Source organism: Xanthomonas protegens, assembly GCF_038442435.1.
Classification (GTDB): domain Bacteria; phylum Pseudomonadota; class Gammaproteobacteria; order Xanthomonadales; family Xanthomonadaceae; genus Xanthomonas_A; species Xanthomonas_A sontii.
The window spans coordinates 1-57,671 of sequence record NZ_JAQJCQ010000009.1 but is presented as its reverse complement, the minus strand read 5'-3'; the positions used below and the strand labels follow the sequence as shown (position 1 = coordinate 57,671).

Annotated in this window: 33 protein-coding genes and 1 pseudogene; 11 read left to right on the top strand and 23 right to left on the bottom strand. The window is 67.0% G+C overall.

Annotated elements, in window-relative coordinates:
• Positions 1–211: 211 nt before the first annotated feature.
• The 9 genes and pseudogenes from PIQ37_RS11855 to PIQ37_RS11815 all read right to left on the bottom strand — a co-directional run bounded on the left by PIQ37_RS11855 (position 212) and on the right by PIQ37_RS11815 (position 24,973).
• Entirely contained in the window at positions 212–544 is a 333-nt protein-coding gene (locus PIQ37_RS11855; RefSeq protein WP_342073620.1) for a hypothetical protein, read from the bottom strand.
• A 62-nt stretch (positions 545–606) separates the two neighbouring features.
• A complete protein-coding gene (locus PIQ37_RS11850) occupies positions 607–1,017 on the bottom strand; it encodes a DNA/RNA non-specific endonuclease (RefSeq protein ID WP_342073708.1) in 411 nt (136 codons plus the stop codon).
• A gap of 58 nt (positions 1,018–1,075) precedes the next feature.
• Positions 1,076–1,495 (bottom strand): hypothetical protein, encoded by a 420-nt coding sequence (locus tag PIQ37_RS11845; RefSeq protein ID WP_342073619.1) that lies wholly within the window; start codon positions 1,493–1,495, stop codon positions 1,076–1,078.
• The gene (locus PIQ37_RS11840; protein WP_342073618.1) at positions 1,492–3,282 is read right to left on the bottom strand and encodes a hemagglutinin repeat-containing protein; all 1,791 of its coding nucleotides are present in this window, start codon (positions 3,280–3,282) and stop codon (positions 1,492–1,494) included. Before PIQ37_RS11840 ends, PIQ37_RS11845 begins: the two co-directional genes overlap by 4 nt.
• A gap of 143 nt (positions 3,283–3,425) precedes the next feature.
• Positions 3,426–3,734: a hypothetical protein gene (locus PIQ37_RS11835; protein WP_342073617.1), complete on the bottom strand. Its 309-nt coding sequence runs from the start codon at positions 3,732–3,734 to the stop codon at positions 3,426–3,428.
• A pseudogene (locus PIQ37_RS11830) lies at positions 3,731–7,915 on the bottom strand (hemagglutinin repeat-containing protein); the annotation flags it as partial. The pseudogene PIQ37_RS11830 and the gene PIQ37_RS11835, both read right to left, overlap by 4 nt.
• Before the next feature lie 324 nt (positions 7,916–8,239).
• Positions 8,240–8,968: a hypothetical protein gene (locus PIQ37_RS11825; RefSeq protein WP_342073616.1), complete on the bottom strand. Its 729-nt coding sequence runs from the start codon at positions 8,966–8,968 to the stop codon at positions 8,240–8,242.
• 11 nt (positions 8,969–8,979) lie between these two features.
• Positions 8,980–23,247 carry a hemagglutinin repeat-containing protein gene (locus PIQ37_RS11820; protein WP_342073615.1) on the bottom strand — a complete coding sequence of 4,756 codons (14,268 nt, stop codon included), beginning with the start codon at positions 23,245–23,247 and terminating at the stop codon, positions 8,980–8,982.
• A 79-nt stretch (positions 23,248–23,326) separates the two neighbouring features.
• Positions 23,327–24,973, bottom strand: coding sequence for a ShlB/FhaC/HecB family hemolysin secretion/activation protein (locus PIQ37_RS11815; RefSeq protein ID WP_342073707.1), 1,647 nt, complete (start codon positions 24,971–24,973; stop codon positions 23,327–23,329).
• Between the two features lie 343 nt (positions 24,974–25,316).
• On the opposite strand from PIQ37_RS11815, the gene PIQ37_RS11810 reads away from it, so the two are divergent.
• The 3 genes from PIQ37_RS11810 (at position 25,317) to pyrF (ending at position 27,696) form a co-directional block, all read left to right on the top strand.
• Positions 25,317–25,949 (top strand): hypothetical protein, encoded by a 633-nt coding sequence (locus PIQ37_RS11810; RefSeq protein WP_342073614.1) that lies wholly within the window; start codon positions 25,317–25,319, stop codon positions 25,947–25,949.
• Positions 25,950–26,044: 95 nt separating this feature from the next.
• On the top strand, positions 26,045–26,959 hold the full coding sequence (locus tag PIQ37_RS11805) for a 5'-nucleotidase, lipoprotein e(P4) family (RefSeq protein WP_342073613.1): 915 nt from the start codon (positions 26,045–26,047) through the stop codon (positions 26,957–26,959).
• The gene (gene pyrF / locus PIQ37_RS11800) at positions 26,956–27,696 is read left to right on the top strand and encodes an orotidine-5'-phosphate decarboxylase (RefSeq protein ID WP_342073612.1); all 741 of its coding nucleotides are present in this window, start codon (positions 26,956–26,958) and stop codon (positions 27,694–27,696) included. The genes PIQ37_RS11805 and pyrF overlap by 4 nt, the downstream gene beginning before the upstream one ends.
• A gap of 181 nt (positions 27,697–27,877) precedes the next feature.
• On the opposite strand, the gene PIQ37_RS11795 is transcribed toward pyrF, so the two are convergent.
• The 4 genes from PIQ37_RS11795 to PIQ37_RS11780 all read right to left on the bottom strand — a co-directional run bounded on the left by PIQ37_RS11795 (position 27,878) and on the right by PIQ37_RS11780 (position 36,757).
• Complete coding sequence (locus PIQ37_RS11795; RefSeq protein WP_342073611.1) at positions 27,878–29,395, bottom strand: tryptophan halogenase family protein; 1,518 nt, start codon at positions 29,393–29,395, stop codon at positions 27,878–27,880.
• 118 nt (positions 29,396–29,513) lie between these two features.
• Positions 29,514–32,543, bottom strand: coding sequence for a TonB-dependent receptor domain-containing protein (locus tag PIQ37_RS11790; RefSeq protein ID WP_342073610.1), 3,030 nt, complete (start codon positions 32,541–32,543; stop codon positions 29,514–29,516).
• A 90-nt stretch (positions 32,544–32,633) separates the two neighbouring features.
• Positions 32,634–33,695: a LacI family DNA-binding transcriptional regulator gene (locus PIQ37_RS11785; RefSeq protein WP_267084832.1), complete on the bottom strand. Its 1,062-nt coding sequence runs from the start codon at positions 33,693–33,695 to the stop codon at positions 32,634–32,636.
• A complete protein-coding gene (locus tag PIQ37_RS11780) occupies positions 33,692–36,757 on the bottom strand; it encodes a discoidin domain-containing protein (protein WP_342073609.1) in 3,066 nt (1,021 codons plus the stop codon). The genes PIQ37_RS11785 and PIQ37_RS11780 overlap by 4 nt, the downstream gene beginning before the upstream one ends.
• A gap of 378 nt (positions 36,758–37,135) precedes the next feature.
• On the opposite strand from PIQ37_RS11780, the gene PIQ37_RS11775 reads away from it, so the two are divergent.
• The 3 genes from PIQ37_RS11775 to PIQ37_RS11765 all read left to right on the top strand — a co-directional run bounded on the left by PIQ37_RS11775 (position 37,136) and on the right by PIQ37_RS11765 (position 41,795).
• Positions 37,136–38,074 (top strand): hypothetical protein, encoded by a 939-nt coding sequence (locus tag PIQ37_RS11775; RefSeq protein ID WP_342073608.1) that lies wholly within the window; start codon positions 37,136–37,138, stop codon positions 38,072–38,074.
• Positions 38,074–40,746, top strand: coding sequence for a glycerol-3-phosphate 1-O-acyltransferase PlsB (gene plsB / locus PIQ37_RS11770; protein ID WP_267093170.1), 2,673 nt, complete (start codon positions 38,074–38,076; stop codon positions 40,744–40,746). The genes PIQ37_RS11775 and plsB overlap by 1 nt, the downstream gene beginning before the upstream one ends.
• 200 nt (positions 40,747–40,946) lie before the next feature.
• Positions 40,947–41,795 carry a DUF2884 family protein gene (locus tag PIQ37_RS11765; RefSeq protein ID WP_342073706.1) on the top strand — a complete coding sequence of 283 codons (849 nt, stop codon included), beginning with the start codon at positions 40,947–40,949 and terminating at the stop codon, positions 41,793–41,795.
• Between the two features lie 94 nt (positions 41,796–41,889).
• On the opposite strand, the gene PIQ37_RS11760 is transcribed toward PIQ37_RS11765, so the two are convergent.
• Both PIQ37_RS11760 and PIQ37_RS11755 read right to left on the bottom strand, forming a co-directional pair.
• Complete coding sequence (locus PIQ37_RS11760; protein ID WP_342073607.1) at positions 41,890–42,468, bottom strand: DUF488 domain-containing protein; 579 nt, start codon at positions 42,466–42,468, stop codon at positions 41,890–41,892.
• Positions 42,465–42,668: a YdcH family protein gene (locus PIQ37_RS11755; RefSeq protein WP_017908896.1), complete on the bottom strand. Its 204-nt coding sequence runs from the start codon at positions 42,666–42,668 to the stop codon at positions 42,465–42,467. Before PIQ37_RS11755 ends, PIQ37_RS11760 begins: the two co-directional genes overlap by 4 nt.
• A 165-nt stretch (positions 42,669–42,833) precedes the next feature.
• On the opposite strand from PIQ37_RS11755, the gene bamE reads away from it, so the two are divergent.
• Positions 42,834–43,412, top strand: a complete 579-nt coding sequence (gene bamE, locus PIQ37_RS11750) for an outer membrane protein assembly factor BamE domain-containing protein (protein WP_342073606.1) — start codon at positions 42,834–42,836, stop codon at positions 43,410–43,412.
• Positions 43,413–43,556: 144 nt separating this feature from the next.
• On the opposite strand, the gene PIQ37_RS11745 is transcribed toward bamE, so the two are convergent.
• The 7 genes from PIQ37_RS11745 to PIQ37_RS11715 all read right to left on the bottom strand — a co-directional run bounded on the left by PIQ37_RS11745 (position 43,557) and on the right by PIQ37_RS11715 (position 53,098).
• Complete coding sequence (locus PIQ37_RS11745; protein ID WP_342073605.1) at positions 43,557–44,954, bottom strand: XVIPCD domain-containing protein; 1,398 nt, start codon at positions 44,952–44,954, stop codon at positions 43,557–43,559.
• An 11-nt stretch (positions 44,955–44,965) separates the two neighbouring features.
• Positions 44,966–45,439, bottom strand: a complete 474-nt coding sequence (locus PIQ37_RS11740) for a hypothetical protein (RefSeq protein WP_342073604.1) — start codon at positions 45,437–45,439, stop codon at positions 44,966–44,968.
• Between the two features lie 280 nt (positions 45,440–45,719).
• The gene (locus PIQ37_RS11735) at positions 45,720–46,283 is read right to left on the bottom strand and encodes a DUF6891 domain-containing protein (protein ID WP_342073603.1); all 564 of its coding nucleotides are present in this window, start codon (positions 46,281–46,283) and stop codon (positions 45,720–45,722) included.
• Between the two features lie 422 nt (positions 46,284–46,705).
• Positions 46,706–48,910 (bottom strand): methyl-accepting chemotaxis protein, encoded by a 2,205-nt coding sequence (locus PIQ37_RS11730; RefSeq protein ID WP_342073602.1) that lies wholly within the window; start codon positions 48,908–48,910, stop codon positions 46,706–46,708.
• Between the two features lie 550 nt (positions 48,911–49,460).
• Entirely contained in the window at positions 49,461–51,053 is a 1,593-nt protein-coding gene (locus PIQ37_RS11725) for a choice-of-anchor Q domain-containing protein (RefSeq protein ID WP_342073601.1), read from the bottom strand.
• 286 nt (positions 51,054–51,339) lie between these two features.
• Positions 51,340–52,890 (bottom strand): cryptochrome/photolyase family protein, encoded by a 1,551-nt coding sequence (locus PIQ37_RS11720; protein WP_342073600.1) that lies wholly within the window; start codon positions 52,888–52,890, stop codon positions 51,340–51,342.
• Between the two features lie 49 nt (positions 52,891–52,939).
• A complete protein-coding gene (locus tag PIQ37_RS11715) occupies positions 52,940–53,098 on the bottom strand; it encodes a DUF2256 domain-containing protein (protein WP_017907947.1) in 159 nt (52 codons plus the stop codon).
• A 202-nt stretch (positions 53,099–53,300) separates the two neighbouring features.
• Here PIQ37_RS11715 and PIQ37_RS11710 point away from each other — a divergent pair, with 202 nt between their 5' ends.
• Positions 53,301–54,209 (top strand): DUF6624 domain-containing protein, encoded by a 909-nt coding sequence (locus tag PIQ37_RS11710; protein WP_342073599.1) that lies wholly within the window; start codon positions 53,301–53,303, stop codon positions 54,207–54,209.
• A gap of 36 nt (positions 54,210–54,245) precedes the next feature.
• On the opposite strand, the gene PIQ37_RS11705 is transcribed toward PIQ37_RS11710, so the two are convergent.
• Positions 54,246–54,608, bottom strand: a complete 363-nt coding sequence (locus tag PIQ37_RS11705) for a VOC family protein (RefSeq protein ID WP_342073598.1) — start codon at positions 54,606–54,608, stop codon at positions 54,246–54,248.
• A gap of 189 nt (positions 54,609–54,797) precedes the next feature.
• Here PIQ37_RS11705 and ttcA point away from each other — a divergent pair, with 189 nt between their 5' ends.
• The 3 genes from ttcA to PIQ37_RS11690 all read left to right on the top strand — a co-directional run bounded on the left by ttcA (position 54,798) and on the right by PIQ37_RS11690 (position 57,550).
• Positions 54,798–55,673 carry a tRNA 2-thiocytidine(32) synthetase TtcA gene (gene ttcA / locus PIQ37_RS11700; protein ID WP_342073597.1) on the top strand — a complete coding sequence of 292 codons (876 nt, stop codon included), beginning with the start codon at positions 54,798–54,800 and terminating at the stop codon, positions 55,671–55,673.
• A gap of 112 nt (positions 55,674–55,785) precedes the next feature.
• Positions 55,786–56,691 carry a recombination-associated protein RdgC gene (locus tag PIQ37_RS11695; RefSeq protein ID WP_342073596.1) on the top strand — a complete coding sequence of 302 codons (906 nt, stop codon included), beginning with the start codon at positions 55,786–55,788 and terminating at the stop codon, positions 56,689–56,691.
• A gap of 67 nt (positions 56,692–56,758) precedes the next feature.
• On the top strand, positions 56,759–57,550 hold the full coding sequence (locus PIQ37_RS11690; protein WP_342073595.1) for a M48 family metallopeptidase: 792 nt from the start codon (positions 56,759–56,761) through the stop codon (positions 57,548–57,550).
• The last annotated feature ends 121 nt before the right edge of the window (positions 57,551–57,671 follow it).

The window sequence follows — 57,671 nt, the reverse complement described above, 5'->3', positions numbered from 1 at the left end:
GCCTCATCCTGGTCCGAGCCATGGCCGCAGGGAGAGCATCGATCTCGCCTACAAACCTTATTAGATAAACAAGGTCGCTTTACTCAGTTGCGCGGTCCTGCTCTTCTGGCATCAGTGGGACTGCCTCAGACGCCAACTGCACATTCTAATCTACAGACTCCTGAAACCGATGAAAGCTACTCTTCAGAACCGACTAAAGCTGCTTGGATCCTCATTCATAGGAGAAGTCCAATGATATCTTTTGCTTAGATATATCTATAGCCACGATCGCTCCTATCCAAGGGCGCGAACCTTTAAAAAGATTGTTAGCCCTGAAATAAGAACGGAGTTCCACCAATAAATTCATCAACAAGACATCCGTTCGTGCCTCCTGTGGGCTGAACCACGCTTCTCGGCCCAAACTATCGGTAGCCCAATATTCAAATTCGCAATGATCATCTCCGTACTTCATTTCTGCGATCAGCTTTACCTTTTCTGAGTTTTCCGGCGCTACATTCAATAATATGCCGGCAATTTCCTTGTATATATCATTGCCATCTTTCACAGCGATTAGCCTCCCGGTTGATTTTTAAAGACAGCTCTTTTAGGGGGATCCGAGCCTATTTGTTATTTAACAACAAACTCATCAGGACGCGTCTTTCCCGAGTACATGGGTTCAATTGTAGCCTTTACAGACTTTCCATCTTTTAGTGCCTCCGCCCATTTATTCTCCATTGCTTTCCAAGCACCCTTGTTGAGGTTGGAATTCATAACAACCAAGTTTAACTTTTCACCCGGACCGTCGAAAATGCTTGCTACAAGGTGACCGCCTTCGTCGTCTACGAAGCCACATTTTCCTGCCTTACATTGCTGATAGGTATTTCTATCCTTAGTGCTTAGAGACAAACTCGCCTCAACATACTCAACGTCGCCGTTCGAGTTTGTTCTATACACCTTATTCCCGTCAACATTATAAACAGTGTTTGGCTCGGGCTTATTTAGTTCTTTACTCCACCCGCCCTCAAAACGAAGATAAATACACCAATTTACATTTTAATCAGCCACACTCGGATCTGTTGCTTGTACAGACACCTTCCTAGTCTGCGACAGTCACATTAAATATGCCATCGCCATTTTTTATTTCGTAAGCATGTCTAAATGATCCATCCGGATAATATATGAGATAACGCCCCGTGGCCATCTCAGTATCCATAATGTAGTCCCCAATTACTACTTCTGTTTCCAGGGCAATAGAAATGCGAGATGCGAACTCGCCTAATGCTTTTCCAGATAAATCAACGCAAGAAATGCCATTAATTAATGTCTTGTAACCAATTCTAGAATATACAAAGTCAAGTCCAACTGAAACCTCCTGCTCCTCCAGGGAAAGAGAAAAAAAGGAATCATATTCGACCGTGTATTTTACTCCCATACCTATGCAGGCCGGTAGCACGGCAGCTAAGTCCGTAAAAATGAATTTTTCTTTCAGGGAAATTTCAAAAAGGGAAATGCTCATTTCTTGCTCCTAAATAGTTCAACAAGCTTTTCTTCAGAAAATTCATCAACTCCTTTGTTTCCAGATTTCAAAAGGGCCTCCAAACGCTTGAGTGCATTGTTTTGCAAACCACCGCCTTTTACCATCTCCTTGTAAATCCCAAACTCTGCTTGCGATAATTGAATTAATCCTGGGCCGCTCTTAGGAAATACTGTAGAGCTCCCCGGATGAGTTCCGTACACGCGCCCGGATGAAGTTAAGACGTCGCCATTTTCAAGCAATTTCGCTTTACCTGCACTAATCTCATCAATGTCAATCTGAAGATTTACGTCTCCCTTGGCGACAGTCTTAGCGACAGTACGATTTCCAGCGCCGAACCTAGTGGCCTCTGTTATCGTATTAACGCTGTGGGCATCTGACACTTTAACCGGATCCGAAGGAACAAACTTTACGTCGGACTTTAAAGCCTGCGTAAGTAGTTCTTCACTTCCATAGATCTCTCCTGCAGGCCCCTGGATAACATTTTCACCATCATTGCTTACTAGCCGACGATATCCTTCGGGCAGCCCACCTGTCTCATTCGCGGCGGCTCCTCCCGACTTCAACCTGCTATAGCCAGGAGGCACCTCAGGGAAGCCAGCCAAACCAGAGGTATCGATTCCATTGCCTCTGGGCACATCCACCACGCTGTTCGGGTTGGGCGCCTCTGGCTTCAACAACGGCACTTCAGTGAGTACATCTCCCGCAGTGCCGGTCGTTGCAGTCTCCTTCACCACCAACGGCAGCACCGAATCAGAAGCGCCCTTGGTTGAATTCAAGGCTTCCTTGATGATGGTGACGGCCTTGCCGGCAACGATTCCACCCAACTCACCGACCTTGGACAGCACTACGGCCCCGGCGACCGCACTGAGAGCGCCCTTTGCATCTCCCGTCGCCAGCTTGTGCGTTACATCCGCGACGAACCCGACATCGCCAGTGAAGGTCGTCCCGATGGCCCATGCGTCTCGATTCAAGACGCCATGGACATAGTCATCGGTCCAGCCAGCATCCGTGCGGTTCAGCGCCTGCAGCAAGTGGCGCTGGTCGTCCTGACTCGTTGCGGTGCGCAGCACTGCGCCGTACACCTGATCAAGCGCTGGTGTGCCACGCAAGGCGTCGGCGAACATCGAGTGATCGTTGTACTGGGCCCAGTCGGAGCCAAAGTCTGTGTAATTGCCCTTGGTCTGTGTGATTGATGACAGGAAACTTTGTGCATTTCCGTCCTGGGCGACTAGTCCCCCCATACCTAGGATGCTGTCCCAACGGCTATCCGTTTGACGCATGGCCTGGACGATCAGGCGCTGCCGCGCGGCTTCCACCTGTTGTGGTGTGCATGCATCGCCACATTCCATCGCTGCGAACGTGGCAGCATTGGCATTGATCTTCTTCAGCTCGTCCGGATGCAGCTGCCGGTTGAAGTTCTCTCCATCCACTGCAACGCTGGCGCCAGTCTCGCCGCCGGCGACACCACCGACCAACGCGCTGACCAGGTTCTGCATCGGCTGCAGTGTGAGGTTGTTGCCCGCCAGCAGTGCGGCGCTGTTGCCGGCCTGCACGGTGGTGCCGGTGAGGCTGAGGTCGCGGCCGGCCTGCAGCAGCAGGTTGTTGCCGGCAGTGATGCCCGACCGCAGGTCGCCGCCGGCGAGGGCGTCGCGGGTGGTGCTGGTGAGGTCACGGCCGGCACTGAGCAGCACGTCGCGGCCAGCGATCTGGCCGCCGAGGTTGAGCAGGTCCTGATTGGCCTGCAACGCCACGGTGCCGCTGGACACGATGCGGCCCTGGTTGAGCAGGGTGCCGACGTTGGCGCTGACATTGGCGCCGCTGATGGTGCCGGTGTTGCTCAGATCGGCCGTGGTGTTGAGTACGGTGCCGCCCTATAGCAGGACACACAATTACCACTTTGCGGTCATTATTATTTGCTGTATTTAAAATTTGTTTTTACTTGCTCACCAATTCTGTAAGAGATAACAAAAGAAGCCCAACACTCCCCACGTTGCGCAGCGCTTTCTCTAAGACGCTTTACTAGTGCATATAACACTGCATCATTGATATCCGTCTTGGCATCAGTTGTCACAGTTCCGTTTCTTTCCACTGTTAACTGGGTGTCGATGTAACCAACTTCAACTTTAACCTCAAAATTGAAAGAATCATAACCTTCGATGATACCATTATCTATGATTGAAAAAATCTCTTTGATTATATCAAAGTCTTTAGTGATCATTTTTCATCCCATGGGATTTTATTAGCTTCATTTTCAAAAATCCGCGTTGTTGTTTTCCCATCAATAGTATACTTTACAGATATTGTATCCGGCCTCGGCGAACTGGGAGTGGCTCTATTGAATCTTATGGTAGTTGGGCCCACAGTTACCTTCGGATCATTTAGCGCCTTTTTAATTTCATTCTCATAGAATACCTTATAAGCAGAATTATTGAAATTTCCGTCCTGCGGGAACAAATTATAACCGTCACAGGTGCCTCCCTGACTACACGCTTGGGCATGTCCGCCAACATCTGTAGTGCGCCCTTGCTTTCCTGCTTCCGTTTGTCTCGCGTCTCGTGGCACCTTACTTTTAACCGGCGTAAAGGTGAGTTCCTCTACCTGGCCAGCACTGTTAGTCGTGAAAGAGTTACCATTATCAAGCTCATACCTTGTATTAGCCGCTCTCGCGCCAGGATTGTTAAGCAACTCATATTCATGAGTACCCTTTATGGCGCCTCCGGTATTAACTTTTACGATTGGTGTTTCTACATTTACTGCGCCAGTGATTTTTTTGTCACCGATTTTATCTAAAATGTTTGCTTCAGCCACTCTATCCGCGTTTCTAACTTCACTAGAAACGTCTGACACAACTTCTGCAGTGTGTTCAATGGAGCGGCCCACCGAACCCACAGGTACGACGCCGCTTGCAATATTCACTGCCGCATCATTGACGACTGTTTTGTAGTCGCCATCGGACAACGATACCCAGGTGGCGCCAGGCGGACCAAAGATGCCGAATTGCGCCAGCTTCCGAAGATCGTTCTTCTGAACGAAGCCAACCATCGTGTTCAGATCTTCGTCGCTCCATTTTGAGACGTCCGCTGGCCGGGTCGCGCGCCATTCTTGGTACTGTCCCTCCAACTTTAGATCAGCTGCAGTGGAAAGATACTTATCATTCGAGATCGAGAATGTTCCAGTCCAGTTGGTCCCCAAAACTTTGTCAGTCAACTTGGTGAAGAGCGTTCCACGATACGGGCCATCGAATAGAGTCGAGTCATAGAACTGGCCAATAGTCGCTGTAAATGCCTGTTGCGACTGACCCTTTTCATTAGTGAAGCCAAGATTGACTTTTGCCGCTTCATAGGCAAGCCAATTAAAAGCTGCTTGGTATGTTGCTGCGTCTTTGCTCCTTGTATGCTGCTGCGCGTCGTTATCCACTTGGTCAAGCGTTGCATTAATCAACAACTGCACGGCTTCTTTCTCGCTGATACCGGCATATGCAGCGTAGTCGTCGGCTTTTGCTGCAATGAAGCTGAGTTCGACTGGATGGAGCTGACGATTAAACTGTTCGCCTGCCAATGCAGTATTGGCTCCAGTCTGCTGACCGCCCAAGCCGCCCAATGCGGCACTGCCCAGTTCCATCAAGCTATTGAACGTCGCATCATTCGGCGAGAGTCCCTGAGCGAGCAGATAGTCGAACATTGCCTGCTTTGCTTTTTCGGATACGGCGGCGCCAACTGCTCCGCTGAGCGCATCGCCACCACCAAGCGCCGCTACCGCAGCGCCAGTGACGCCATGCAGCAAGGTCTTCGCAGTTCCACCATCACCCCAGCTCGCCAGGCGCGACAGTGCGTCGTCTATTCCCGCCTGATCGCCGGCCGCCTGGGCCTGGGCGAGATCTGTTTGCGCCTTATGCTGCATGTCTACGGCAACGTCGCCCGCTACACGGAACCCGACTTCGCCAGCCACCGCGGCCAACTCCTTCTGCTCGGCGATCTTCTTCTCGTCGAAGATTTCCTTCAGGCCCGACTGCTGCAACTCGGTGGTCTTGCGGTCCAGGCCCGACAGCGCCGCGGTGTCGCCGTTGCGCACCTCCACCGTGCCAGCTGCGATGTCGCTCTTGGTGGTGCTACTGCTGCTGTCGCTGCTGTTACCGAGCATGCTCAGCCCGGTACGCGCGGCAACACTGACCATGCTGCTTCCGGTCCCACCGCCGACCGACACGCCACTGCTCTTGTACTCGGCCTTGTTCTGCAGGTCCTCCACCGTCAAGCCGTTGGTGGACAGGCGGTTCTTGTCAGCGTCGGCGGTGCTGGCGAAGGCGGCGCCAATGAGATGGGTGTCGCCGCCGACGGTGATATCGAATCCACCGTTGCCCGCCTGGATGCCGCTCTGTTCCTTGACGCTGGTGTAGCTGCTGTTGACCTTCTGCTGGCTGTAGCTGCCACCACTCCCGGAGCCGGTCGCCAGGGTCAGGCTGGCCTGCTGCTGCTTGCTCTTGTAGTCGTTGGTGTCCTGCTCGCTCTGGATCAGCAGGTCGCCGCCGACCTTGGCCAGCACGGTGTCGCCAATCGCCTGCGCACCCTTGATCGTGGTGTCGTTGCCGCTGGCCAAGGTCAGCGTGTCGTTGGCCGTGACCACGCTTTCGGTGTGGAGATTGCTGTTGCCCTTGGCGTTGCCCTTGCCGGCCGACACGGTCAGGTAGTAGCCGGTCGTTGCGCCGACACTGACGCCGATTTCGCCACCGGCGTTCTTGTTCTCCGCCTTGGTCGTGTTGGTTTCCTGCTGGCTCAGCAGGTTGAGGTTGTTCGCCGCGGCCAGTGCCACGTTGTCGCCGGCGATCTTGCTGCCGATGACGTTGAGATCGCCGCCCGTGGCCGCGATGGTCACATTGCCGTCGCTGAGGATGCGGCTGCCGCCGGTGGTCTCTTCGTGGGTCGTCGTCTTGCTGGACGAGCTGCTGGCGCCGATGCCGATGCGCAGGCTCACGCCTGTGGCGTTGGCCGCTCCCTGAGCGCCGCCCGCTGACGCGTCACCGGTTTTCGTCATGTTGCCGGCAACTGCTTCGCCGTTGTAGCCCTTCAGGCCATTGCTGGCCAGACCAGCCGCATCGCCGATCGCGTAACCGGCCTTCGCCGCATAAAGCGCCTTGAGCCGATCGTCGTCTACGTCCGAGCCACGCTTGACCGCCCCGTACGCGGTTTGCGCCGCATCGACCAAGCCACCGGTCAATCCAAGGCTGATCCCGGCACTCTGCTGCTTGGACGTCTGCACCGTGTCCACGCGGTTCTCGACCGCGGCGATGGTGACGTCCTTGCCGACGATGGCGGTGCCGGTCTTGCTCAGCACGTCGCTGCCGGTGATCGCCACGGCATTGCCAGCTGTGAGGGTGACGGAGCCATCGGTACTGCCTACCAGGCTGCCGCTCTGGCTCACTTCGGTGGTGTCGAGCGTATTGGTCTGCTTGCTCGCACCCAGGGTGACGCTGAAGCCGCCGCCGCTGTACAGACCGGTCTTCTTGACCTTCTTGTCGTGCTCTTCGCTATGCGTGTTCTGCGCCGTCTCCAGCGTCAGGTCGTTGCCCGCAGCAACGACAACATTGCCGGTGCCGGCGACCTGCGCGCCCTGCGAGAGCAGATCGTGGCCCGCGGCGATCTGCACGGTGTCGCCGCTGAGCGTGGTCGCCACTGCGGTGCTGTCGTGCCACTCGTCGTGCGTGGTCGTGGTCTTGCTGGACAGGAAGCCTTTTTTCTTCTTCTGCATGTCCTGCACAGCGTCGTGCTGCTCCTGCGCGGCGAGCAGGTTGACGTCGTTGCCGGCGGACACGGCCAGCGCACCGGTCTCGGTGAACGCCTTGGCCGCGGTCAGGTTCACGTCGTGGCCGGACTGCAGGGCGATGTCGCCGCCAGCGGTGAACTCGCTGCCGTGGACGGTCTCGTCGCGGGTGCTGGTGGTCTGCTTGAAGCGCTTGCGCGTCTCCAGGGTGGTGCTGCTGTCGACCGTGGTCAGGGTGGTGCTGTTGAGGTCGTTGCCGGCGACCACGGCCAGGCCGTTGCCGGCGTCGAGCTTGGCGGCGGTCAGGTTGACGTCGTGGCCGGCGCTGAGCACCAGGTTGCCGCCGGCGGTGAGCGCCTGCTGGTCGATGTCCTGGGTGGTCGTGGTGGTGACGACCCTGGTCTTGCCCTGGCGGGTCTGGTCGGTGACGGTGCGGCTGTCGCCCAGCACCGAGGTCACGTTGAGATCGTGCCCGGCCGCGGCGATCAGGTTGCCATCGGCCTTCACTTGGGCCTGGCGGATGGTGAGGTCGTTGCCGGCGGCCAATTGCAGGCTGCCGCCGGTGGCGATGCTGGTGCGCACCGTGGCCTTGCCGTTGGTGTCGGCGACCGGGGTCAGCGACAGGTCGTGGCCGGCCTGCAGGGCGTCACGGTGAAACTAGCTTAGTAGATCAAGGCTACACGGACGAAGGCCCGGCCGAAGCTGCGCAGGAAGAAAGCATGAAGCTGAAAGCGGTGACGCTGCCGAGGTCCAAGAATAGCTTTATGCAGCTGCTGCCCTGCTTGGTCGCGGAGCGCGACGTCTCCTTGACTACGGGCATCTACCGTAAACCCTGGCAGACCTGCACCCCGTTACCTTCACCATCTTCATGTTCGGAAGCACTTATATTCACTTAAAATCTAAGGGCGCACTTTAGATGCTCATTTCAATAAATAAAATTTACGGGCGGCATGCTGTTTTTTAAAGCAACTAAATATTATCTGCAAAAAATCCAGAAGGGAAGCACCTCTTCAATTCGTTTCGCCGCGCATCAAATTTAGAATAATCATCTAAAACATCCCCTATCTTTTCTGTAACCATAATCATGTGTCCATCGCCTATTTGTTCATGCTCAAAACCGCAGAAGTCAATAGATTTAAAATCGAAATTTTGAAATTCATCGCCGTAGAACATTGCCCAACCTACACCATAAACTTTAGGGTCGAGGGCAGTGCCAAAAGAGCCAATAGCGAAGTTATGACTTTCGCCAATTAAATTCAATTCCGATTTCGTAAATAAATGGAGCATAGCAAGCTGGGGCTTCAAGATTTTACATAACGATCTAAACAATGAACGCCATTCAATTTTTTCGCTCCAATCCGCATGTAGATCAAAGCTAGCGGGAACAACTTGCGACCTAACGTTTATCATCCTATGGCTAAGGGAACTACGATACTTAACGGTCTTTTTCCGTCTCAAACAGAAGTCTTGATAAAATTCTGACATCGAACCCTGGGCACGAATTTGAGCGACGCTTGCCCATAGGTCTTTGCAACCATCTTTCCCGGGGAAATTTTCAGAAAACTTATCAGGATTATGAGATACGAATTCAGGAAAAATTAGACTGTTTTCAGTAAACAAATTAATGAGCGCGTCACCAACCGACCAAGAAGTCGTGTCGGCCTTGGTACTTATCGCAATCCTTATGAATGGCTTCATGGCTGTATGGATTAGAACTTCGTCAGATTTCCAGTTTTTGGATCGTATACATAGATGTCTCCGCCAGTACCCCTCACTTCCTTTTGAAGAATCTTTGATATTCTTTTTGTTCGGTCACTAACGATAATGTTCATTGGCTCACCAGTTACCTTCGAATGCTGTAGTTGTGCCCGTAGCTGGTCAGACATGTCAAGCTTTATAACATTCTTGACCTCAATTTTGCCGCCGACATTCCGCCCCCACATGTCTGGAATTGTCGTCACCTGCTTGCCGTTTGGTAGCGTAACCGTAATTGTATCCATGTTTTTTACCCCATCAACATGGTTGAACGCATCAATTACTTGCCGCTCAAATTCAGATCCAATCCTTTGATTTGTTAAAATTTGTGGCTCATCTAGTGGATTTTCTACGTTCTTACCCAACGACGTCTTAACAGCAACACTGTCTGTAAGATCTTTCGGGCTTTCCGGTTCCCTGCTCAACCTTCCACGACCACCTACCTCCCCTACTCCCACTGGGCCTTCGAGGGCATCAACAATTGTCTGTGTAATAACCCAATTTTCAAGAACGCTTTTTCCATTCAGGGGATCGAGCTTCCCCGCATGCTCCAAGTTACTAAACAAAATTCCATTCAGACTTCCTACCATGGGCGCCTCTACACCATTGGTAGCAAAGTGCTTTAAGAAGTTTCCTTGATTTACAAGCTGTGCGGCCTCCTGAAGAGTCGTTCCATCTTCAGCCCATCTCCGATCAGTCACAGCATTGGCATACGCCAAATATGCGCCTGAGTATCCTGGCAAATATTTCTTCCCTAAATTTTCAGTGTTAATGCTGTTATAGAGGGAAAGATTGTCTACGATGTAGGCACTATTGATGATGTGATTGTCAAATGCGTCAGTGCCACGCGCATCGAACAGCATGCCGCCGCCAACATCCCCGACATTCGCCCCCAGTCGCTTCGAGAGCGTATTGATGAAACTCGCGGCCTGGATGTCACTTTTTGCAGAGGCATTGTCGGCAAAGCCGCTGTCGATTTGATACAGCGCACGTTCCGTCAAGCGCCGTTTCGCTTCCTCGACCTGCTCCGGCGAAGGATCTTTCCCATCATTCAGGTAGCGCGCGAAGGCCTCCGAATAGTCCGCGATCGTCTTCGCTTCCGCCGGATGCAGCAAACGATTGTTAGCATCTTCATTGATCGCAGCTGCGACGCCACCCTCCCCGGCAACTGAGCCAATACCGGCAGCAACTGCCAAGCCAACGGCTTCTCTAACGCCGTCAGGAAGATCTGCTGTCAATCTGTTGAGTGCTGGCGCTGCAATTGCCGCTCCTGCAGCACCTATCGCTCCTTCTGCTTGTCCGCCAAGTAGTCCCACAACCGCGTGAGCAGCAACACGATAGGCTCCGCCCTCGTCCCATTTGGCCGCCTCGTCCTCTCGACCAGCAAGGCGCAACTCCTCGGCTTTCTTAGTCGCGTACTCACCGACGAACTGCCCTGCCTGCTGCCCGAACGTCGCCGTGATCTCCGCCTGCGCCGCCACCTGTTCCTGCAGCTTCTGCCCATCCCATTGCTTGGTCAGGCCGTTGGCGTCATCGCCCGTAACGACATCGCGCTTCAGGCCGGCCAGCGCGTCCGCCACGCTCTTGCCGGTCTTTGCTTGCTGCCCCGCTTCGTCGGTGATGACCAGCGCCCCGCCACTGATTCCGCTGTGCGTGGTGGATTGCGCATCGCCGCTCTCATGGCCGTAGCCGGCCGCGCTGCCGTTGGCCCCGGTGTTGTAGTTCTGCCAGGACCAATTGCTGCCATTGTTGGTGGTGGAAGGTGTCTGGCCCTCACTGCCCTTGGACTTATCGTCGTCGGTGCCGACGCTGTAGCCGCCCGACAGGCTGATGCCCTTGGCGTCGTAGCTGCTGGTGTTGGCGATGTCGCTATAGGTCAGCGTGCCGGTGCTCAGGCGGTTCTTGCCTTGGTCGATCGCGTCCTGGCTGCTGGCGATCACCGCGCCCTTCAGGTCGGTGTTGCCGCCCACGGTGATGTCGAAGCCGCCCTTGCCTGCCTGGATGCCGCTCTGCTCGGTGACGCTGGCGTAGTCGCCATTGACTTTGTTGCTGCTGTAGCTGGCGCTGGCACTGAACCCCATGCCGAACGTGACGCTGCCACCGATCGACTTGTCCTTGCTGGCGTAGGTGCTGGTGTCCTGCAGGCTCTCGATGTTGAGGTTGCCACCGACATCGGCGATCACCTTGTCCGCGGAGACCTGTGCGCCCTTGAGCGTGGTGTCGTTGCCGCTGATGATCGTGGCGTTGTTGCCAGCAGCCACATGGCTGTTGGTATAGCTGACATCCTCGCCATTGGCCTTGCCACGCGCCCCACTGGCGCTCAACGTCACGCCCGCCGCGAACCCATCAGCGCCGTAGGTGATCGCAACGCCGACCGCAGCGCTGCTGCTCTTGCTGGTGCTGTGCTGTTCGGCCGTGTTCTTCGCGGCCTCGATGGTGACATCGTGATCGGCGGCCAGCAGCAGGTCGTGGCCAGCGGTAACGTCGCTGCCACGTACCAGCAGGTTGCTCGCATCGCCGCCGCCAGTAGCGATCAGATTGACGTCGCCGCCGGCCTGTAGCTTGGAGCCCTTGGCCTGGTCCGCCGACTGGGTACTCTTGCTCTCGCTCTTGCTGCCACCCACCGTCACGGCAATGCTGATGTTTGCCCCTTGCGCAGCGCTGGCGGCACTGCCGCTGGCCAGTGCGCTTCCGGTCTGACTCAGCGAGCTGGCGGCGCCATAGGCGCTGTAGGCCGCGGACCCCGCCGCCAGCGCCTGCATGCGCGCATCGCCACTGACTTTGGAGCCAGCCTTGGCCGTGTCGTAAGCGGACTGGGCCAGGTTCAGCGCTGCGGAACTGAGCGTGATCGACAGGCCACCTTGGCTGAACTTGCTGCGCTGCTCGGCATCGGTGGTGTCGTGGACCTCGGTGATGGCGATGTCCTTCGCCTTCACCGTGATGTCGCCGGCATTGGCCAGCACGTCGCTGCCGGTCTGCGCGTAACGATTGCCCGCGACCAGCGTGACGTCGCCCGCCACGCTGCCGACCGTGCTGCCCACATGCGTGACATCGGCGGTGTCGGCATTGTTCTGGATCTTCTGCGTGCCGAAGGTCACGCCGATGCCGCCGCTGCCGAACATGCCGGACTTCTTCGTTTTCTTCTCGTGCTCCTCGCTATGCGTGTTCTGCGCCGTCTCCAGCGTCAGGTCGTTGCCCGCAGCCACCACCACGTTGCCGGTGCCGGCGACCTGCGCGCCTTGCGACAACAGGTCGTGGCCGGCGGCGATCTGCACGGTGTCGCCACTGAGCGTGGTCGCCACCGCGGTGCTGTCGTGCCACTCGTCATGCGTGGTGGTGGTCTTGCTGGACAGGAAGCCGGTTTTCTTCTTCTGCATGTCCTGCACGGCGTCGTGCTGCTCCTGCTCGGCGAGCAGGTTGACGTCGTTGCCGGCGGACACGGCCAATGCACCCTTGTCGGTAAACGCCTTGGCCGCGGTCAGGTTCACGTCGTTGCTCGCCTGCAGGGCAATGTCGCCGCCGGCGGTGAACTCGGTGCCGTGGACGGTCTCGTCGCGGGTGCTGGTGGTCTGCTTGAAGCGCTTGCGCGTCTCCAGGGTGGTGCTGCTGTCGACCGTGGTCAGGGTGGTGCTGTTGAGGTCGTTGCCGGCGACCACCGCCAGGCCATTGCCGGCGTCGAGCTTGGCGGCGGTCAGGTTGACGTCGTGGCCGGCGCTGAGCACCAGGTTGCCGCCGGCGGTGAGTGCCTGCTGGTCGAGGTCCTGGGTCGTGGTGGTCGTGACGACCTTGGTCTTGCCCTGGCGGGTCTGGTCGGTGACGGTGCGGCTGTCGCCCAGCACCGAGGTCACGTCGAGGTCGTGACCGGCTGCGGCGATCAGGTCGCCGCCGGCCTTGACCTGCGCCTGGCGGATGGTGAGGTCGTTGCCGGCCGCCAGTTGCAGGCTGCCGCCGGTGGCGAGGCTGGTGCGCACCGTGGCCTTGCCGTTGGCATCGGTGACCGGGGTCAGCGACAGATCGTGCCCGGCCTGCAGGGCGGCGTCGCCACCGGCAGCGATCGCTACGCCGTGCAGTTGCAGGTCGTTGCCGGCCTGCAGGGACAGGTTGTTGCCGATGGTCAGGCTGGTGCCATCGCCACCACGCATCAGGCCGGACTCGTCGCGCAGCGCGGTCGGCTGCAGCGTGAGGTTGTTGCCCGCCAGCAACGCCGCGCTGTTGCCGGCCTGCACGGTGGTGCCGGTGAGGCTGAGGTCTCGACCGGCCTGCAGCAGCAGGTTGTTGCTGGCGGTGATGCCCGAACGCAGGTCGCCGCCGGCGATGGCGTCACGGGTGGTGCTGGTCAGGTCGCGGCCGGCGCTGAGCAGCACGTCACGGCCGGCGATCTGGCCGCCGAGATTGAGCAGATCCTGCTTGGCCTGCAGCGCCACGGTGCCGCTGGACACGATGCGACCCTGGTTGAGCAGGTTGCCGGCGGTGGCGCTGACGTTGGCGCCGCTGATGGTGCCGCTGTTGCTCAGGTTGGCCGTAGCGTTGAGCACGGTGTCGCCTGCGCCGCCGGCCAGCAGTGCGCCGTCGCTGCGCAGGGTCAGCGCGGTCTTCGACGACAGGTACACCACCGGCACCAGCACCTTCTGGCCCTGATACTCCTGTTCCACCATCCACACGATGTCGTGGGTCAGCGCGGCGACCTGATCGGCGGTCAGCGCCACGCCCACGCTCAGGTGCAGGGTGCCGGCCTCGGCGACGCCGCCGTCGAGCAGCGCGCGGTACTGGGCCACGCCGTCGGCGTAGTTGCCCAGGTAGCGGCGGCCGGTGAGTTGGGTGATCTGGTCCAGCACCAGGCGCTGTTCGTAGAAGCCGTCGCCCAGGCGGGTCTGGGTCCACTGCGGATCCACGCCGAGCTTGTCCAGCAGGTAATCGCTGCTGATGAAGTTGTCGTAGTCGACGAAGCGCGTATCGGTCTCGATCAGGTAGCGTCGGCCGGGGGCACTGTTGTTGGCCTTGACCCCGCCCAGGCCGTTGGCAGCGCGACCCAGCGTATTGACGCTGGCGCCGTTGCTGCCGACCAGGCGATACAGCCCGCCCATCGGCAGCACGATGTTGCCCAACGGCGCGCCGACGCCACCGACCACTTGCGGCACCTGGCCGGTACCGGGGTCGATCTGCTGGTACTGGCCCGGTACGGTGCCGGCGGTGAGCACCGCCTGTGCGGTGCCAGCCTGGACTTGGCTGCGGCCGCCGCTGCCGGCGCCGCCGAGCTGGGCCTGCACGCCGCTGGCCTGGACCTGGGACGCATTGGTGTTGCTGCCGCCGACCAGCGTGGCCTGGCCGTCGTCGATGCGGATGGCACCGAGGCTGGCGGTGGCGATATGGTTGCCGACGTTGGCCTTGGTGGGCGTCGCAGCGGTCTGCGCCTGCACGGCGATGCCGCCGGCGCCGGCGGCGCTCTGCGTGCCGCGACGGTTCAGGGCGCCGCCCTGGGTAGCGTTGAAGGTGGCGCCACTGATGCTGCGGCCGTCGCTACCAACCGCGCCGTTGCTGATGGAAGCGCCGTTGATCGAGACGCCCTGGCCGCCGGTCATGTTGGCGGCGAGGGCGGTATAGCTGGAGTCGATCGTCGTCGACGAAATGGGTTTCTCTTCGGTGTCGTAGTAGCACACCATGCGCTTGCCGTTGGCGGTCTGCGCACAATCGTCGACCACGCCGGTCACGACGTACTCCACGTCCGATTGCTTCACCACCTGCTTGAGCGACAGCGCCTGGTTCGCCACCGACTCGCCGCCCGTGATCATGCCGTCGGCCATGCCGCCGACACCGCGCTGATTGACTAGCAGGGCACCGGCCGCGGCAATGGTCGAGGTGGTGTTGGTCACGCTGCCTGACAATGCGATGTTGCCGCCCGCGACGATGCGCCCTTCCGCGCTGGCAGCGAGCAGGCTCTCGCGCTGCTCCACCGAGTACTCGCGATAGACGCCCGGCTGCTTGCCCTTGTACGGAAAGCGCGCCGAGGTATTGGCAGGCATCTTGATGCTGCGCGCTTCGATCAACTCGCTCGGCATTGCCGCATTCGCCGCCGCCTTGTCCGCATCCGACAACGGACCAGTCTGCGTGTTCAGCACCCGCCGCCGGTTATTGATCTGATTCGCCGCAATCAGGATGCTGCCATCCGCCTCGATGCTGCCGGAGACGTTGTCCAGCGTGCCGGTACGCGCGGTGAGCGTGCCGTTGCCGTCGCGCGCGGCGCCGATGGCGATGCTGCCGAGGCTGAAGATCTTCGCGTCGCGGTTGACCAGTTGGTCGCGCACCAGCAGGGTCATGCCGCTGGTGGCGCCGATCAGCGCGCTGCCATAGGCGGCGTTGTCGGTGGCGCCGCCCAGGTCGGCGCCGTTGACCAGGGTGCCGGTGTCCACCAGCACGTTGCCGCCGACCAGGCTGCCGGTGTTGGACACCGAGCCGGCGGTGACCTGCAGGTTGCCGCTGGCGGAGAGGTCGCCGGCGTTGGTGACGCTGCCGCCGGTGTTCAACTGCACGTTGCCCGAGCGCATGCTGGCGCCGGCCACATTGTTGATGCTGCTGGCATTGATGCCCAGGCTGCGCCCGGCCTGCAGCGCCGAGGCGTTGACGAAGTTGCCGCCCACCGCCAGGCGGAAGTCGCCGTTGCTGGTGATGTCGGCACCGGCGCGATGGGTGTAATCGCTGCGGATGGTCAGGTCGAGCAGGTTCTGGCCGAGGATGCTGCCGCCGCCGTCGAAGCCGACGGTGTCGATGACCACGTCGCCCGCGCCGCCGACGCTGCTGCCGGCGCCGATCTGGCCGCCGCTGTTGCTCAGGTTCTGCAGGCTCAGGCGCACCGCCTGTTCGGCCTTGATCCTGCCGTTGCGGTTGTCGAGCGTGGCGCCGCTCCGCTGCAACAGCATGCTGCCGCCGGCGTAGACGCTGCCGCCCTGGTTGTCGAGCGAGTTGGTGTTGGCGACCAGGTCGCCGCCAGCCACCAGTTGCCCGCTGCCGTTGGCGATGCTGGCGGCGTCGAGCACCACGCTGCCGCGCCCGCCCAGGCTGCCGCCGACGTTGCGCAACTCGCCGCCGGTGGTGAGCCGGGTCAGGCCGCCGCCGTTGTTGACGATGCTGCCCTGGCTGTTGTCGATGCGGCCGCCGGACAAGGTCATGGCGTTGCCGCTGTCGAGCTGGCCGCCGCTGTTGAGCAGCGCACCGTTGACCGCGACGCTGAGATCGCGGGCGGCACCGATGCGGCCGCTCTGGTGGTTGTCGAGCTGGCCGCGTGCGGTCAGCGCCAGGTCGCGCCCGGCCTGCAAGGTCCCGCCGCTGTTGCTCGCGTTCTCCGCGCCCACTGTCAGATCGGTGCTGGCGCCGATCACGCCCGCGTCGTTGTTCAACGTATGCGCCAGATCCACGCGCATGTCGCCGCCAGCACCACCGCTGCTCAGCGCCTGCATGGTGCCGCCGCGGTTCTCGAGGCTGTCGGCACGCAGCACCAGGCTGCCACCGGTGGCCTGCACCACGCCGAGGCGGTTGTCGAGCGCACCGCTGCCCAGTTGCACATTCAAGCCGCGTGCGGACACGTTGCCGCCGACGTTGCCCAGGCCAGCCGCGGTGACGCTGGCATCGCCGGCCGCGGCGATGGCGCCGCCCTGGTTGTCGAGCGTGTTGCCGGTGCTGAGTTGCAGCTGGCCCTGGGTGAGAATGCGACCGCCGGCATTGCCGAGGGCGCCGCTGCTGCCGACCGTGAGGGTGCCGCTACCGGCGTGTTCGATGCGTCCTTGTGTGTTGTTGATCGACGCGGCGCCCAGTTGCAGGTCGCCGCCGTTGCTGACCAGGCGGCCGCTGGTGTTGTCGAACGCGCCGGTGACGGCGATGCGGGTGATACCGCTGCCGCTCTGCACCAGGCTGCCGTTGCCGTTGCGCAGCGCGGCCGCGCCCAGGTCCAGGCCCGCCGCCTGCAGCGTGCCGCCGACGCCGTTGAGCGCGCTGTTGTCCAGCGCGCCACCGGCGCGCACGGTGAGCAGGCCGCCGGCGAGCAGGTCGGCGCCGCGATGGTCGACGTCGCCGCTCGCGGTCAGCGTGGCGTTGCCGCCGACGCGGGTGGTGCTGCCTGCCAGCGCGAGTTGCGTGGCGTCTGCGGTGAGGTTGCCGGCGGCGATCAGGCGGCCGCTGGCGCTGAGCGTGCCGTCGGCATGCAGGGTCAACGCGCCGCTGGTGCCGAGACTGCCGTCGCTGCGCACGCCGGCCGCGGCCACGCCGCCGATGGCGACATCGCCGCCGCTCAGGCGCAGGTTGCCGCTGGACAGGGTCTGCCCGGCGTTGTCGATGCGCTGGCCCTGCAGCGCGATGTCCGCACCGCTGACGGTGCCGCGCTGAAGCACGCCGGCGTCGCTGCCGAGCACGACCTGGTTGGCGTTGAGGGTGCCGGCCACGGTCAGGTCGCCGTGCGCCTGCAGTTGCAGCGTGGTCGCCGCGCTCAAGGCGCCACTCTGGTTGAGCGCGCCGCCGGCCTGCGCGCTGAACCCGCCGGCCGAGGCCAGGGTACCGCCCAGGTTCAGGTCGCCCTGGCTGACCAGGGCCACGTCGCCGGTTTCGCTGCCGAGCTGGCCGCTGCTGGCGACGCTGGCCGCCTGCACGCGCAAGGCGCTGCCGGCGATGAGGTCGCCGCGGTTGTCGACGGCGCCATTGGCGGTCAGCGCCAGGCGCTGCACGCCGTAGCTGCGCCCGGTCTGCTGCAGCGAACCGACGTCCAACTGCAGGCGCTGGCGCGCACGCAGCGCGCCGGCGTTGCTGAGCAGGCCGCTCACGGTGAAGGTGGCGTTGCCCAGGGCGGCGAGCGTGCCGCTGCCGCTGTTGGTGGCACTGGCGGCGGTGAGGCTCAGGTCGCTGCCCGCGACCACCTGGGCGGCGTTGGTAAGCGCGCCGGTGGCGCGCAGGTCGAGCGTCGAAGCGGACTGCACCAGGCCGCCGAGGGCGAGATCGCCGGTGCTGGTCATCGCCAGGGTGGTGCCGGCGTCGACGGTGCCCTGGCTGTCGATGGCGGCGCCATTCAACTGCAGCGCGCCGGCGCTGTGCAGCACGCTCTGGCTGCCGCTGCGCAGGGTGCCGCCGGCCTGCAGGGTGGCGTCCTGGCCGGCGCTGACGCTGCCGTTCACTTGCAGGTCGCGTTGCGCCTGCGCCTGCAGTCCCTGCGTGGTGGCGAGCTGACCACCAAGGGTCAGGTCGCGCCCCGCACGCAGGTCCAGCGCCTGCGCGTTGAGCATGCCGGCCTGCAGCAGATCGCCCTGCGCCTGCGCGCTGAGTCCGGTGCCTGCGGCGACGGTGCCGCCCAGTTGCAGATCACCCTGGCTGGTCAGCGTGACCTGGCCGCTCTGGCTGCCGAGCTGGCCGGTGCTGGCGATGCGCGCGGCATCGAGCTGCAGGTCGCGCTTGGCGATCAACTCGCCCTGGCTGTCGATGGCGCCGCTGGTGCGCAGGCTCAGCGTGTCGCCGGCGTAGGCCTGGCCGCTGTGCTGCAGATCGCCGACCTGCAGGGTCATGGCCTGGCCGGACTGCAAGGTGCCGGCGTTGGCGAGGGTGCCGGCGGTGGTCAGGGCCAGCGCGCCCTTCGCAGCGAGGCTGCCACCTTGGGCATTGGCGATGCCGGTGGCGGCGACACTGAGGTCGCGGCCGGCCAGCACTTGCGCGGCATTGGTCAGCTGGGTGCCTGCGGCGAGCGCGACGTCGCGCCCGGCCTGGGCCACGCCGGCCACGGCCAGGGTGCCATCGCTGCGCAGGGCCAGATCGGTGGCGGCGTCGAGCATGCCGCGGCTGTCGAGGCTGCCGCCTTGCAGGGTGATGGCGCCGGCCGCGCTCTGCAGCACCGCCGCGTTGCCGGTGGCGACGCTGGCGCCTTGCAGTTGCAGATCGCCGGTGGTCAGGGCCTGGCCGTCGATGCGCAGCGCGCGTTGCGCCTGCAGCGTCGCGTTGGTCGCGCTCTGCAATGCACCGGCGACGCCGACATCGCGTCCGCTCAGAGCGATCGCGCGCGCCTTGGCCACGCCGTCCAGGCGCAGGTCGCCCAGCGCGGTGGCGTTCAATGCCTGCGCGGCGATCACGCTGCCGCCCAGCTGCAGATCGCCCTGGCTGCTCAGCGTGACCTGCCCGTTCTGGCTGCCGAGCTGGCCGCTGTTGCTGAGGCTGCCCACGTCCACCAGCAGGTCGCCGCCGGCGATCACGTTGCCGCGGTTGTCCACCGCGCCGCTGCTGCGCAGCGTCAGCGCCTGGCCGGTGGAGAGCGTGCCGCTGTGCTGCAGGCTGCCGGCCTGCAGCATCAGCGCTTGCTCGCCGCGCAGCAGGCCGGCGTTGTCGAGCAATCCATCGACGTGCAGATCCAGCCCGCGGCCGGCGGCGAGCGTGCCGGCGGCGCGGTTGGCCGCGCTGCCCGCCTGCACCTGCAGATCGCGCCCGGCCACCACGCGGGCGCTGTTGTCGAACGCACCCGCGGCGGTCAGCAGCACATCGTTGCCGCCCTGGGCGATGCCGGCCAGGCGCAGCGCGTCCTGGCTGTGCAGGGTCAGGTCGGTGCCGGCGTCGAGCGCACCCTGGCTGTCGATGCTGCCGCCGTCCACGGCGATGTCCGCCGTGCTCTGCAGCACCGCGGCGCTGCCGGTGCCGACGCTGGCACCGCGCAACTGCACGCTGCCGCCGGCCAGCGCCTGACCATCCAGCTGCAGCGCGCGCTGCGCCTGCGCCTGCAGGGTCGACGCACTTTGCACCGTGCCGGCCATGCTCAGGTCGCGCCCCGCCTCCATCTGCACCGACTGCGCCTTGCTGGTGCCGCCGTGCAGCAGATCGCCCGCCGCCTGCAGGCGCAGCGCGGTGCCGGCGATCTGGGTGCCAGTCAGTTGCAGATCGCCGGCGCTGACGATGCCGAGCTGTCCATCCTGGCTGCCGAGCTGGCCGCTGCTGGCCACGCTGCCGGCGCTGATCGCCACATCGCGCTTGCCGATCAGGTCACCGCTGTTGGTCAGTGCGGTGGCCGCCTGCACGGTCAAGGTGTCGCCGGCATAGGTGCGGCCACGCTGTTGCAGGCTGCCGACGCGCAAGCTCGCGGCCTGGCCGGCCTGCACCAGGCCGGCGTTGTCGAAGTTGCCCTGCACGTTGGCGTCGAGCGTCGTCTGCGCGAGCCACTGGCCTTGCGCCTGGTTGCTGGCGCTGGCGGCGGTGAGCTGCAGCGCGCGGCCGGCGAACACCTTGGCCTGGTTGTCCAGGGTGCCGTCGGCCAGCAAGGCAACATCGCGTCCGGCCTGGGCGATGCCGGCCAGATGGATATCGCCCGTGCTGTGCAGGCGCAGATCCGTGCCCGCGTCCAGCGTGCCCTGGCTGTCCAGCGCGGCGGTGTCCACCTGCAGGGCGGTCGCGCTCTGCAGGATGGCGCCACTCCCCAGTGTGACGCTGGCGGCGTTGACGCCGACCGTGCCGCTCGCGCTGGCCTGGCCGTCCACGCGCAGCGCACGTTGCGCCTGCAGTTGCAGCGTGTCGGTGCTCTGCACGGTACCGGCCACGCCCAGACTGCCCGCGGCGGCGAGCTGCACGCCGGCCGCACGCAGGCTGCCGCGCTGCTGCAGATCGCCCAGCGCTTGCGCGCTCAAGGCGCCGGCGGCCACGACCACGCCGTCGAGCTGCACGTCGCCGCGGCTGTTCAGCACGACCTGGCCGCGCTGGCTGCCGAGCTGGCCGCTGCTGGCGAGACTGCCGACATCGAACCGCACATCGTCACCGCCGACCAGGTCGCCCTGGTTGGCGACGGCACCATCGACGGTCAACGTCAGCGTCGTGCCGGCATTGGCCGAGCCGGTCTGCGTAAGGCTGGCGGCGCGCAGGCCCAGCGCGCCGCCGGCGTACAGGTGGCCATCGTTGGACAGCACGGTCGCGCTGCTCAGGCTGGCGTCGCCCAGGGCCGACAGGCTGGCGCCGGCGACGTTGCTGAGGCTGCTGGCGTCGGCGCTGAGTGCGCCGCCGGCCACGACCTGGGCCTGGTTCTGCAGCGCCCCGGCGCTGCTCAGCGCGAGGTCGCCACGCGACTGCACGGTGCCGGCCAGCGACAGGTCGCCAGCGCTGCGCAACGTCAGGCTCGTGCCGGCGTCGAGCACACCGGCCTGGCCGATGCTGGCGCCATCCAGCGCGAGTGCGCCGCCGGTCTGCACTTGCCCGCTCTGCAGCAACGCGCCCTGCGCGTGCAGTGTGGCGTTGCCGCCGGCCGCCAGGGTGGCGCTGCTGCGCAACTGGCCATCGGCACTCAGCTGCAGATCGCCATCGGTGCGGACCACACCGTCCAGCGTGGCGTCGCCCGCCGCCTGCAGTTGCGCGCTGCCCGCGCCCAGGGTGCCCGATTGCAGCAACGCGCCGCCGGCCTGCGCGGTCAGCGCGCCCTTCGCCGCAACCTGCCCGTCCAGGGCCAGGTCACCGCGGCTGCGCAGCGCGACGTCGCCGCCCTGGCTGCCGAGTTCGCCGCTGCTGCGCAGTTGCGCCGCGTCCACGCTCAGCGCGGCACCGGCCACCAGGCTGCCGCTGTTGCTCAATGCCGCGGTCGTGGCGAGCGTGGCGTTGCGCCCGGCATAGCTGCCGCCGGTGTTGCCGACGCTGGCCGCGTCGATGCGCAGATCGCGGCCGGCGTACAGGGTGCCGGCGTTGTCGAGTGCGCCCGGCGTCGCCAGCGCGATGTCGCCACCGGCAGAGATCACCGCACCGGCCGCATTGCCGATCGCCGCCGCACCCAGGTCCATACGCCCGCCGGCGCTGAGCTGGCCGAGCGTGTCCAGGCGCCCGCCGGCCTGCGCGCTGGCGTCCTGCCAGGATTGGGCCAGGCCGGACAGGCGCATGTCGGTATCGCTGCGCAGGCTGAGGCCGGCGCCGGCGTCGAGCACGCCGGCGGCGTCGATCCGCGCCGCCTGCACCGCCAGGCTGCCGGCGCTCTGCACGGTGCCGCCGCGCTGCAGCCAGGCTGCGCCAGCCTGCAGTTGCGCAGCGCCACCGGCGTAGGCGCTGCCGCTGCTGCGCAACTCGCCGCTGGCGCTCAGCGCCAGCGTGCCGCCGCTGTAGAGGCTGCCGCCGACGTCCAGTTCCGAACCGAACAGGGTGATGGCGCCAGCGCTGCTGCGCCCGCTGTGCGCTAGCGCACCGCTGGCGGCGGCGTCGAGCAGATCGTGGGCGATGGTGTCGCCACTCATCGTCAGTTGCGCGGCGCGCAGACGCACGCCGGCTTGCTGCGAGCCGAGCACGCCCTGCTGGCTCAGCGTGCCGGCCGCGTGCAGGTCGACATCGTCGCGGGCCACCGCCGTGCCGGCCAGGCTGAGCTGGCCGGCGCTGTCGATCTGCAGGCTGCCGCTCTGCGCGGACAGGGTGCCGCGGCTGACCACGCCGACACCGGCTTCGGTGGCGATCAGGCGGATGCGGTCGGCGTACATGCCGCCCAGGTACGCCACGTCGATGCCGATCGCCGGCGGCGCGCCGTCGGTGCCGGGCAGCACCTCCAGCAGCATGCCGTCGTAGCCGATGCGCTGCGCACCGGCGCTGGCCAGCAGATCCTTGGCCCACACCGAACCGCCCACGCTCAACTGCCGCGACAGCAGATCCAGGCGATCGACGTTGTACGCGTCCAGGCCGTTGCTGCCGACGCTCAGCGCGCCGCCGGTGATGGAGAAACCGTTCAAGGCGCCATCGGCGCCGAGCAGCGGTGTGCCGGTGGCCAGGGTGACGCGCGAGGTGTTGAGGAAGCCGCAGCCGTCGCAGACGATGCCGTTGGGGTTGGCGATCACCAGCTGCGCCTTGGCCCCGGCGATTTCGGTATAGCCCTGCAGGCGGCTGGTGGTGGAGGTGACCTCGTTGAGGATCAGCGTGGCCGCGCCGCTGTTCTTCAGATTGTCGTTGCCGGCGATGTAGCCGCCGAGTTCGGTCTTGGAGATCTGCGCGCTGTTGTTGAGGATCAGGCCGTTGCTGCCGACGTCGAAGCGCGAATAGCGGTTGTGCGAGACGCCGCGTGCGTTGGGGGCAACGATGTCGACCACCGGCACGCCGTTGGCGGCGGCCTGCTGGCCGGGCTGGCGTCCGTCCGGATTGGCGACCGGCGCGACCTGCGCGTACAGCGGCAGCGAGGTCCAGGTGACGGTGCAGCACAACAGCGCGGCGAGGCCGCGCTTGAGCGGATCGAGCAGGCGGTGGCGGCGGTCGTCGGTACGGTCCATGTGCATCGTCGTGTCTCTCGTGCCGCTCACCGCGGCAAAACCCATCGCGTTGCCTGCCGCCGGCCGGCGGCAGGACGTGTCAGAACTGGTAGATCAGGCGCACGCCGTAGGCCGGCTGCGCGCTGTGGAAGTCGCGCGGCGCGTGCAGGTCCCAGCCGGCGAAGCCATCCCAACTGAGTCCGCCGCGCGCGCCACGCACGCCGACGAAGCCGCCGACCAGGCTGCGCCCGGCCTGCGCAGTGGCGCTCGGTCCGGCGATGCGGCCGGCATCCACACCCAGGTACGGGGTGATGCCCAGGCGTTGCACCGGCAGGTTGAGGGTGTTGCGCCAGTACGCGCCGCGTTCGGCGCCGAGGGTGCGTTCGCCGTCGAAGCCGCGCACGCTGTAGCGCCCGCCCAAGGTGATGAATTCCGAGCCCAGCAGCAGTTGCGGGGAGGTCTGTGCGTGCAGGCTGCTGTCCCAGCTCATCGCCACCGGGCCCAGCGCGAACGGCAGGCCGGCGCTGACATCGAGGGTGGTGACGCCGTAGCGGTAGCCGGGGAAGCCCACCGCCGGGTCGTAGCCGGTCCATTGCCCGTCGAACCAGGGCGTGCCGCGGCGGTGGCCCAGCCGCGTGTCCAGCTGCAGCTTGCCCAGGTAATGGCGATGGCTGAGATACAGCTCGGCGCTGGTGGTGTGGCGGCGCTGGATGCCGATCTCCACCCCGTCCAGGTAGCTGCGTGCGGCGCGCTTGGCCACGACCATGCCCAGCGTGGTCTTGCTGGTGCCGGTGCGATGGATCACCCGCTGCAGATCCAGTTGCGCGCTGTTCGAGCTGCCGCTGGACTGGAAGCTTTGGCGGAACCCGTCCACCTGCTGGTGATAACGGTAGGACGACAGCGACACGGACGCCGTCCACCAGCCCCATGGCACGCTGTAGGACAGGCTGTTGCCGCGCGTGCCGCGGGCGGCGCCGTCGTCGACCAGGTCGTGGTTGTAGCCGATCGACAGCAGGTCGTTGATGCCCAGCGGCGCGTCCAGGGCGAAGTCGACGCCGCCCTGGTAGCGTCCGGTCGCCTGCACGCCCGAATCGTCGGCATTGAGTACCGCGCGCCAGCGCCGACTGCGCTGCACGGTGATCAGCAGGTCCGACTCGCCGGGCTGCTCGCCCGGGGCGATGTCGATCTTGGCGTCCTGCGACGGCACCCGCTTGAACTGCTCCACGCCCTGCTCGATCGCGCGCAGGTCGAGCACATCGCCCGGCCGCAGCGGCAGCGCGCCGCGCCAGAACACGCGGCCATCGGCCGACTGTACGCGCACCTGGCGCAGGCGCCCGGGCAGCAGCTCGAAGCGCAACTCACCGCGGGACAGGTCCTGCGCGGGCACGCCGAGGCGGGTGGTGACGAAACCGCGCGCGACCAGTTGGTCGAGCGCGCGGCGGCGGATCAGGTCGATGCCGGCCGTGCCGATGCAGCGGCCTTCGTAGCGACGCAGCGACTGCCACAGCCAGGAAAAGCGGGCTGCGTCGGGACCGCCGCCGCTGAGGCGGACGCGCTGGATCGGGAAGCACAGCGCTTCGGTCGGCAAGGCGGTGCTGCGCATGTCCGCTGGCGCTTCGGTCTCGCGCGGACCCACGAACGGCGCCTGCCGGTCCTGCTCCTGCTGGCGCTGGACCTGCTCGGCCTGGCGCAACTGTTCCTGGCGGTCGAGCGTGCTCGGCGGATCCTGTGCCTGCGCCTGCGCCATGGGCACACTGGCGAACAGGCACGCAGTCAGCACAATGCGAGAAGCTCCTTTTCTCCGGCGATCCACTGCAACGTCCCCTGTGACGCTTCCCGCGTTTGCCTGCAATGCAGGCGCGATCGCGCCGCAGCGCGCCAGGCGCCGCGTCGCGCGGTTTTCCATACTTGGAAGTGTGGTGGAAACCACAGCGCGACGGCATCGGGAGGCTCCCGACACGCCGTCGGGAAATTCCCTGCAAAACAGCCACTTGCGAGAATTTCGTCACCTTCTCAAAGGACGTAGGTCACAACTGGCGCGCGATCCACGGCGGCTGCCACACTCTTGGCTCACACCTCGAAGGCCTCGCATGCTGCCGCTCCTCCTCCTGCTGCTGGCCTTGGCCGCGCCCGCTGCGCCCGCCGCCGTGCCCGCCCACCGCGCCGCAGCGCCGACGCCGACGCCAACGGACTGCCGCGCGGCATCGGCCGCGCCGTCCGATACCGACGTCTGCGATCCACGCCGCGGCCTGCTGCATCTGGCCTATCGCGCGGGCCGTGTGGTGCTCCAACTGCCCGGACGCACACCCGCCGTGCTGGAGACCATTCCGCACGCCTACGCACCGGAGCGGATCGGCGCCGAGCGCGCCATCCGCCTGTTGCCGACCCGGTTGCAGCCGTATCTGGGAAGCGACCGCCTGCTGTACCTGTCCGTTCGCCGGTCCTCGCCCGGGGATGGACACGGCTACTGCGGCGCCGGTGCGGAGATGGCGCTGACCGTGGTCGACCTGCACGGCACGCCGTCGATCCTGGCGCGGGTGCCGGTGTCCAGTTGCCTGGACAACATCGATCTGGACGCGCCCGACCTCGACGACCTGACGCCCTACACGGTGCGCGACGGCCGCCTGCGCATCCGCTTCAGCGCCTATGCCGGCCACGACGATGCCGACCCCGTCGAGGCAGTGCTCGCCCCGGACCTGCGCGCACTGACGTTCGCGCCCTGAGCGCGGCAGCCCGCTTGCGCCACCGCGCGTTGCGCGGCGCCTGTCATCGCAACCGGCTAAAATCTGCGGTTCATTTGCCCAGGTTCCCACACCCGATGACGCCGATCGCCCGCACCGCACTGGCCTGCGCCGTGCTCGCCCTGTCCGCCTGCAAGCCGCAGGCGCAGGTCGCCGACCCCGCCGCCAAGCCGGCCGCCCCTGCCGCTGCCGCCACGCCCGCAACTGCCACGCCGGGTACGGCCGACGACAATCTCAACGCGGTGCTGTGGATGCAGCGCTCGGCCGAGTACCAGGCCCTGGCCGAGCAGACCTATCGCGCCGCCGCCGATCGCCTGGATGTGGCGCTGAAGGAACCGAACTGGGACGCGCTGGTGCCGGAGGAGCGCGGCAACGCCGCCACCGGGTTGAAGCCGGCGGTGGTGATGGACGTGGACGAAACCGTACTGGACAACTCGCCGTACCAGGCGCGGCTGATCCGCAACGGCAAGGAATACGACGAGGTCACCTGGGACCAGTGGGTCGCCGAGAAGAAGGCCAAGCCGATTCCCGGCGTGGTCGATTTCGCCAAGGCCGCCACCGCCAAGGGCGTCACCGTGCTGTACGTGACCAACCGCGCCGTGCACCTGACCGACGCGACCCTGGCCAACCTGCGCAGCGCCGGCCTGCCGGTGGCCGACAACAGCGTGCTGCTGGGCCTGGGCACGGTGGTCAAGGACTGCGAGCAGAATGGCTCGGAGAAGAACTGCCGGCGCAAGCTGGTCGGCCAGCAGTACCGCGTGCTGATGCAGTTCGGCGACCAGCTCGGCGACTTCGCGCAGGTGGTGGCCAACACCCCGGAAGGCCGCGCGCAGTTGCTGCAGCAGTACCACGACTGGTTCGGCGAGCGCTGGTGGATGCTGCCCAACCCCAGCTACGGCTCCTGGGAGCCGGCGTTGTTCAACAACGACTTCACCCAGTCGCGCGCCGCACGCCACCAGGCCAAGGTGCAGGCGCTGGAGCTGGCGCAGTGAGCCGCGCGCCGCTGGCGCTGGCGCCGCACGAGCGCCTGATCTTCGCCCTCGACGTGCCCGGGCGCAACGAGGCGCTGGAGTGGATCGAGCGGCTCGGCGATGCGGTGGCGTTCTACAAGATCGGCATGGAACTGCTCGCCTCCGGCGAATATTTCGACGTGCTGGATACGCTGGCCGGGCGCGGCAAGCGGGTGTTCGTGGACCTGAAATTCTTCGACATCCCGGCCACGGTGGGCGGGGTGATCCGGCGGCTGTCGCAGTGGCCTGTGGACTACTGCACCATCCACGGCTGGCACCCGCCGATGATGCAGGCGGCGGCCGAGGCCAACGGCAGCGACATGCGCCTGCTGGCGGTGACCGTGCTGACCTCGATGGGCCGCGCCGACCTGGCATCGATGGGTATCGACCGCGCGCCTGAGGACGTGGTGGTGGAGCGCGCGCTGGCCGCGCAGGCGGCCGGCATCGACGGCGTGATCGCCTCCGGCCAGGAAGCGGCACCGATCCGCCGCGCCACCGGCGCCGGCTTTTCCATCGTCTGCCCCGGCATCCGCCCGGGCGGTCCGGTCGGCGACGACCAGCAGCGTACGGTAGGCGTGGCCCAGGCCTTCGCCGACGGCGCCGATGCGATCGTGGTCGGCCGGCCGATCCGCCAGGCGGCCGATCCGCGCGCTGCGGCCGAGGCGATCCAGCGGGAAATCGCGCTGACGTTGGCCGGCGGCGCTGCCCGCTTATTTTGAATCAATGACTTAGCGGGTAATTCCTAAAGCATTGCTTTAGCTTCGGCATGCCGGTAGCATGCCCAGCGTCCGGCTCTGCCGGAGATGTGCCATACCGTTCTCCGGCTTCGGTCGGATTTGAAGAGGCCCGCGCCTGGTGCGCGTGGCCTCTTTTTTTGTGCCCGCGCGGCGCGGGCCGTGCTTACCCAGGCCTGGCCGCGCAATAGCGGTCGATGAAGGCCTGGTGCGGCGGCATGGCGTCGGCGCAATGGCCGATGGTCTGCTCGACGCTGGCCATGAAGCGCTCCAGGTCGGCCTGCGGCACCTGGTCCACCAGCGGATGGTAGGCGCGCGGCAGGATGCCCTGCCCCACCATCACCTGCACCCAGCTGATCTCGGCGAACATCTCGTCGCCGTTGCGGTAGAAGCGGCCGCTGTCGCGGAACAGCGCCAGCGTCTCCTGCAGTTCCGGGGTGATCGGCATGCCGCGGCAGTGCCGCCAGAACGCGCTGTCGTCGCGCTCGGTGGCGTGGTAGTGCAGCAGCAGGAAGTCGCGGATGCGGTCGAACTCGAAGGCGATGCGCTCGTTGTAGCGCCGCACCAGCACCGGGCTGATGCCCTCGCGCGGGAACAGCTCCAGCAGCTTGGAGATGCCGGACTGGACCAGGTGGATGCTGGTCGATTCCAGCGGCTCCATGAAGCCGCTGGCCAGGCCCAGCGCGATCACGTTGCGGTTCCACACCTGCTTGCGGCGCCCGGTGACGAAGCGCAGCGGCCGCGGATCGGCCAAGGCCGGGCCGTCGAGGTTGGCCAGCAGCGTGGCCGCGGCCTCGTCGTCGCTGATGTGCGCACTGCAGTACACGTAGCCGTTGCCGGTGCGGTGCTGCAGCGGAATGCGCCACTGCCAGCCGGCCGCACGTGCGGTGGCGCGGGTGTACGGCGTGGGCGGGCCGACCTTGGCGCAGGGCACCGCCAGCGCGCGGTCGCACGGCAGCCAGTGGCTGAAATCGTGGTAACCGGTGTGCAGCGCCTGCTCGATCAGCAGGCCGCGGAAGCCGGAGCAATCGATGAACAGGTCGCCGGCGATCGCCTCGCCCGACGCCAGGCACACCACGCGCACGTCGCCCGATTCCGGATGCAGTTGCACCTCCTCGACGATGCCTTCGCGCCGGGTCACCCCGCGCTGCTCGGCGTAGCGGCGCAGGAAGCCCGCATACAGCGCCGCATCGAAATGGTAGGCGTAGGCGATGTTGGCCAGCGGCGAATTCGGCGGCACGTCGGTGGCCGAAGTCATGAACCGGTCGCGCTTGGCGGCGACGGTGTTGAGCGTGTAGGCGCCCAGCGGCCTGGCCTTGCCGGCCAGCGCCTGCTTGAACCAGTACTGCTGGAACGGCAGCAACCCGAGCGGATGCCCGATCTCGGTGCCGAAGCCATGCACGTAGGACGTGCCCGGGCGCTGCCAGTCGGCGAATTCGATGCCGAGCTTGAAGCTGCCCTGGGTGTGGCGCACGAACTCGGCCTCGTTGATGCCGAGCAGGTTGTTGAAGGCCTTGATGTGCGGCACGGTGGCTTCGCCGACGCCGACGATGCCGATCTGCTCGGACTCGATCAAGGTGATGCGGTAGTCGGGGCCCAGCACACGCGCCAGCGCGGCAGCGGCCATCCAGCCGGCAGTGCCGCCGCCGACGATGACCAGGTTGCGAAGAGGGGCGGCGATCATGCGTGCAGGGTCCTGTACCGAGGAAAGAGGCGACCGCAAACGCGGACGGGGCCACGCGGCCCCGTCCGTTGAAACCCCACGCGCGCCGGTCGGGCACGCGCGCGGGTGATGCGGTGGATCAGAACTTGGCGCCGATCTCGAAGGTCACGGTGCGCGGCACGTACATGATGTCGCCGGTCTTGTTGATGGTGATGTTCGGATCGAAACGGCCATCGGAGCCGAAATCGTTGTACGAGTACGACGAGTAGTTCTTGAAGTTGAAGGCGTTGAGCAGGTTCACGCGCGCGGTCAACTTGAAGTCGTTGTACACGGTGAAGTCCTTGGTCGCCTGGAAGTCGACCGTGCGGTAGCCCCAGATCTTGCCGCCGACCAGGAACTTGCCGCTGCCCGGCGGCACCGCCGCCACCTGCTGGCAGGTCGCGCCGTCCGCATCGGTGTGGCCGTAGCAGGCGATGGTGTTGATCGGCTCCGGCGTCGCCAGCACCACCTTCGCGCCGAAGGTCAGGCCCCACGGGCCGTCGATCGAGCCGGAGGCGACGAAGCGGTGCGCCGACACGGCATCGGACTTCACGAACGGATAGTCGTGGATGGTCGCCTTGTCGAACGCGTACGGCTCGTCGATGTTGCGGTTCTGACGCGCGCTGGTGTGGGTGTACGACAGGGTCAGACCCCAGCCCGATTCCTTGGTGTACGGCTTGTCGGCCGACAGCAGCACCTGGCTGCTGCGCTGCTCCAGGCCATTCATGCCGATGATCGTGTTCTGGTAGCCCGGCACCGGCTGGCCCCACGGGGCGCTGCCGTTCTGGAAGTAGGAACCATCCGGGTAGCGGTTGATCAGCGACATCGCGAAGCCGTCGTAGCTGAGCACGCGCTGGAAGGTCACGTCGGTCTGCCAGTCGCCGACCTGGTTGGTGATGCCGATGCTGTACTGGTCGCTGTACGGCGTCTTCAGGTGGTTGTTGAACATGAACAGTTCGGCGCTGCCGCTGACGCCGGGGATGGTGTTCAACTGGTCCACGCCATTGAGGTAGCGCGGATCCCACGCGGTGCAGACGCGGTCGCCACGGTAGCACTGGCCGGTGGCCGGGTTCTGGAAGTACACCGCGACCGGCGAAAGCGCGGCCTTGCTGGTTTCCAGCGCCAGCTGCTCGAACAGGTTGCGATCGTAGGAGCGGCCGGCGCCACCGTGCAGCACCGAGCTCTCGTCGCCGAAGAAGTCGTAGGAGAAGCCCAGGCGCGGTGCCCAGCCATCCTTGAAGTTCTTGCGGTTGCGACCGGTGCTGATGTAGTCGGCGGCGTTGATGCCGCTGGGCAGCAGGCGGTTGGCCCAGGGCTGGCCCGGGTTGGCCGGATCATTGGAGTACAGCGCGTTGACGAAGGCCTGCGAAGTGACGAAGTCGGTGTAGGCCGGGCTGTCCTCGTAGTCCCAACGCACGCCGACGTTGATCATCAGCTTGTCGGTCGCCGCCCAGTCGTCCTGGATGTAGATGCCGTACTGCTTGGACGGCGACTCCACCGTGGCCTTCTGGCCGGGGGTGTTGTACGGCGCGACGTAGTCCACGCGGTACGGCGTGGCGGCGACGCCGTTGTTGTTGACCGCATAGCTGAACTGCGGGTTGAGCGCGGCCGCATCCTGCGAGGTCAGCTTGATGTCCTTGTAGCTGACGCCCATCTTGATGGTGTGCTCGCCATGCCACTGGAAGCTGGTGAAGGTCAGGTCGTTCTGCAGGAACCAGCCCTTCTGGCTCTTGCGCTGCACGTTCAGACCGCCGGCGGATCCGGTTTCCAGGAAGGTGTATTCGTCCACATCGGTGGAGCCGGCGCGGGGCGCCAGATACTTGTAGACGATGCCGTTGCCGATGCTCTTCGGATTCGGGTTGTTCTCCGAATCTTCGGTACCGACGATCAACTCGTTGAACCAGTTGTCGGCGCTGTGCTGCCAACGGATGTTGGCGCGCTTGTCCTTGTTGATCTTGTTGGTGCCGTGTTCCGGCGTGCTGGTGCCGCCGACGTTGCCGGTCTGGGTCTCGTCGCGGTACTGGCCGCTCAGTTCGATGCGATCGCGATCGGTCGGTTCGAAATCGATCTTGCCGAAGTACAGGTCCTCGGTGAACGGCATGTTGGCCGCACCGAACTGGCTCGACAGGTTGGACGGCAGCAGGCCGACGTACGGCTGCGCCGTGTTGTCCGCCTGCACGCTCTTCGGCACCACGTTCTCCTTGCCTTCGTAGGCGACGAAGAAGTGCATGCGGTCCTGGATGATCGGGCCGCCCAGGGCGAAGCCGTATTCCTTGGTCTGCGAATCGATCTTGCCGTTCGCTTCGTCGGGACGCTTGTCGCGTAGATCCTGGTCGGTGTAACGGTAGAAGGCTTCGCCGTGGAACTCGTTGGTGCCGGACTTGGTGGCCGCGGTGATCGCCGCGCCGCTGATCTGGCCGTACTCCGCCTTGTAGTTGGAGGTGATGACCTTGTACTCGCCGATCGCCAGCTGCGGGAACGGGTTGCCCTGGGTGTCGCTCTGGCCGGCGATGCCGCCGCCCTTGACGTAGCTCTTCTGGCCGACGCCGTCGATGTACAGGTTGCCGGCGCTGGCATTGGACGCACCGCCGCGCAGCTTGGTGTTTCCGTTGCCGTCGATCTGGAACACCATGCCCGGCACGGTGTCGGCGAACTCCAGGAAGTTGCGGGTGGCCTGCGGCAGCTGCTGGATCTGGTGCAGCGACACCACGTTGCCCACTTCCGAGGTCTTGACGTCCTTCAGCAGCGGCGCGCTGACGGTGACGGTGTCCAGGGTGGTCGCGTTGCCGCCGGCGGCAGTGGTGCCGGCGTCGAGATCGACGGTGGACGAGGACGCGACCTGCAGGGTCACCGTCTTGGTGACGCCGTTGGCCTCGACCTTGTAGGTGCCCGGCGGCAGGCCGACCACGGTGTAGTTGCCGTTGGCGGCGATCGGCGCACGACGCACCGAGCCGGTGGCGACGTTGGTGACGGTGACTTCGGTGCCGGCCTGGGCGGCGGCGACCTGGCCGCGCAGGGTCGCGCTGCTGGACTGGGCCATCGCCGGCATCGTGGCGAACAGGCAGGTGGCCAGCGCGCAGCACAGCAGGCTGCGTGCGGGCAGGTTGGAGGCGGAACGCGATTTCTTCATGACGAAAGCCCTCCCAGGGCGGTCAACGGGATCATTGTTGTGTTCTTTTAGGTGGTGCAAAAAACGACATCGGTGCTGCATGCGTCGGTGTCAGTCCATGGCGGTCCCTCGCTGGGCACTGGAAGCACGAACGATCAGTTGCGGAGCGATCGCATTGGCCGCTGCCGCCGACGCCGCCGGAGCGGCATGCGGCTCCAGCGCACCGAGCAGCAGTTGCATGGCGCGGGCGCCGAAGCCGGCGATGTCCACGCGCATGGTCGTCAGGGCCGGATGCACGTAGCGTGCCATCGGCACGTCGTCGAAGCCGGCCAGGGCGATGTCCTCGGGCACGCGCAGCCCCGCATGGGTGAAGGCGAACAGGCAGCCCAGCGCCATCATGTCGTTGGCGGCGAACACCACGTCCGGCCGCTGCCCCTGCAGCAGGGCTTCGCCGGCGCGGTAGCCGGAGGCCTCGTCGAAGGCGCCGGGCAGCACCAGCGGTGCCACCTGCGGGCAGCGCTCGCGCAGTTCGTCGCGGTAGCCGCGCAGGCGTTCGCGCGCATCGAAGTTGTCGTCCGGCCCGGCGATGAAGGCGATGCGGCGGTGGCCCACGTCCAGCAGGTGGCGGGTCATCGCACGCGCGCCGCCGTAGTTGTCGACGTTGAGCACCTGCGCCTCGCCGATGCGCTCGGCGCAGTTCATCAGCACCGCCGGCAGCGTGCCGGGCAGCATGTCGGCCGGGTCCTCGGCATCGCTGGCCAGGGACGGCGACATGATCAGCAGTCCGTCGACGCGCCCGGGCATGCGCCGCACCGCCAGCCGCTGCTGCTCCGGCTCGCCGTGGTAGCTGGACACCAGCAGGTGCAGGCCGCGCTCGCGCGCCACCGTATCGATGCCGCGGATCAGTTCGGAGAAGAACTCGCCGTGCAGGTCCGGCAGCACCACGCCGATGGTGTGGGTGCGGCGGCTGCTCAGGCTGCGCGCGGCGTGGTGCGGCACGTAGTGCAGGGTGCGCGCGGCTTCCAGCACGCGCGCGCGCACCGACTCGGCCACGTGCTGATGGCCGTTCATGGTGCGCGACACGGTGGCCACCGAGACGTTGGCCAGGCGCGCCACGTCCTTGATGGTGATGTTGGCGCGCGCATCCGGCGCCGGGACGGGGGGCGGGCTCACCAGCGTGCCTCCAGGGTCCGGAACGGTTTGGACAGGGTCACGCCGCCAGCGTCGTAGTGGTCGATCCGGCGGCCGTCCACGCGCACCTGGGTCGGCCGGGTGCGCGTCGGCCAGACCACGCGCACGGTGGTGCCGGCGCGCAGGCCGCTGTCGAGTTCGATCCGCAGCCGCCCGTCACGCTGGCGCGCGCGCAGGCCAAGCGTGCCGTAGGCGGTGGGCAGGCGCTGCACGGCCAAGCCATCGCCGGCAAGCCAGGCTGGCGGCACGCCGGGCAGCAGCACCAGCGCGTCGTCGCCCTCGTGCATGAGCATGCCGAACAGGGTGCGCGCGTACTCGGCGCCGATCCAGGTATGCGGCATGTCGCCCAGGTAGCGCGGGAAGCGCAGCCGCGACTGCACCACCTCGGCCAGCACCTGCCATTCGAACGGGCGGCGGTCGCGCAGCAGGTCCTGCAGCAGTTCGTCGGCCACCTGCGGCTGGTCCAGATGCACGTAGGTCAGCACGTTGCGCATCTCGTACGGGGTGTAGGCCCACAGCGCATTGGGTTGCTTGCGCTGGCGCACGTCTTCCAGATAGCGCGCGAAGGTGGTGCGCAGCGCCGCCTCCGGCAGCAGGTCCTGCTGGCCGGTGGGATCCAGCGCGATCGAGACGCTGGTCGGATCGCCGTCGCCCAGGTCGGCCGCGGCGGGAATGTAGTCCGCACCCTTCCACGCCATGGTGGCGCGGATGGACGCGGCCAGCGAGCTGCGCAGCGCCGCGTACTGTTCGCGCGCCCAGGCGGCGGTGGCGGCATCGCCCAGCGAGTCGGCCAGCCAGGCGCCGTCGTGCCAGCCCTTCAGCGCCCAGTAGTCGTCCCAGTAGCTGTGGGTGGGGCTGGAATAGCCTTCGTGGCTGATCGACGGGGCGAGGATGCCGCGGAAGCGTTCCGGCGCCGGCTGCTCGGCCATGTAGCCGGGCACCAGGGTGCGCTCGCGCAGTTCCTTCAGGAACTGCATCGCCAGCTTCACCTTCGGCAGGTAGGCGCGCACGCTTTCCGGGCCGCCGTCCAGCCGCGCGACGTCGGCGACCAGGGTGATGTACTCGCCCTGGCTGTCGTACTCCAGGTCCGAGCCGAAGCCGTCGTTGACGCTGCCGTCGTCGTTGAGGATCGGCGAGACCAGCCCGTTCGGGTGCACCGCGTGGTCGCTGTACCACTGCAGGTAGTCGCGCGCGACCTGCGCCTGGCCCATGCGCAGGAGGATCGCCGAGGTGGCCATGCCGTCGCGGATGAAGGAGCGGTTGTAGTTGCGCGGCCCCGGCTGCATCGCCGGGCCGGTCTGGTTGATCAGCATGTACGCGGCCTGCGCGCGCAGCATGTCCACCAGGCTGGCGTCGGGCAGGCGCAGGCCGACGTTGCCCAGACGCTGCTGCCAGTCCGCGGACACCTGCTCGGCCAGCGCGTCGAAGCTGCGGCCCGCGTCGCCGCGCCCGGCGGCGAGCAGTGCATCGCGGTCCAGCGGCGGCGCCGGCGGCAGGCGGCCCTGGGCATCGGCGCTGGCGGTGCCCAGCGGGAACGCCAGTACCACGTCCTGTTGTGCACCCGGCGCCAGGCGCACCGTGTAGTTCAGCATCGCCGCGGCCAGGCCGTCGGCATCGCGGGCCTGGCGCTGCGCCGGCAGCGTGCCGGCGGCGACGTGGCGGGTGATCTCGGTGGCGCCGTTCGCGCCGAACGCCTCGGCGCCGCCGCCGCTGGGCGCGCTCAGCGAGGTCAGCAGCGCGCGGCCGTTGACCTGCACGGTGTCGCCGTCGACGGCGACGTCGTGGATCGGCGACAGGCCGCCGTTCTGCCACGGCGGATTCATCTGCATCGGCCGCACCAGCAGCGACAGGGTGCCGCTGACCGGGGTGGTGCCGGTGTTGCGCAGGCGATGGCGCAGCAGCGTCACCGGCTGGCCGTCGCGTTCGATCGCGAAGGTCTCGCTGCGCAGTTCCAGCCCCGGCTGCGGCGACCAGCGCACCGACGGCATCGGCTTCCAGCCGTCGCGCAGGGCGTGGGTCAGCGCATGGCCGTCGGCGCCAGCGGCGGTGCCGGAGGCGTCGCGCCACAGCGGCTGCACCAGCGGCGCGCCCTTCCACGCCTCCAGGTTGCCGTACTCGTCGAAGATCGATTTCTGCCGGCCGGCGTGGATGCCGACCGCGGTCCAATAGGTCTGCTGCATGTGCAGCGAGGCCGGGAACAGCGCGCGCGTGGTGCCGCGCTGCGCGGCGACCTGGTAGCGCTTCATCGGCGTCATCACCGCCTTCGGCCCCAGCAGGCGCAAGCGCGCCAGGGTCGGCGCGATGCCGCCGGGCGCGGCATCGACGCGCAGGCGCAGCGCGCGCACCGGCAGCGGCGCGGTGCCGGCCAGGTAGGCGCTGTCGCTGTCGCCGGCCTGCGGGTCGTCGGCCAGCGTGCGCCAGCGGCCCGCGGCGTCCTGCGCCTGCAGCTGCGCCGCGCCATGCGCACCGGCGAACTCGACGATCAGGCCGGCGCTGTCGAACGCGCGCGGGAAGGCGATCTCCAGTTGCCGCGCCTGCGCGCCGCTGCCCGGCATCGCCACCGCGGCACCGCCCTGCCACAGCGCCGCGGCGTCGGCCGCGGACACGCCACGCAGCTGCGCGGCGCCGGTACCCAGCGGCTCCATCTCGTAGATCGACACGCCCCAGTCGGCGCTGCGCGCGGGCGCGGCCAGGCGCAGGTAACGGGCCAGGTGCGGCGCGAAGAACACGGTCTCGGTGCCGCCCAGCGAGTCGGCCATCGTGTAGACCGTGTCCCAGCGCTGGCCATCGCGCGAGGTCTGCAGCAGGAAGCCTTCCGGATTGGAGGTGTCCCACTGCAGGCGCACGCCGCCGACCTGCGCGGCGCGGCCCAGGTCGATCTGGAACCAGTGGCCGGGACTGAAGGCGCCGGCGGTGCGGGTGCTGGCGTCGCCGTCGATCAGATAGCCGATCGCCTGCGCCTTGACCTGCTTGGAGGAACTGGACGCCTGCCATTGCGCACGCGGCGGCAGGCGGCCGTCCTGCGCCTGCACCGGGGCCGTCATCGCAAGTCCATACAGGACTGCGGACAACACCCAGGCGCAGCGGCGCGCGCCACCGTGACCGAGCACTCGGATGATCTCTGACGAATATCGCACTGGGTCCCCCGGCCAGCACCGCCTCAATCGAGGTGGGCGGACGTTAGCAGCAACTGCAAGCGGTTACATGATGCGTTGCAACATCCGCAATCCACTGGCACATCTGGGCATACGCCGACATGCCTGTCCCGACGGCCCAACGCCGGGTCATGAAATGTCCTGCCGCGACAGTCCCACCCCCTGGAAGCCTGCCGGGTCGCCCCCGCACTGTCGTGCCGCCCGGCTTGCCGGAATCGCCCGCGCCCAGCAAGATGCGGGACGTTTTGGGGAACGAGCCCGCATCGTATGTCGTCCTGCCCGACCCGGGTCATCTCCTCGCGCGCGCTGTGCATCCTGCTGTTGGCGATGCTCGCCCTGGCCATGGGCGGATGCAAGCGCACGCCCGCCGAACTGCCCGGCGCCAGCGCCGAACCGGCCGCCAAGGTGCGCACGCTGGCGCACGCGCTGCAGCGCAACGACCTGCTCGGTTACGCCCGCGCCGCGGTGCCGCCGGCCCAGTACCAGCGCCTGCAGCAGGCCTGGAGCGAGGACCGCAGCCGCTGGCCGCTGACCGAACTGCCGCTGGCCGAACGCCTGCCCGAGGTGCTCGACACCCTCGCCGCGCCGGACGCCGAGCGCCAGCTGCAACGCGCCTTCGACGCGCAGTTCGGCGGCCAGGCGGCGAGCCTGAAGCAGGCCGCGCACTCGCTGGGCCTGTTCGGCGTGCAGTTCCTGCGCAACCAGGGCCACTACACGCCGGAACAGCGCGGCCACTACGTGCAACTGGTGCAGGCGCTGAGCGGCTGGGCCGCGCGCGCGCCGTTGTCCGAGCGCAAGCGCGCCCAGGCGGCGATCGCGCGGCTGTGTGCGGGCGCGCGCCGCACCGGCGTGCGCAACGATGCCGACCTGCGCACCCTGGGCATGGACGAGAGCCTGCGCCGGCTGGGCCCGTTCGTGGCCGACCTCAAGGCGGTGCTGGCCGACTACGGGCTGGACCTGGACGCCAGCGCCGGCGCGCTGCGCACCGGCCTGGTCAACCAGCAGGGCGACCAGGCGGTGGTGCGTATCCAGTATCCGCTGGACGGCGAACAGATCGACACCACCGCGGTGCTGGTGCGCCGCGACGGGCACTGGTACCTGCGCGACACCCTCAGCGAGGTGGATGCGCTGCTGGCGGCCAGCGCCGGTACCGCCGCCGCGGCCGCGGCACCCGCCGCCGACCCCGTTCCGCCGGCTAAGCGATAATGGCCCCGATGCCAGAACAGAATCCCCTCCCGTTCCCCGACGACGCCGCGGCCGCACGCGCGGCCGACGCGGCACGTGCGCCCGCCGACGCCTCCCCGGCCGACCCCGGCGCGTCCCCCTCCTCGACCGCCGCCCCCTCCACCCTGCCGGTGGCCGCGACCGCCCCGCGCCAGGCCAAGGGGCCGCTGTGGGCGCGCCTGCTCGGCCGCCTGGCCGATCCCTGGCTGGGCCTGAAGATCGAACCGGCCGAGCCGGGCCAGTACAACGACGGCCGTCCGGTGGTGTACGTGCTGGAGGACTACGGCCTGTCCAACGCGCTGATCCTGGACAAGGCCTGCCGCGAATCCGGCCTGCCGTCGCCGCTGGTGCCGCTGCCCGGCGACCCGCTGGGCCGCAAGCGCGCCTACCTGGCGCTGTCCCGGCGCAGCAGCAACCATGCGCTGCTGCCGGAGCAGCGCGGCGCCAAGACCCACTCCGATTCGCTGGCCAAGCTGCTGCAGGCGCACCGCGAGCGCCCGGACCTGGACATCCACCTGGTGCCGGTGTCGATCTTCGTCGGCCGCGCCCCGGACAAGCAGAGCGGCTGGTTCGCCGTGCTGTTCTCGGAAAACTGGGCGCTGGTGGGCAGCTTCCGGCGCCTGCTCGGCGTGCTGCTCAACGGCCGCAGCACCATCGTGCGCTTCGCCCCGCCGGTGTCGATGCGGCAGACGGTGGAGGAAGGGCTGCCGCCCGAGCGCACCGTGCGCAAGCTGCAGCGCGTGCTGCGCACCCACTTCCGGCGCATCCGCGAGGCGGTGATCGGCCCCGACCTGTCGACCCGGCGCCTGCTGGTGGACCAGGTGCTGGCGGCCGAGCCAGTACGCGAGGCGATCGCCGCGCAGGCCAAGCGCGACAACAGCAAGCCGGTGGACGCCTGGCGCAAGGCGCACGCCTATGCCTGGGAAATCGCCGCCGACTATTCCAGCCCAGTGGTGCGTTCGGCCAGCTTCCTGCTGACCCACGTCTGGAACCGCATCTACGCCGGCGTGCTGGTCCACCACCTGGACAAGCTCAAGGACGCCGCGCCCGGGCACGAAGTGATCTACGTGCCCAGCCACCGCAGCCACATGGACTACCTGCTGCTGTCCTATCTGCTGTACGAGCGCGGCATCGTGCCGCCGCACATCGTGGCCGGCATCAACCTCAACCTGCCGGTGGTCGGCACCCTGCTGCGCAAGGGCGGTGCGTTCTTCATCCGCCGCTCGATCAAGGGCAACGCGCTGTACTCGGCGGTGCTCAGCGAGTACGTGGCGCAACTGGTCGCCGGCGGCTATTCGATCGAATACTTCGTCGAAGGCGGGCGCTCGCGCACCGGCCGGCTGCTGCAGCCCAAGGGCGGCATGATCGCGATGACCCTGCGCGCGTTCCTGCGCCAGCCGCGCAAGCCGGTGCTGTTCCAGCCGATCTACGTCGGCTACGAGAAGCTGATGGAGGGCAACAGCTACCTCGACGAACTCAGCGGCCGGCCCAAGGAGAAGGAATCGATCTGGGCGCTGCTGTGGGGCATCCCCAAGGTGCTCAAGCAGAACTACGGCCAGGTGGTGGTGAACTTCGGCGAGCCGATCCCGCTGAGCCAGGTGCTGGCGCAGCGCGCGCCGGAATGGGACGGCCAGCCGCTGGGCGAGGACGAGAAGCCGGCCTGGTTGAACGGCACCGTCGATGCGCTGGCGCAGCAGATCCAGGTGCACATCAACGCCGCCGCCGACGTCAATCCGGTCAACCTGCTGGCGCTGGCGCTGCTGTCCACGCCCAAGCACGCCATGGGCGAGGCCGACCTGATCGCGCAGATCGAACTGTGCAAGAAACTGCTGGCGGAACTGCCGTACTCGGACCGGGTCACGGTGACCCCGCATTCGCCCGAGCGCATCATCGCCCACGCCGAAGAGATCAACGTGCTCACCCGCACGCCGCATCCGCTCGGCGACGTGCTCAGCGTCAACGGCGACAACGCGGTGCTGCTGAGCTACTTCCGCAACAACGTGCTGCACCTGTTCACCGCCTCCTCGTGGGTGGCGTGCTGCTTCCAGAACAACCGCCGCATGAGCCGCGCCGGCCTGCTGCGGCTGGGCCGCACCGTGTACCCGTTCCTGCAGGCGGAACTGTTCCTGCCGTGGAGCGAAGACCAGTTCGCCGAGCGCATCGAACGCACCATCGAGGTGTTCGTGCGCGAAGGCCTGCTGCTGCAGCTCGCCGAGGACGACGGCAGCGTGCTGGCGCGCAACACCGGCCAGACCGACGAGGTGTTCCGCCTGCGCGCCATCGGCCACTCGCTGCAACAGGCCTTCGAGCGCTATTACATCGCCATCTCGGTCCTGGTGAAGAATGGCCCGGGCAAGCTCGGCGCCGGCGAACTGGAGAGCCTGTGCCAACAGGCCGCGCAACGCCTGAGCCTGCTGTACGCACCGGCCGCGCCGGAGTTCTTCGACAAGACCCTGTTCCGCGGCTTCATCCAGAAACTGCGCGAACTGAAGCTGGTGTGGCCGGACGAGAACAGCAAGCTGGTGTTCGACGAACGGCTGGATGCGTGGGCGAAGGACGCCAAGTTCATTCTGGGCCGAGAACTGCGCCACACCATCGAGCGCGTCAGCCCGGAAGCGGCGAAGGTGGAGGAGCCACCGGTGCCGCAGGACTGAGGCGGCGGTTGCCGCACCTCCGGTCGTGACGCGGTGGGATCCTGCCGCGTGGCGACGCGCCAAACATAAGGGCGCCCGTGATGACTGCGGCGCGGCACAGTGACTTCCGACACGCGACCACGGGCCGGCGCGGCCGCGAGCATGCTGGGAACTCCCTGCTGCGGGTTCCGGCGATGCGCACAGCTCCTCTCTTCGTCCTGTTGCTGCTCGCCGCCGCCAGCGGATCCGCGTCGGCCGACCAGGGCGACGACAGCGACGGCGGCAAGCGCGACCACCGGCCGCAGGTGTCCTCGCGCCAGTGCGGCCTGAGCACGCCGTTCAATGTGCTCGCCGACACTGGCGGCATCTGGCTCACCCGCAGCGATGGCGAGGGACCGCGCGAGATCTTCTTCCATGCCGGCGAATTGAGCGTGGATCGCCGGGTGCAGCAGATCGGCGACGCCGATGCGCAACGACTGCTGGAAATGGAACGCGAAACCCGCGCGCTGATGCCGCAGGTGGCCGACCTTTCGCACGAGGTGGTCGATCTCAGCTACGACGTGCTCGGCTCGGTCGTGGAGATGCTGACCGGCAGTGCCGGCAACGCGCGCAAGATCGAACGGCTGCGCACGCACGCCAACGCCTATGTCGACGGCACGCTGGGCAAGGGGCGCTGGGACCAGGAGGCGTTCGACGACCGGTTCGAGGACTATGTCGAGACGCAGGCGGAAAGCTTCGTGGGCAGCATCACCCGTCACGTGCTCTGGCAGGTCTTCACGGGCCGCGCGGAGGCCATCGGCAAACGCGCCGACCGCATGGACGCCGCCCTCGAGGCGCGGCTGGATGCACGCAGCAAGGGCATCGAGCGCAAGGCCGAGGCGCTGTGCACACGGGTGGCGCGGCTGGACCAGCTGCAGCAGGCGCTGGAGTACCGCTATCGCGGCCAGCCCCTGCGCCTGCTCGCCGCCAACCAGGACGGAGCGAGCGGGCAGAGCACCACCACGCTCGTCAGCACCGACGATACGCCGCGCAGCAACGCGATCGCGGTGCCGTCGGTTCCGCAGGACTGAGTCTGACGCCGCAGCGCGTGTCGCGACCCGCAGTGGAATCCCGGCGCGTGGCAACGCGGCGGACACCCTGACGCGGCGACCACGGCGGCGCGGCTCAGCCGCCGAACAGATCTCCGGTGCGCGGCCCCGCCGCCGCCGCATCGGGTGGATAGACCAACTGCCCGTGCGCGTCGCTGCGCGCAGCCGGATTCAGCGTGGCCGGCTCCTGGCGGCCGACATCGATCAGGTGCACCACCGGATGGCCATGGTGCAGCAGATGGTCGCAGACGATCTGGCGGTGGCACTGCCGCCAGTAGGCCTCGGCGCACATGACCGCGCACGCGCCGTCCTCGCCGAAGACTTGCAACTCGGCCAGCGCCTCGGCGAATTCGGCGCCCAGCGCGTAGTCGGCGTAGTTGTGGAAGCTGACGCTGCGCCAGTGGCCGTTGCGCTGCGGATCGACGCCCGGCTGCTTGCCGCGGCGCCCGCCCAGGGCGCGGAAGTGCCGGTAGGCGATCCCCGCGGCGGCCAGCGCCGGTGCCAGCGCGCTGCCGTCGAACTGCGGGAACCGCCGCGAATACGGAAAGGCGCGCACGTCGGCGAGCCGGGTGACGCCGGCGCCCTGCAGGATCTGCAGGAAGGTCTCCAGGCTGCGCGTGGAATGGCCGACGCTGAAGAAGGTCGCCGCGCTCACGCCGGTTCGTCGGGGATCAGCAGATGCTCCAGGCGCAGGATGCAGTCCTTCAGTTGCAGCTTGCGCTTCTTCAGCCGCTTGGCTTCCAGCTCGTCGTCCAGATTGGCCGGGATGCGCTGCAGCTGTTCGTCGAGCGCGCGGTGCTCGCGACGCAGGGCGTCGATGCGCAGGGAGATCTCGGCGGGCGTCAGGGTGTCCACGAGGTTCGAGCATACACAGGCCACCGGTCCGCCGTCACCGTGCAACGCGCCGCTATCCCAGGTGCAGGCCAGCCGGCACAATGCGCGCGGGCGCCGCGGCGGAGGCGGCGCCTTCCCACCCTCGTGCCACCCGCGGCAGGATCGCCGCGCCGAAAGGAGTCAGCCATGCGTTCGTTCCGTTCCCCGTTCGTTCTCGCCCTCGCCCTGGCGGCGGCCCTGCCGCACCTGGCCGCGGCGGCCGATCCCAAGTTCTCCGGTTTCCTGTGCTGCAACATGCGCAGCGACGGCAGCTGGATCAGCGACAGCAACTACGCCGAAGACGGCAAGCGGGTGATCCCGGCCGGCACGCCGGTGCAGGTGACCGGCTACGGCCGCTACCGGGTCAATGTGCTGATCGACGGCAAGAAGCAGTCGATCGGCAACGACTACAGCCGCGACCTGGGCAACGACGCCTTCGCCCAACGCTACGTGGTTGCGCAGGATCCCACGCCGACGCTGGCGGCCTACCCGCCGAAGATCCGCGAGGCGATCGCCGCCAACCGCGTGACCAAGGGCATGACCCGTGAGCAGGTGCTGATGGCGCTGGGCTATCCGATCACCAGCGAGAACCCGAGCCTGGACGCGCCGCTGTGGCGCTACTGGCTCGACAGCTTCAACGAGTTCCAGGTGTCCTTCGACGGCGCCGGCAAGGTCGACAAGGTCACCGCCGATCCGAAGACCCAGAACCTGGTCTGGCAGCCGTAATCCAGGCGCGACTCCACGCGCCGTAGCGCCGCGCTTGCGCCTCGGCGGAGGTGGCGCGAAGCGCATGCCATGGCCGCGGCCTGCCGCGACCATGGCGCAACGCAACAGCAGCGGGCGCTGGGCGCGTCCCGCCGGCCACTGCGCTCAGCGGCTCAGCACCTGCGGCGGATCGGTCCGCGTCGGGCCCTGTTGCGAGGCCTGCAGCGCCTGTTCCTGCTCCTGCGCCTGGCGCTGCGCCTGGCCCTGCTGCGCGCCCAGTTGCTGCAGCTGCTGGTAGGTCTCCTGCGCCGGTCGCGCGATCGCCTCGCTGGTCGGCATGTGCGCGCGGTTGGCGTAGGGATCGGGCGAAACGTCGCCGCCATTGCGGTACACGAACGCCAGTTCGCCGCCCTGGTGCGCGGCGGTGGGCCGGTTGAAGCCCACTGCCAGCTGATCGCGCTCGCTGAAGCCGTTCTGCCTGGCCAGCAAGGTCAGGCTGGCGGTCATGCGCTCGCTGTTGTCGTCCCAACCCTTGCCGATCGCCTGTTCGGCCTGGGCCACGCCGCTGCGGACCCGCTCGTGCAGGGCGCGGTCGGCGGCACCCGGCGCGGCGGCCGGCTCGCCGGCGCGCGGCGCGGGCGGCTGCGCCTGCGGCTCGGGCTGCTGTGCCGGCGCGGGCGCTGGCGCCGGTGCGGGCCCGTCGCGAAATCCTGCCGGCAGCAGGTCGCGCGGCACCTGCGCGGCATCAATGCCGACTGCCTTCAGGTCGGCATGCACCGCCGGCGGCGTGCGCTCGGGGTGCTGCGCCTGCGCCCGGTCCTCGGCATTGGCGATCTGCGCCAGCGCGCGCTCGCCATAGTTCTGCGGATAGCCGCGCGCGTCGTAGAACAGCTTGCCCATCGCCTCCACGTTGCGGGGATTGTCGGCGTCGATCTTCAGGTCCTTGCCGAAGCTCAGCCCCTCCTTTGCGGTGTAGGTGGCCTTGCTGCCCACGCCCTGCTTGTCGATGTAGCTCGCCATCTCGCTGCTGGCGTTGTACAGGTCCTTGAGCGTGGCCTTGGGATTGGTGCGGGTGACGTAGTCGGCCAGCGTGTTGACCCCGGCGATCTCGTCCTTGGCCTCGCGCGTGCGTTGCTCCTGCCCGTAGGCCTGGAGCGTGGCGGTGTAGTCGTGCGGCGAGGGCGAGGCGGCGATGCCGTCGACCTTGGCCGCGAACGCGGCATCGCTGCGGTCGATGGCGGCCTTGTTGATCGCATGGCCGATCTCGTGGCCCAGCACGATGCGGGCGGTGTTGGCCGAATCGTCGCGCGGTGCGTTCATCTTCGCCGTGGCCAGCACGTCCATCGGCAACTCGATCTGGCCGGTGCGCGGGCTGTACGATCCGGTGCCCGCCTCGGGACTGGGCGCGAAGCCGGACAGCTGCTGTTGCCCGATCGCCTGCTCTACCCGCGAGCGCAACTCCGGCGTGTTGTCCAGCATCTGCCGCAGCGCCTGGCCTTCCTTCGGATGCGCCTGCGCGAAGGTGTCGACCATGCCCTTCAGGCGTTCGTCGTCGTGTGCCATCTCCGCTCTCCTCAGGCGTCGACCAGGATCTGCAGCATCTCCACGCACGCCTGCGCATCGTGTTCGCCAGCGTCCTTGCCGAGGAAGGCGTACACGGCGACCGCGCCGCGTTCGAAATGCCAACGGCCGGCGCTGCCCTGGCGCGGCGGCGCAATCCAGCGCGGCACGAAGCCGGCCGCGACCAGCGCCTGGCGATACCCGGCCAGCGATTGCGTGCACTGCGACGGCGCCGCGCCCGGCGCGGGGGTGAAGCGCAGGTCCAGCCGCGACGGCGGCGCAGCGTCGGCATCGGCGACCGATTCCAGCGTGTAGCCGCCACCGCCGGCGAGCGTGCCGGACGCGCTGAACGCATGCCCGCCCTCGTCATCGACCTGCAGACCGGTCTGCGCCGCCACCTGCGCGGCGACCAGGTCCTGCCTGCCGCCGATCGCCAGGATCAACCGTACTACGCCTTGTGCCAGGTGCTCTGGCGTCATCTCCGACATGGTCCGCTCCGTGTGTGCAGGGGTGATCGAGGGGGAAGAAGACTGCGCGCCGGCACAGGCTGCCAGCAGCGTGGTGGCCAGCAGCAGGGCCGTGCGCGGCGCCAGGCGCCTGCCGGCTACGTGCCGCGACCCGCGGCGATTGCGATACAGCATCCGCTCCATGAAACGCCTCTCCGTCAAACGTCTTCCACGCATCGTGGCGCGCTCAGACATGAGCACGCGATTGTAGCCAGGGCATCGGCGTCTCGCAGCCTGCCGCTGCCCACGCCGCGCTGGAACGTCACTCCCAGTCGGCGCGACGCTGCCAGACGAAGCCGGGCAGATCGATGCGCTTGCGCGGCGTGCCGTCCCAGTCCACGGTGAAGCCGGCCGCACGCAACGCCGCGGCGACCTGCTGGCCGACCGCCAGATCCGCCTCCTCGCGTCCTTCGAGATCGCCGAAGGCCAGCATCAGCCCAGCGCCGTCGATGGCACGCTCCATGTCCTGGCCGTGATAGAAGCAGTAACCGTGGTAGCGCCTGTCCGGCGTGTCGGCCACCGCCTGGTTCACTTCGACGTGGCCATCGGACATGGTGTAGCCGGCATTGGCCAGCGCGCAGATGCCTGACACGTGCAGTTGCTCGAACAGCGCATCCAGCCGGTCGCAATCGGTCTGCGCCGGCCAGGTCTGTTCTGCCTGCTGCTTGGCCTGCCACTGGCTGGCGACCGAGGCGCGCAGCATGGCCTCGTCGCAGTCGTCTTCGAGGATGTCCTCGATCATCTCCTGGATCTCGTCCTGGGAGTAGAACCCGGACCAGACCCACTTGCGGATCTCGTCGTACACGTAGGCGTCGGATTCGTTCATGGCAGCATCTGCGCGCTTTCGGGGAACCTCCATCATTCCACACGTCAGCAGTCGCTGCAGCGCCCCGGGAGTGGTCACAGGAGGTCTCTGCGTTGTGGTGGATCCGCGCATCGCCCGCGTGCTTTGCAGGCGCCGGCAGGCGCGGGCGCCGACGCACTGGCTGACTGTTGATGCAGGCGCGTTCCGGCTACCAGAGGCCTGCCTGGCCTCGTCTTGCACTCGCGCTGGCGCACCAGCGACGCTGCACACGACGGAACAGCAGGCGATAAAGGCCCGACGGGCAACGGGGTTTCCATGAAACAGCATTCGCGACCATGGGCCGCGCTCCTGCGAACCTACGCCGTGCACGCTTCTCCCCGGGGAACGCGGGAAGAGGCGTGGCGAGCGCGCTGCGGTCAGCAGCGCGCGCCGTCTCGACGTCCTTAGCAGGCGTGTTCGACCAGCAACGGTGCCACCTGCCGCGAACCACGCCGGGAGGCCGAGGTACCGGCCGTGCCCATGGGCTTGGCCTGGCTCCGCGCCGCCAGGTCGCCGTTGCCGCCGGCCAGGACGAACACCTTCACCGCTTCGCTGAGCTGGATCGCCTGCTCCTCCATCGCCTGGGCCGCCGCCGAGGCTTCTTCGACCAGGGCGGCGTTCTGCTGGGTGGCCTGGTCCATGTGGGTGATGGTCTGGGTGACCTGTTCGATGCCGCTCGACTGCTCCTGTGAGGCGGCCGAGATCTCGGTCATGAAGTCGGTCACGCGCTGCACGCTGACCACGATCTCGTGCATGGTGCTGCCGGCGCTGTTGACCAGCAACGAGCCTGCGTCCACCTTGCTCACCGACTCGTCGATCAGCTGCTTGATCTCCTTGGCGGCCTCGGCCGAGCGCTGCGCCAGCACCCGCACTTCGCTGGCGACCACGGCAAAACCGCGGCCCTGCTCACCGGCGCGCGCCGCCTCCACCGCGGCGTTGAGCGCGAGGATGTTGGTCTGGAAAGCGATGCCGTCGATCACGCCGATGATGTCGGCGATCCGCCTGGACGAGGTCTGGATGCCGTTCATCGTGTCGATGACCTGGGCCACCACCGCGCCGCCTTGCGACGCCACCGCGGTCGCGCCGATGGCCAATTGGTTGGCCTGGCTGGCGCGTTCGGCATTCTGGCGCACGGTGGAGGTCAGTTCCTCCATCGAGGCAGCGGTTTCCTCCAGGCTGGCGGCCTGCTGCTCGGTGCGGCGCGACAGATCGGTGTTGCCGGCGGCGATCTCGCCGGCGGCGCCGGTGATCTGCCCGGACGCATGCTGGATGCGGCCGACGATCCCGGTCAGCTGGGCCACGGTGGCATCGGCATCCTCGCGCATCTGCGCGAACACGCCCTGGAACTGCCCCTCCATGCGCGTGGTCAGGTCGCCGCTGGCGATGTCCTGCAGCAGTTTGGACAGCGCCTGCAGATTACCGTCGGTGGTCGCCATCAACTGGTTCAAGCCCTCGACCATGTTGCGGAAGTCGTACTGGAAGCGCGCGGTGTCGCCGCGCACGGCGAAATCGCCGGCGGCCGCGGCGTCGACCAGTTGCCCGATCTCGGCATTCATCGCCGACAGATTGCGCTTGACCTGGTCCATGGTCTCGGTGAGCGCGGCCTGCTCGCCGGGCAGGCGATCCATGTCCTGCGACAGATCGCCGATCGCATAGCGTCCCATGATCTCGAGCAGGCGCTGCTGGAGGCTCACGTGCATGTCGAGCAACGCATTGCTCTCCCGCACCATGCGTGCGTATTCGCCGGGAAACGCCTGCTCGTCCATGCGCTGGCTGACGTCGCCGCGCTCATGGTGCCTGGCCACCTGCGACTGCGCCGCCATCACCGCCTGCAGCTGCGCCTGCATGCGGTCCATGCTGGTCAGCAGGCGGCCGGTCTCGTCCTTGGGCTGCGGCGGGATCCGATGATCCAGCCGGCCCTGGGCGATGGATTCGGCGATCTCCGTCGCGCGCCCGAGCGGCCCGGCCAGGCTGCGGGTGATCAGCACGCTCAAGGTCGCGCCGAGCACCGCCGCCAGCAGGCCAAACCCGATCAGGGCACGATTGCTGAAGACCAGGGCCGCCTGAATCTGCTCGGAGCTGAGCGCGTTCTGCCGGATCTGCAGATCGACCGCGTTCTGGATCACCTCCACGCGCCGCGCCAGCAACGGCGCGGCATCGCCGTACAGCAGTTGCTTGGCCGCCTCGATCTCGCCGGAACTGGCCAGCGCCAGCACCCGGCTGTTGACCGACCGTGCGGCCGCCTGCGCGTCATGGATCTGCTTGCGCATGGCCAGGCCTTCGGCGGTGCCCGGCAGGGCATCCAGGGCCTTGCGACGGCGATCGTTGTCGACGCGGATCTCCTGGATCTTCGCGGCGAGCGCCGGGCGCTCGTCGGCCGGCGACAGCATCATGTCGCGCAGGTAGCGCTCCGCGCTCATATTGTTGCGCAGCATGGTGTACAGCAGTTCGGTCTTCAGGTTGTTCTCGTGGACGATCTTGTCGACCGCCTGGCGCACGTTGTGGAACTGGTAGAGCGCCAAGGTAGAGGAAGCGCCAAGCAGTACGATCAGCAGGCCGAACGACAGCGCAAGGCGCTGACTCACCTTGAAGGAGTGAAAGAAGTGCATCGTGGGGGGGACTCGCGAGGGGGGGGTACCTCTATCGGTATCGGCCCCGCGAACTTGACCCCAAGCGAGCGACCCAGGTCCCAAATCCGGAAAGTCGCAGGCGCAGACGTCGGTGGCGTCGCATCACCGTGCGGCACCGCCGATGCCCAGGAAAGCAGATACGCCACCGTATCGTCCGCAGCCCGCACGTCAGGCGCGAACGGCGTTGTTGGCGCACATCGCGACGCACGTCATGCCTGCAACGGTGAGGTCTGCGCGGCGTCGGCCGCCGCCTGGCGCACATCGTCAGGCGCACCGGACGAGCGGCGGCGCATGTAGAGCGCACAGTCGCGGCGTGATCGCTCGACGTGGCGGCCGGATGCAGCGAGGACTGGTCTGCGGCGCGTGGTGCGGCATGACGGCACAGTCGCGCCGCCCGGTGCCGTAGTGCCGCATCCGCGCGGCAAGCGACGTCGCCGCACAGGCTCCTCATCCCGGCGACGGACGCGCAGTCGCACCGGCCAAGCCGGCGCGACCGCGCGGTGCCATGCACGCGATGACGGTGAATCTGCTACCTGACCTCCACCGCGCCGAGATCGCACACGGCGGTATTGCGGGGATTGCCGCGCTGGTCGATGGCGGCGCAGTTGCTGCCGGCATTCAGCGCCGGGCTGTTGGCCGCAGGCAGCTGGGTGAGGGTCGGCCCGCCGTTGCTGGCCGGGGCCGACAGCAGCGGATCGGCCGCTTTCACGTTGCCCGCGGCCAGGCAGGCGTTCGGCCAGACTGCGCCCTTGGCCGAGTACTCGATGAGGTTGTTGCCGGTGCTGCTCTGGTTGTTGCAGAACACGCGCTCGGTCTTGGAGTACAGGATGCTGTTGCGGAGGTCGAACTTGTCGCCGAACAGCGTCACCCACGGCGTGTTCTCGGCGAAGGTGACGTTGTTGAAGCGCACGCTGGGGCTGCCCTGGTCGCCGTTCGCCGGCTGCCAGCCGACATGCTGGATGGCCGCGCCCACGCCTTTCGCATAGTTGCCGTAGAAGGTGCTGTTGCTGACGTCGCAGGCACCGTAGCAATCCAGGTACAGCGCGCCGGCGTTGCCCTGTTGGGCCTTGTTGGACAGGAAGCTGGTCTCGGCGACGTTGATGGTGCCCGGCGTAGTGATGGCGGTGCCGGCATGCGAGGTGTCGGTGAAGCCCATGCTGATGCGCGCGCCGCCGCCGGGGCCACCGGTGGCGACGTTGTTGGCGAAGGTGGAGTACTTCACGTCGATGGTGTCCGGCGCGTACGCCCACAACGTGGCGCCGCCGGAGCCGTTGGCGGCGACGTTGTTGCGGACCACGGTGCCGCACACCGCCAGCGTGCCGCCACTGCCGACGCCACCCTTGAGATAGCCGGCCAGCGATGCGCCGTCGGTGTCGATCGCACCGCCGCCGCCGAAGTTGCCGGCATCGGGGAAGCCCTGCGGCGCATTGATCGCCTGGTTGTTGGCGAATTCCGAGCCGACGATGGTGAGCCGGCTGAGCTGGGTGTACAGCGCGCCGCCGAGCCAGGAGCTGTTCTTGTAGAAGCCGCTGCGGACGATGGTCACCTCGGCATCGCTGCCGGCGAAGATGGCGCCGCCACCGATGCTGCTGCGGTTGGCCAGGAACTGGCTGTTGATGACTTCCAGCTTGCCGCGGTAACCGACCTTGATCGCGCCGCCACCCCAGGTGCCCGGGTCGTAGGCCTGGTTCGATGCCGGCTGCACGGAGCTGCCGTTCTGCAGTTTCAGGTTGCGCACCGACAGCGCGCTGCCGGCGTTGACCAGCAGGATGCGGGCGGACTGGCGGCCATCCAGGGTGATCTTGCCCTGGCCGTCGATCACCGTGGGCGTCGTCGCCGCGATGGTGATCGAACGCGCGACGGCGATGCTGGTCGGCTTGCTGCCGCAGTTGAAGGTGATGTAGCCGCCCTGCGCGACGGCGGAGGCCAGCGCGCTGGCGGTGCAACTGGCCTGCGTGCCGGTGCCGACCACCGTGGTCGCGGTCGGCAGCGCCCAGGCCTGCGGCACGCTGCATTGCGGCGCCGCGGGGACGGCGGCGATCGCCGTGGCGGCGGTCATGAGAGCGAGGACACCCAGCGCGCGTGCGCTGGTGGTGAGGGAGAACGTCGTGGTCATGATCATGCTCGATAGGGTTGCGGGGGAACAACACGACGCGCGACAGTCATCCAACTGTCATCCACGTCGCTGACACCTCGAGTGCAACCGGCGGCCTGCGCCGACCGGCGGCATAGGGTGCTTGAGCGCGTGTCGATCGGCCAGAACGCAGGTAGCAGATCGCGCGATTGCGTGCGCCGCGCATGCGACAGCGTGTCGATGCGCGGCGCGCGGCACGCTTTGGGTGCGTCGCAGGGCACGTTCCCGCAGCGCATCCGGCCGCTGCGGATGCGTGCGAGGCGCCTGGCCCGCGCTACAGCGTGTCCAGACCTTCGCGCAACTGCTGCGCCTGCGCGCGCAGGGCCTGCAGTTGCGTGGCCGGCAGCTTGCCGAGCTGGCGGTAGACCATGTCCAGGCGGCGATTGCGCCCCAGCGTGTCCTGGTGCCGGACGAAGAAGTCCCAGTACAGCGCGTTGTAGGGACAGGCACGCGCGCCGGTCTTCTGCTTGCGGTCGTAGCGGCAGCCCTGGCAGTAATCGCTCATGCGGTCGATGTAGGCCGCGCTGCTGACGTAGGGCTTGGTCGCGAGCAGGCCGCCGTCGGCGAACTGGCTCATGCCCACGGTGTTGGGCAGTTCGACCCACTCGAACGCATCGACGTAGACGCCCAGGTACCAGCGATGCACCGCCGCCGGGTCCAGGCCGGCGAGCAGGGCGAAGTTGCCGATCACCATGAGCCGCTGGATATGGTGCGCGTACGCGTCCTGCAGCGATTGGCCGATAGCGTGGTGCAGGCAGCGCATGTGCGTGTCGCCGGTCCAGAACCAGGCCGGCAGCGGCGCGTCGTGGCCGAGCGCATTGCGCGCTTCATAGCCTGGCATGTGCGCCCAGTAGATGCCGCGGACGTACTCGCGCCAGCCCAGGATCTGCCGCACGAAGCCCTCCACCGCCGGCAGTGGCGCCGCGCCGGCGCCATAGGCCGCCAGCGCGCGCTGCACCAGTTCCTGCGGCCGCAGCATCTTGGTGTTGAGGGCGAAGGAAAGCTGCGAATGGAACAGGCGCGGACTGCGCGTGCTCATCGCATCCTCGTAGCGACCGAAATGCGGCAGCGCATCGGCGATGAACCGATCGAGGCAGCCCAGCGCCTCGGCCCGGTTCAGCGGCCAGCGCACCGCCGCTGCCTGCGGCCGACCAAAACTGTCCACGCCGGCGGCCTGGATGCTGGCCCACAGCGCGCGGTGATCATGGGTCGGGCGCGTATCCGGCGGCGGCGGTGGATCGCCGGGCCAGGGCTGGCGATTGTCGTGGTCGTAGTTCCACTGCCCGCCCTCAGGCGTACCGTCATCCGCCAGCAGGATCCGGTAGCGCTTGCGCATGTGCCGGTAGAAATGCTCCATCAGCCACTGCCCACGCCCGCGGAAAAAGTCCGCCACTTCGTTGCGACGCGTGTAGAAGTGCGCGCTGTCCATCGCCTCGGTGGCGAAGGCCTGCGTCGCGCCCCACTGCCGCAGTTGCTGGTCCAGGCGCCATTCGTCAGGTTCCTGATACTGCAGGCGCCGCGCACCGTAGTGCGCCATCAGCGCACCCAGATTGGCCGGTATGGACTGGCGGTTGCTGGCGTCGTCGATCGCCACGTAGCGCACGCGGTGGCCCGCCGCCCGCAACTGGCGGGCAAAGTCGCGCATCGCGGCGAACACCGCCAGGATCTTCTGCGCATGGTGCAGGACGTAGTCGGTCTCCTGGCGCACTTCCATCAGCACATAGACCACGCCGGGATCGCGCACGTCGAACCAGGCGTGTTCGGGATCGAGCTGGTCGCCCAGCACCAGGCGCAGGGTGTGGGCAGTGGACGAGGCAGGACTCATGCAGCGTGGCACGCCCGCGGGCATGCGGCGCGCCAGCGCGCGACCCGGCTCATGGCGCCTCCGGCGCGCGCACGCGTTTGCGTTCGCCGCGACAACGGTCGGAACAATATTTCACCTCGTCCCAGACCTTCTCCCACTTCTTCCGCCAGCGGAACGGCCTGCCGCAGTGCAGGCAGGGCTTCTCCGGCAGATCGTGTTTCTTGCGCATGCGCGATTCCGCGGGATGTGGGAGGGACCGGCGTGGTCGGGGTAGGCAACCGGTGTGTGCATAGTGTGACCCGCCAGGTCCCCAACGGGACGCTCCCGCCGCGGCCCGGGCGCAGTCGCAACCGCGTGCTGCCAGTGAGACCGGACTGCGCTACTGTCCGCCCAGGCTGCGCGCGGCGCGGCCACGCCAGAGTGAATCGGATATGCCCCAGGGATACGCGCTGTTTGTCGCATTGCTGGCCGCGATGGCGGCGCCGGTCTCCGCAGCAGAGCCTGCGCGGTTGAATGATGCGCTTGCGGCATACGATGCGAAGGACTACGGCACGTGCGCCGACACCTTGGCGCGCATCGACGCAGCGCCGGCCGGCCTGCCGAGCGGCGGGGATCTGTTCTACGTCGAATGCCTGGCCGCTGCCGGGCGAACGGATGCGGCCGTGGCGGTACTCGACGCGCGACTTGCGCAAGGCCGCATCGATGTACAGGAACTCATGCACAAGGATCGACCCGGCCTGAACCGGCTGCGCACCTTACCGACGTGGCCATCGCTGCTCGCCCGTGCCGAGACGCTCGATGCCGCACGCCAGGCACGCTTCGACCAGCCACTGCGGCAGGCGCTACTGGCGCGTGTCGAGAAGGATCAGGCTGTCCGACAGAAGGCCATCGACGAGGGAAACACTCCCGCGTCCTGGCAGCAGACGGTAGCGGTGGACCAGGACAACACCGCCTGGCTGAAGACCATGGTGGCGAAGAAGGGATGGCCTACGCGCACGTCGGTGGGCGTAGACGGATCCAAGGCCGCGTTCCTGATCGCCCAGCACGCCACCCTGGACCCAGCCTTCCAGGAGCAGGTCCTGGCGTTGATGCAGGCCGCCGTGGCGCAGAAGGAGGCGGATCCTTCCGACGTGGCGATGCTGCAGGATCGCGTGCTGCTGCACCAAGGCAAGCCGCAGCTCTACGGTACGCAGTTCAAAACCGAGCCGGACGGCACGATGGTCCTGGACAGGACCCAGGACATCGACGGCCTGGATGCGCGCCGCGCGACGATGGGCCTGCCGCCGATCGCCGAGTACAAGGCCTCCCTGTCTGAGGTCTACCACGCGCCGGTACGATGAACGGACCTGAAGCACATGGCATCCACCCGCGCGCCCTCACTCCTGCGCCGGCCACTCGCGGAACAACACGCACACCGTGGAGGGGTCCAGCATCGCGAATTCGCGTGCGCCCCAGGGCTTGAGCGCGACGGTGCGGGCGTTGGGATGCAGCCACTGCGGCGCACGTGCGGACAACTCCGCATAGATCGTGTCGATGCTGTCGGTCTCGATGCCCAGCTCCGGCCGGTCCTTCGCCGCCCACTCGGCGTTTTCCACCAGATAGGCCTTGGCGCCGTCGCGTGCGATCACCGCCATCGTGGCGTCCTGGTACAGCACCTGGAATCCCAGGCCATCGACGAAGAACGCCAACCCGTCCTGCATGCGCTCGTAGAAGATCTTGGGAATGAGGTTCTTGAACATGGGGCGACCCTGCATCCGTGACCAGTGGCGAGTGTACGGCCTTGGTCTCCTGGCGGCATGGCCGAGGAGGATCGGTATACGGGGCGCGGCGCTTGTCCCGATCCTCGCAGGCAACAGGGGCGATAAAGCGCGGCTTCAACGTCAGCTTCACAATCACGGCGGTCCGAGCCGCCGACTACACTACCGCCGATGACCTCGCCCCTGCCCCTGCCGCCGCTGCACCCGCTCGCCGATCCCGCACCGCCCGCCGCCCGCAACACCGTGGCGCTGGGCAAGCGCCTGTGCCGGCAAGTCGGCCAGGCGATCGCCGATTTCGGCATGATCGGCGCCGGCGACAAGGTCATGGTGTGCCTGTCCGGCGGCAAGGACAGCTACACCCTGCTGGACATCCTGCTGCAGTTGCAGCGCAAGGCGCCGGTGCCGTTCGAGCTGGTGGCGGTGAACCTGGACCAGAAGCAGCCGGGCTTTCCCGCCGACGTGCTGCCTGCCTACCTGCGCCAGCGTGGCGTGCCCTGGCATGTGATCGAGCAGGACACCTATTCGGTGGTCACCCGCGTGGTGCCCGAGGGCAAGACCCTGTGTTCGCTTTGCTCGCGGCTGCGCCGCGGCGCGCTGTACCGCTACGCGGCGGAGCACGGCATCACCAAGATCGCGCTGGGCCACCACCGCGACGACATCGTCGCCACGTTCTTCATGAACCTGTTCTTCCACGCCAAGCTCGCGGCGATGGCGCCGGTGCTGCGCAGCGACGATGGCCGCCACGTGGTGATCCGGCCGCTGGCCTACGTGCGCGAGGACGACATCGCCGCCTACGCGCAGGCGCAGGCCTTCCCGCTGATCCCCTGCACACTGTGCGGCAGCCAGGAAACCCTGCAGCGCCGCCAGGTCGGCCAACTGCTGCAGCAGTGGGACCGGGAGCATCCCGGGCGGGTGGAGCAGATCGCCCGCGCGCTGGGCAACGTGCATCCCGCGCAGCTGGCCGACCGCGCGCTGTTCGACTTCGCCGCGCTCGGCGGCGCGGCCACGGCCGCGGCCGGCGCCTGGGCGGACGACCCGCCGGGCTGATCCATCTCGCTGAACCGCCCGATGCGGTACCGGGGCGGGCGCGATGCGACAATGGCCGCCGCTCCCCGGCGCGTGCCGCCGGACCGTTCCGTTTCCTTCCGCTGGATGCTCGATGTTCTTTCGCAATCTGACCCTGTTCCGCTTCCCCACCACGCTAGATTTTTTCGAGGTCGAAACGCTCCTGCCGGAGGCCCAGCTCAAGTCGGTCGGCCCGCTGGAAATGAGCTCGCGCGGCTTCATCTCCCCGTTCGGCCGCGACGAGCAGGAAGCGCTGTCGCACCGCATCGCCGATTTCCTGTGGCTGACCGTCGGCGGCGAGGACAAGATCCTGCCCGGCTCGGTGGTCAACGACCTGCTCGCGCGCAAGGTCGCCGAGATCGAGGAGAAGGAAGGCCGGCGCCCCGGCGGCCGCGCACGCAAGCGGCTCAAGGACGACCTGATCCATGAACTGCTGCCGCGCGCCTTCGTCAAGTCCTCGCGCACCGATGCCATGCTCGACCTGCAGCACGGCTACGTCGCCGTGGATACGTCCAGCCGCAAGACCGGCGAGAACGTGATGTCGGAGATCCGCGGCCTGCTCGGCAGCTTCCCGGCGTTGCCGCTCAACGCCGAAGTGGCGCCGCGCTCGATCCTGACCGGCTGGATCGCCGGCGAGCCGCTGCCCGAAGGCCTGAGCCTGGGCGAAGAGTGCGAGATGAAGGATCCGATCGAGGGCGGCGCGGTGGTCAAGTGCCAGCATCAGGAACTGCGCTGCGATGAGATCGACAAGCACCTGGAAGCCGGCAAGCAGGTCACCAAGCTGGCGCTGGTGCTCGACGACCACGTGTCCTTCGTGCTCGGCGACGATCTGGTGATCCGCAAGCTGAAGTTCCTCGACGGTGCGCTGGACCAGCTCGAACACGCCGACCAGGACGGCGTGCGCGCCGAACTGGACGCGCGCTTCGCGCTGATGAGCGCCGAAGTGCGGCGCCTGTTCCTGTTGCTGGAAGAGGCGCTGAAGCTGAGCAAGGCCGACTGATGCCGCGGCGCAGGCGGCCGCACGCGGCTGTCACCGTGCGCACCCGCGCGGGCGGTATGCTGTGCCCATGCCCGATCTGCTCCGTCGCCTGATCGCGCCGCCCCCGGCGGCCGTCGAACGCGACCTCGTCCGCTTCCGCCTGGACGAGCGCGAGGTCGAGGTGCTGCGCGTGCGCGATCCGCGCGCGCGGCGCATCAAGCTCAGCGTGGACGAACGCGGCGCGCGGCTGACCCTGCCGCTGCGCGCCAGCCTGGTCGCCGGCGAGCGCTTCCTGCTGGAGAACCGGCAGTGGCTGGCGCAGCAGCTGTCGCGCTATGTCGCCGCCGAGACGCTGACGCCGCTGCGCCCGGGCGAGGCCGGCGAACTGCCGCTGCGCGGGCAGTCGCTGCCGGTGACCTGGCACGACGCCCGCTACGCGCGCATCGAGGTCGCCGACGGCGTGGCCCACCTGCACCTGCCGCCACGCGGCGGCGACGCGGCGCTGCGCCGCGCGCTGCGCGATTTCTACGAAGCCCAGGCCCGCGCCGACGTCGGCCGCTGGCTGCCGCAGTACCTGCCGTCGCTGCCGCGCGCCCCGCGTGCGGTGCGCTACAAGGTCATGTCCTCGCAGTGGGGCTCGCTGGCGCCCGACGGCAGCATGGCGCTGGATCTGGCGCTGGTGCTGGGTCGGCCCTCGGCGTTCGAGTACGTGCTGGTGCACGAACTCTGCCACCTGATCCAGGCCAACCACTCGCCGGCGTTCTGGCACGAAGTGGAAACGCGCTTCCCCGACTGGCGCGCCGAGCGCACCTGGTTCCACCAGCACGGCCGCCAGCTCAAGGCGCATCTGCGCTGGCTGCTGCGGCCGGAGCGCGACTGAAGCGCGCATCCGCGAACGGTGGGAAACGCGCCGTAGGAGCGGGGGGGGGCCCCGCCGGGGGGCCCCGGGACCCCCCGCGCGGCGGGGTCCCCCCCCCCCCCCCCACCCCCCCCCCCCCGGG

Bases quoted from the DNA above. Each gene is read 5' to 3' on its own strand.
- PIQ37_RS11845 (WP_342073619.1), bottom strand. From the start codon at position 1,495: ATGAGCATTTCCCTTTTTGAAATTTCCCTGAAAGAAAAATTCATTTTT.
- PIQ37_RS11835 (WP_342073617.1), bottom strand. From the start codon at position 3,734: ATGATCACTAAAGACTTTGATATAATCAAAGAGATTTTTTCAATCATA.
- PIQ37_RS11825 (WP_342073616.1), bottom strand. From the start codon at position 8,968: ATGAAGCCATTCATAAGGATTGCGATAAGTACCAAGGCCGACACGACT.
- PIQ37_RS11820 (WP_342073615.1), bottom strand. From the start codon at position 23,247: ATGGACCGTACCGACGACCGCCGCCACCGCCTGCTCGATCCGCTCAAG.
- PIQ37_RS11815 (WP_342073707.1), bottom strand. From the start codon at position 24,973: ATGGCGCAGGCGCAGGCACAGGATCCGCCGAGCACGCTCGACCGCCAG.
- PIQ37_RS11810 (WP_342073614.1), top strand. From the start codon at position 25,317: ATGCTGCCGCTCCTCCTCCTGCTGCTGGCCTTGGCCGCGCCCGCTGCG.
- PIQ37_RS11805 (WP_342073613.1), top strand. From the start codon at position 26,045: ATGACGCCGATCGCCCGCACCGCACTGGCCTGCGCCGTGCTCGCCCTG.
- PIQ37_RS11795 (WP_342073611.1), bottom strand. From the start codon at position 29,395: ATGATCGCCGCCCCTCTTCGCAACCTGGTCATCGTCGGCGGCGGCACT.
- PIQ37_RS11790 (WP_342073610.1), bottom strand. From the start codon at position 32,543: ATGAAGAAATCGCGTTCCGCCTCCAACCTGCCCGCACGCAGCCTGCTG.
- PIQ37_RS11780 (WP_342073609.1), bottom strand. From the start codon at position 36,757: ATGACGGCCCCGGTGCAGGCGCAGGACGGCCGCCTGCCGCCGCGTGCG.
- PIQ37_RS11775 (WP_342073608.1), top strand. From the start codon at position 37,136: ATGTCGTCCTGCCCGACCCGGGTCATCTCCTCGCGCGCGCTGTGCATC.
- plsB (WP_267093170.1), top strand. From the start codon at position 38,074: ATGGCCCCGATGCCAGAACAGAATCCCCTCCCGTTCCCCGACGACGCC.
- bamE (WP_342073606.1), top strand. From the start codon at position 42,834: ATGCGTTCGTTCCGTTCCCCGTTCGTTCTCGCCCTCGCCCTGGCGGCG.
- PIQ37_RS11745 (WP_342073605.1), bottom strand. From the start codon at position 44,954: ATGGCACACGACGACGAACGCCTGAAGGGCATGGTCGACACCTTCGCG.
- PIQ37_RS11740 (WP_342073604.1), bottom strand. From the start codon at position 45,439: ATGTCGGAGATGACGCCAGAGCACCTGGCACAAGGCGTAGTACGGTTG.
- PIQ37_RS11735 (WP_342073603.1), bottom strand. From the start codon at position 46,283: ATGAACGAATCCGACGCCTACGTGTACGACGAGATCCGCAAGTGGGTC.
- PIQ37_RS11730 (WP_342073602.1), bottom strand. From the start codon at position 48,910: ATGCACTTCTTTCACTCCTTCAAGGTGAGTCAGCGCCTTGCGCTGTCG.
- PIQ37_RS11725 (WP_342073601.1), bottom strand. From the start codon at position 51,053: ATGATCATGACCACGACGTTCTCCCTCACCACCAGCGCACGCGCGCTG.
- PIQ37_RS11720 (WP_342073600.1), bottom strand. From the start codon at position 52,890: ATGAGTCCTGCCTCGTCCACTGCCCACACCCTGCGCCTGGTGCTGGGC.
- PIQ37_RS11715 (WP_017907947.1), bottom strand. From the start codon at position 53,098: ATGCGCAAGAAACACGATCTGCCGGAGAAGCCCTGCCTGCACTGCGGC.
- PIQ37_RS11710 (WP_342073599.1), top strand. From the start codon at position 53,301: ATGCCCCAGGGATACGCGCTGTTTGTCGCATTGCTGGCCGCGATGGCG.
- PIQ37_RS11705 (WP_342073598.1), bottom strand. From the start codon at position 54,608: ATGTTCAAGAACCTCATTCCCAAGATCTTCTACGAGCGCATGCAGGAC.
- ttcA (WP_342073597.1), top strand. From the start codon at position 54,798: ATGACCTCGCCCCTGCCCCTGCCGCCGCTGCACCCGCTCGCCGATCCC.
- PIQ37_RS11695 (WP_342073596.1), top strand. From the start codon at position 55,786: ATGTTCTTTCGCAATCTGACCCTGTTCCGCTTCCCCACCACGCTAGAT.
- PIQ37_RS11690 (WP_342073595.1), top strand. From the start codon at position 56,759: ATGCCCGATCTGCTCCGTCGCCTGATCGCGCCGCCCCCGGCGGCCGTC.